53 protein-coding genes and 1 pseudogene (2 of these 54 cut by a window edge) are annotated in these 56,509 nt (G+C 62.5%); 24 read left to right on the top strand and 30 right to left on the bottom strand.

Annotation, left to right across the window (positions count from 1 at the left end):
- A protein-coding gene (locus AAFP32_RS06325; RefSeq protein ID WP_350271087.1) for a DNA recombination protein RmuC crosses the window boundary here: on the top strand, positions 1–195 show its 3' end. It extends 990 nt beyond the left edge of the window; the window shows 195 of its 1,185 coding nt (coding positions 991–1,185); the start codon falls outside the window, past its left edge; its stop codon occupies positions 193–195.
- A gap of 13 nt (positions 196–208) precedes the next feature.
- On the opposite strand, the gene AAFP32_RS06320 is transcribed toward AAFP32_RS06325, so the two are convergent.
- The gene (locus AAFP32_RS06320; protein ID WP_101619816.1) at positions 209–1,267 is read right to left on the bottom strand and encodes a 4-hydroxy-3-methylbut-2-enyl diphosphate reductase; all 1,059 of its coding nucleotides are present in this window, start codon (positions 1,265–1,267) and stop codon (positions 209–211) included.
- 167 nt (positions 1,268–1,434) lie between these two features.
- Here AAFP32_RS06320 and xseA point away from each other — a divergent pair, with 167 nt between their 5' ends.
- Both xseA and AAFP32_RS06310 read left to right on the top strand, forming a co-directional pair.
- On the top strand, positions 1,435–2,745 hold the full coding sequence (xseA, locus tag AAFP32_RS06315; RefSeq protein ID WP_101619817.1) for an exodeoxyribonuclease VII large subunit: 1,311 nt from the start codon (positions 1,435–1,437) through the stop codon (positions 2,743–2,745).
- Positions 2,746–2,793: 48 nt separating this feature from the next.
- Entirely contained in the window at positions 2,794–3,033 is a 240-nt protein-coding gene (locus AAFP32_RS06310; RefSeq protein WP_101619818.1) for an exodeoxyribonuclease VII small subunit, read from the top strand.
- A 3-nt stretch (positions 3,034–3,036) separates the two neighbouring features.
- On the opposite strand, the gene AAFP32_RS06305 is transcribed toward AAFP32_RS06310, so the two are convergent.
- Positions 3,037–3,741, bottom strand: coding sequence for a DUF4245 domain-containing protein (locus AAFP32_RS06305; protein WP_233430405.1), 705 nt, complete (start codon positions 3,739–3,741; stop codon positions 3,037–3,039).
- Between the two features lie 74 nt (positions 3,742–3,815).
- Between AAFP32_RS06305 and glpX the strand changes: the two genes are divergently transcribed.
- From glpX to AAFP32_RS06290, 3 genes are all read left to right on the top strand, one after another.
- Positions 3,816–4,940, top strand: coding sequence for a class II fructose-bisphosphatase (gene glpX / locus AAFP32_RS06300; RefSeq protein ID WP_350271086.1), 1,125 nt, complete (start codon positions 3,816–3,818; stop codon positions 4,938–4,940).
- 96 nt (positions 4,941–5,036) lie between these two features.
- Entirely contained in the window at positions 5,037–5,663 is a 627-nt protein-coding gene (locus tag AAFP32_RS06295; protein ID WP_101619821.1) for a carbonic anhydrase, read from the top strand.
- Between the two features lie 71 nt (positions 5,664–5,734).
- Entirely contained in the window at positions 5,735–7,138 is a 1,404-nt protein-coding gene (locus AAFP32_RS06290) for a class II fumarate hydratase (protein ID WP_350271085.1), read from the top strand.
- Between the two features lie 195 nt (positions 7,139–7,333).
- Here the strand turns inward: AAFP32_RS06290 and AAFP32_RS06285 are convergent, their stop codons facing one another.
- Both AAFP32_RS06285 and AAFP32_RS06280 read right to left on the bottom strand, forming a co-directional pair.
- The gene (locus AAFP32_RS06285; protein WP_350271084.1) at positions 7,334–8,641 is read right to left on the bottom strand and encodes a PhoH family protein; all 1,308 of its coding nucleotides are present in this window, start codon (positions 8,639–8,641) and stop codon (positions 7,334–7,336) included.
- Positions 8,642–8,818: 177 nt separating this feature from the next.
- Entirely contained in the window at positions 8,819–9,580 is a 762-nt protein-coding gene (locus AAFP32_RS06280) for an isoprenyl transferase (protein ID WP_350271459.1), read from the bottom strand.
- Between the two features lie 136 nt (positions 9,581–9,716).
- Here AAFP32_RS06280 and trhA point away from each other — a divergent pair, with 136 nt between their 5' ends.
- On the top strand, positions 9,717–10,502 hold the full coding sequence (gene trhA / locus AAFP32_RS06275; protein WP_101619825.1) for a PAQR family membrane homeostasis protein TrhA: 786 nt from the start codon (positions 9,717–9,719) through the stop codon (positions 10,500–10,502).
- Between the two features lie 26 nt (positions 10,503–10,528).
- Here the strand turns inward: trhA and AAFP32_RS06270 are convergent, their stop codons facing one another.
- Together AAFP32_RS06270 and mca are read right to left on the bottom strand one after the other, a co-directional pair.
- Positions 10,529–10,894, bottom strand: a complete 366-nt coding sequence (locus tag AAFP32_RS06270) for a hypothetical protein (RefSeq protein WP_101619826.1) — start codon at positions 10,892–10,894, stop codon at positions 10,529–10,531.
- The gene (gene mca, locus AAFP32_RS06265; protein WP_350271083.1) at positions 10,891–11,883 is read right to left on the bottom strand and encodes a mycothiol conjugate amidase Mca; all 993 of its coding nucleotides are present in this window, start codon (positions 11,881–11,883) and stop codon (positions 10,891–10,893) included. Before mca ends, AAFP32_RS06270 begins: the two co-directional genes overlap by 4 nt.
- A gap of 124 nt (positions 11,884–12,007) precedes the next feature.
- Between mca and AAFP32_RS06260 the strand changes: the two genes are divergently transcribed.
- Both AAFP32_RS06260 and greA read left to right on the top strand, forming a co-directional pair.
- Positions 12,008–12,433 (top strand): DUF4307 domain-containing protein, encoded by a 426-nt coding sequence (locus AAFP32_RS06260; protein ID WP_350271082.1) that lies wholly within the window; start codon positions 12,008–12,010, stop codon positions 12,431–12,433.
- A gap of 192 nt (positions 12,434–12,625) precedes the next feature.
- Entirely contained in the window at positions 12,626–13,120 is a 495-nt protein-coding gene (gene greA / locus AAFP32_RS06255) for a transcription elongation factor GreA (RefSeq protein ID WP_101619829.1), read from the top strand.
- Between the two features lie 121 nt (positions 13,121–13,241).
- Here greA and AAFP32_RS06250 read toward each other — a convergent pair whose 3' ends face one another.
- Positions 13,242–14,600: an AI-2E family transporter gene (locus AAFP32_RS06250; protein WP_350271081.1), complete on the bottom strand. Its 1,359-nt coding sequence runs from the start codon at positions 14,598–14,600 to the stop codon at positions 13,242–13,244.
- Positions 14,601–14,665: 65 nt separating this feature from the next.
- Between AAFP32_RS06250 and AAFP32_RS06245 the strand changes: the two genes are divergently transcribed.
- From AAFP32_RS06245 to AAFP32_RS06235, 3 genes are all read left to right on the top strand, one after another.
- Positions 14,666–15,616, top strand: coding sequence for an SGNH/GDSL hydrolase family protein (locus tag AAFP32_RS06245; RefSeq protein ID WP_350271080.1), 951 nt, complete (start codon positions 14,666–14,668; stop codon positions 15,614–15,616).
- A complete protein-coding gene (locus AAFP32_RS06240) occupies positions 15,613–16,281 on the top strand; it encodes a Maf family protein (protein WP_350271079.1) in 669 nt (222 codons plus the stop codon). The genes AAFP32_RS06245 and AAFP32_RS06240 overlap by 4 nt, the downstream gene beginning before the upstream one ends.
- Positions 16,282–16,404: 123 nt before the next feature.
- Entirely contained in the window at positions 16,405–18,213 is a 1,809-nt protein-coding gene (locus tag AAFP32_RS06235) for an acetyl/propionyl/methylcrotonyl-CoA carboxylase subunit alpha (RefSeq protein WP_350271078.1), read from the top strand.
- A gap of 27 nt (positions 18,214–18,240) precedes the next feature.
- On the opposite strand, the gene AAFP32_RS06230 is transcribed toward AAFP32_RS06235, so the two are convergent.
- The 5 genes and pseudogenes from AAFP32_RS06230 to AAFP32_RS06210 all read right to left on the bottom strand — a co-directional run bounded on the left by AAFP32_RS06230 (position 18,241) and on the right by AAFP32_RS06210 (position 21,239).
- Positions 18,241–18,474 carry a hypothetical protein gene (locus AAFP32_RS06230; RefSeq protein WP_350271522.1) on the bottom strand — a complete coding sequence of 78 codons (234 nt, stop codon included), beginning with the start codon at positions 18,472–18,474 and terminating at the stop codon, positions 18,241–18,243.
- 8 nt (positions 18,475–18,482) lie between these two features.
- Positions 18,483–18,674: pseudogene (locus AAFP32_RS06225) on the bottom strand (RNA polymerase sigma factor); the annotation flags it as partial.
- Entirely contained in the window at positions 18,674–19,015 is a 342-nt protein-coding gene (locus AAFP32_RS06220; protein WP_350271077.1) for a YciI family protein, read from the bottom strand. The pseudogene AAFP32_RS06225 and the gene AAFP32_RS06220, both read right to left, overlap by 1 nt.
- A 120-nt stretch (positions 19,016–19,135) precedes the next feature.
- Positions 19,136–20,554, bottom strand: coding sequence for an NAD(P)H-quinone dehydrogenase (locus tag AAFP32_RS06215; RefSeq protein ID WP_350271076.1), 1,419 nt, complete (start codon positions 20,552–20,554; stop codon positions 19,136–19,138).
- Between the two features lie 130 nt (positions 20,555–20,684).
- The gene (locus AAFP32_RS06210; RefSeq protein WP_350271075.1) at positions 20,685–21,239 is read right to left on the bottom strand and encodes a gamma carbonic anhydrase family protein; all 555 of its coding nucleotides are present in this window, start codon (positions 21,237–21,239) and stop codon (positions 20,685–20,687) included.
- A gap of 360 nt (positions 21,240–21,599) precedes the next feature.
- Here AAFP32_RS06210 and AAFP32_RS06205 point away from each other — a divergent pair, with 360 nt between their 5' ends.
- A complete protein-coding gene (locus AAFP32_RS06205; protein ID WP_009884680.1) occupies positions 21,600–21,848 on the top strand; it encodes a WhiB family transcriptional regulator in 249 nt (82 codons plus the stop codon).
- Between the two features lie 205 nt (positions 21,849–22,053).
- On the opposite strand, the gene AAFP32_RS06200 is transcribed toward AAFP32_RS06205, so the two are convergent.
- Together AAFP32_RS06200 and AAFP32_RS06195 are read right to left on the bottom strand one after the other, a co-directional pair.
- Entirely contained in the window at positions 22,054–23,568 is a 1,515-nt protein-coding gene (locus AAFP32_RS06200) for a PAS domain-containing sensor histidine kinase (protein ID WP_350271458.1), read from the bottom strand.
- A gap of 140 nt (positions 23,569–23,708) precedes the next feature.
- The gene (locus tag AAFP32_RS06195; RefSeq protein WP_350271074.1) at positions 23,709–28,598 is read right to left on the bottom strand and encodes an NAD-glutamate dehydrogenase; all 4,890 of its coding nucleotides are present in this window, start codon (positions 28,596–28,598) and stop codon (positions 23,709–23,711) included.
- A 139-nt stretch (positions 28,599–28,737) separates the two neighbouring features.
- On the opposite strand from AAFP32_RS06195, the gene AAFP32_RS06190 reads away from it, so the two are divergent.
- On the top strand, positions 28,738–29,211 hold the full coding sequence (locus AAFP32_RS06190) for a DUF2505 domain-containing protein (protein ID WP_350271073.1): 474 nt from the start codon (positions 28,738–28,740) through the stop codon (positions 29,209–29,211).
- A 53-nt stretch (positions 29,212–29,264) separates the two neighbouring features.
- On the opposite strand, the gene AAFP32_RS06185 is transcribed toward AAFP32_RS06190, so the two are convergent.
- Genes AAFP32_RS06185 through AAFP32_RS06175 form a run of 3 tightly spaced genes read right to left on the bottom strand, consistent with a single transcriptional unit; the run spans position 29,265 to position 31,666 of the window.
- Positions 29,265–29,789 (bottom strand): DUF6912 family protein, encoded by a 525-nt coding sequence (locus AAFP32_RS06185; protein ID WP_350271072.1) that lies wholly within the window; start codon positions 29,787–29,789, stop codon positions 29,265–29,267.
- A 9-nt stretch (positions 29,790–29,798) separates the two neighbouring features.
- Positions 29,799–31,019, bottom strand: coding sequence for a DNA-binding response regulator (locus AAFP32_RS06180; RefSeq protein ID WP_350271071.1), 1,221 nt, complete (start codon positions 31,017–31,019; stop codon positions 29,799–29,801).
- Positions 31,016–31,666 (bottom strand): hypothetical protein, encoded by a 651-nt coding sequence (locus AAFP32_RS06175; RefSeq protein ID WP_350271070.1) that lies wholly within the window; start codon positions 31,664–31,666, stop codon positions 31,016–31,018. Before AAFP32_RS06175 ends, AAFP32_RS06180 begins: the two co-directional genes overlap by 4 nt.
- Positions 31,667–31,806: 140 nt before the next feature.
- On the opposite strand from AAFP32_RS06175, the gene AAFP32_RS06170 reads away from it, so the two are divergent.
- A complete protein-coding gene (locus AAFP32_RS06170; RefSeq protein ID WP_101569802.1) occupies positions 31,807–32,028 on the top strand; it encodes a helix-turn-helix domain-containing protein in 222 nt (73 codons plus the stop codon).
- Between the two features lie 65 nt (positions 32,029–32,093).
- On the opposite strand, the gene AAFP32_RS06165 is transcribed toward AAFP32_RS06170, so the two are convergent.
- On the bottom strand, positions 32,094–32,609 hold the full coding sequence (locus AAFP32_RS06165; RefSeq protein ID WP_350271069.1) for a hypothetical protein: 516 nt from the start codon (positions 32,607–32,609) through the stop codon (positions 32,094–32,096).
- A 148-nt stretch (positions 32,610–32,757) separates the two neighbouring features.
- Here AAFP32_RS06165 and AAFP32_RS06160 point away from each other — a divergent pair, with 148 nt between their 5' ends.
- Both AAFP32_RS06160 and AAFP32_RS06155 read left to right on the top strand, forming a co-directional pair.
- Positions 32,758–33,525 carry a LysM domain-containing protein gene (locus AAFP32_RS06160; protein WP_350271068.1) on the top strand — a complete coding sequence of 256 codons (768 nt, stop codon included), beginning with the start codon at positions 32,758–32,760 and terminating at the stop codon, positions 33,523–33,525.
- Positions 33,522–33,989 carry an Rv3235 family protein gene (locus tag AAFP32_RS06155; RefSeq protein WP_350271067.1) on the top strand — a complete coding sequence of 156 codons (468 nt, stop codon included), beginning with the start codon at positions 33,522–33,524 and terminating at the stop codon, positions 33,987–33,989. The genes AAFP32_RS06160 and AAFP32_RS06155 overlap by 4 nt, the downstream gene beginning before the upstream one ends.
- Positions 33,990–34,011: 22 nt before the next feature.
- On the opposite strand, the gene secA is transcribed toward AAFP32_RS06155, so the two are convergent.
- From secA to mtrA, 7 genes are all read right to left on the bottom strand, one after another.
- Positions 34,012–36,714, bottom strand: a complete 2,703-nt coding sequence (secA, locus tag AAFP32_RS06150; protein WP_350271066.1) for a preprotein translocase subunit SecA — start codon at positions 36,712–36,714, stop codon at positions 34,012–34,014.
- Between the two features lie 54 nt (positions 36,715–36,768).
- On the bottom strand, positions 36,769–38,010 hold the full coding sequence (locus AAFP32_RS06145) for a winged helix-turn-helix domain-containing protein (protein WP_350271065.1): 1,242 nt from the start codon (positions 38,008–38,010) through the stop codon (positions 36,769–36,771).
- Positions 38,011–38,273: 263 nt separating this feature from the next.
- Positions 38,274–38,933 (bottom strand): ribosome hibernation-promoting factor, HPF/YfiA family, encoded by a 660-nt coding sequence (hpf, locus tag AAFP32_RS06140; protein ID WP_350271064.1) that lies wholly within the window; start codon positions 38,931–38,933, stop codon positions 38,274–38,276.
- Between the two features lie 66 nt (positions 38,934–38,999).
- Entirely contained in the window at positions 39,000–39,722 is a 723-nt protein-coding gene (locus AAFP32_RS06135; protein ID WP_350271063.1) for a ComF family protein, read from the bottom strand.
- A 60-nt stretch (positions 39,723–39,782) separates the two neighbouring features.
- Positions 39,783–41,504 (bottom strand): LpqB family beta-propeller domain-containing protein, encoded by a 1,722-nt coding sequence (locus tag AAFP32_RS06130; protein ID WP_350271062.1) that lies wholly within the window; start codon positions 41,502–41,504, stop codon positions 39,783–39,785.
- Positions 41,501–43,405, bottom strand: coding sequence for an MtrAB system histidine kinase MtrB (gene mtrB / locus AAFP32_RS06125; RefSeq protein WP_350271061.1), 1,905 nt, complete (start codon positions 43,403–43,405; stop codon positions 41,501–41,503). Before mtrB ends, AAFP32_RS06130 begins: the two co-directional genes overlap by 4 nt.
- Positions 43,402–44,082 (bottom strand): MtrAB system response regulator MtrA, encoded by a 681-nt coding sequence (gene mtrA / locus AAFP32_RS06120; protein WP_350271060.1) that lies wholly within the window; start codon positions 44,080–44,082, stop codon positions 43,402–43,404. The genes mtrB and mtrA overlap by 4 nt, the downstream gene beginning before the upstream one ends.
- A gap of 135 nt (positions 44,083–44,217) precedes the next feature.
- Here mtrA and AAFP32_RS06115 point away from each other — a divergent pair, with 135 nt between their 5' ends.
- The 5 genes from AAFP32_RS06115 to AAFP32_RS06095 are packed head-to-tail and all read left to right on the top strand — an operon-like array spanning position 44,218 to position 49,506.
- The gene (locus tag AAFP32_RS06115; protein ID WP_350271059.1) at positions 44,218–45,270 is read left to right on the top strand and encodes a hypothetical protein; all 1,053 of its coding nucleotides are present in this window, start codon (positions 44,218–44,220) and stop codon (positions 45,268–45,270) included.
- Positions 45,267–45,923 (top strand): DUF4129 domain-containing protein, encoded by a 657-nt coding sequence (locus AAFP32_RS06110; protein ID WP_350271058.1) that lies wholly within the window; start codon positions 45,267–45,269, stop codon positions 45,921–45,923. The genes AAFP32_RS06115 and AAFP32_RS06110 overlap by 4 nt, the downstream gene beginning before the upstream one ends.
- Positions 45,920–47,185, top strand: a complete 1,266-nt coding sequence (locus AAFP32_RS06105; RefSeq protein ID WP_350271057.1) for a DUF4350 domain-containing protein — start codon at positions 45,920–45,922, stop codon at positions 47,183–47,185. The genes AAFP32_RS06110 and AAFP32_RS06105 overlap by 4 nt, the downstream gene beginning before the upstream one ends.
- The gene (locus AAFP32_RS06100) at positions 47,182–48,219 is read left to right on the top strand and encodes a MoxR family ATPase (RefSeq protein ID WP_350271056.1); all 1,038 of its coding nucleotides are present in this window, start codon (positions 47,182–47,184) and stop codon (positions 48,217–48,219) included. The genes AAFP32_RS06105 and AAFP32_RS06100 overlap by 4 nt, the downstream gene beginning before the upstream one ends.
- Positions 48,220–49,506, top strand: coding sequence for a DUF58 domain-containing protein (locus AAFP32_RS06095; RefSeq protein WP_350271055.1), 1,287 nt, complete (start codon positions 48,220–48,222; stop codon positions 49,504–49,506).
- Between the two features lie 31 nt (positions 49,507–49,537).
- Here AAFP32_RS06095 and AAFP32_RS06090 read toward each other — a convergent pair whose 3' ends face one another.
- Complete coding sequence (locus AAFP32_RS06090; protein ID WP_101619857.1) at positions 49,538–50,536, bottom strand: stage II sporulation protein M; 999 nt, start codon at positions 50,534–50,536, stop codon at positions 49,538–49,540.
- 93 nt (positions 50,537–50,629) lie between these two features.
- On the opposite strand from AAFP32_RS06090, the gene AAFP32_RS06085 reads away from it, so the two are divergent.
- Positions 50,630–51,454: an RDD family protein gene (locus tag AAFP32_RS06085; RefSeq protein WP_350271054.1), complete on the top strand. Its 825-nt coding sequence runs from the start codon at positions 50,630–50,632 to the stop codon at positions 51,452–51,454.
- A 42-nt stretch (positions 51,455–51,496) separates the two neighbouring features.
- On the opposite strand, the gene ahcY is transcribed toward AAFP32_RS06085, so the two are convergent.
- From ahcY to AAFP32_RS06070, 3 genes are read right to left on the bottom strand one after another with little or no spacing between them, the layout of a single operon-like run.
- On the bottom strand, positions 51,497–52,957 hold the full coding sequence (gene ahcY / locus AAFP32_RS06080) for an adenosylhomocysteinase (RefSeq protein WP_350271053.1): 1,461 nt from the start codon (positions 52,955–52,957) through the stop codon (positions 51,497–51,499).
- A 44-nt stretch (positions 52,958–53,001) separates the two neighbouring features.
- Entirely contained in the window at positions 53,002–54,477 is a 1,476-nt protein-coding gene (gene manB / locus AAFP32_RS06075; RefSeq protein ID WP_350271052.1) for a phosphomannomutase/phosphoglucomutase, read from the bottom strand.
- The gene (locus AAFP32_RS06070) at positions 54,474–54,812 is read right to left on the bottom strand and encodes a DUF3499 family protein (protein ID WP_350271051.1); all 339 of its coding nucleotides are present in this window, start codon (positions 54,810–54,812) and stop codon (positions 54,474–54,476) included. Before AAFP32_RS06070 ends, manB begins: the two co-directional genes overlap by 4 nt.
- 130 nt (positions 54,813–54,942) lie before the next feature.
- On the opposite strand from AAFP32_RS06070, the gene AAFP32_RS06065 reads away from it, so the two are divergent.
- Positions 54,943–55,302: a metallopeptidase family protein gene (locus AAFP32_RS06065; protein WP_101619862.1), complete on the top strand. Its 360-nt coding sequence runs from the start codon at positions 54,943–54,945 to the stop codon at positions 55,300–55,302.
- Positions 55,303–55,325: 23 nt separating this feature from the next.
- On the opposite strand, the gene AAFP32_RS06060 is transcribed toward AAFP32_RS06065, so the two are convergent.
- Positions 55,326–56,509: the 3' portion of a DUF5719 family protein gene (locus tag AAFP32_RS06060; protein ID WP_350271050.1), read on the bottom strand. 274 nt of this gene lie beyond the right edge of the window; the window shows 1,184 of its 1,458 coding nt (coding positions 275–1,458); its start codon lies off the right edge, out of view — the gene reads right to left on this strand; it ends in the stop codon at positions 55,326–55,328.

Below are 56,509 nucleotides of genomic sequence, written 5' to 3'. Positions count from 1 at the left end.
CGGTTCCTCGTCACGGCCCGGAAGTTTCCATCCACGGGAATCGTCGCGACCGAGCTGGACACAGTAGCGGAGCTTGACTCACGTAGCCGTGGGGTCAGCGCTGAAGAACTCTCGCGGCCACGCTTCTCAGGACAAGATCTTTTCGCGACACCAGACCGGAATGATCTGCGCGGTCGCCACACCGGCACCGATTAGGGAACGGGCCTATCTAGATGAGGTCGTGCTTCCGGTCGGCACCGTCGCGCTTGTTCGAGGTCTTCTCGCCTGCGGCCTTGAGATCTTTGCGCAGTTCGCGAGGCAGGGAGAACATGATGTCTTCCTCTGCCGTGACGATTTCCTCGACCGAGCCGAAACCGTACTCGGCCAACAGCTTCAGAAGATCCTGAACCAGCCCTTCTGGCACGCTCGCTCCTGAGGTCACTCCGACAGACGCGACATCATGGAACCAGGTTTCGTCGACCTCACGAGCGAAATCGACGCGACGCGCGTCCTTAGCCCCATGTTCCAGAGCAACTTCGACAAGACGCACGGAATTCGACGAGTTGGCCGAGCCGACGACCAGAACCAGATCGGACTGCGGGGCGATCTTCTTCACCGCCACCTGCCGGTTCGACGTGGCATAGCAGATGTCATCGCTTGGAGGGTCCTGCAGGTGTGGGAACCGTCCGCGCAGGATATCGACCGTGGCCATCGTTTCGTCGACACTCAACGTCGTCTGTGAAAGCCAGACCAGGCTCTGTGCATCGTCGATCTCGACAGTCTTGGCTTCTTCCGGGTTCTGGATCAGCGTGATGTCGTCGGGAACCTCTCCCATGGTGCCTTCGACCTCTTCGTGACCTGCGTGACCGACAAGCAGAATGTGGTAGCCGTCGCGGGCGAAGCGGACGGCCTCGCGGTGGACCTTCGTGACCAAAGGGCACGTGGCGTCGATTGTGGACAGCTCACGTGCGGCAGCCTCGGCGTGGACCGCAGGCGAGACACCGTGGGCGGAGAACACGAGCCGGGCCCCCTCGGGAACTTCGTCAGTCTCGTTGACGAAGACAGCGCCGCGTTCGGACAGAGTGTCGACCACGTGCCGGTTGTGCACAATCTCCTTGCGCACATAGACAGGAGCACCGTAGTGCTCGAGTGCACGCTCGACGGCGATCACTGCGCGGTCGACACCGGCACAGTATCCGCGCGGGGCCGCCAGAAGGACCTTCTGGTCAGCGCCTTCGGGCGTCCGGATATCCTCCGGGGCAAGACGTTTGCGCGGAATGGTGGGCATGGGTACAGATACGGCAGTCACAAGCTCAGTTTAGGCCGAGGACCTGAACAACGGCTACAAAGGTGAAGCAATCCACATCATCCCCCTCACCGATGGCGTTCCCGCGCGGCGCTCATTCCTCATGTCACCACCGTTCGTTAGGGTGGTGGACTGGAAGGGGAGACAACATGGCGCAACGAATTTCCGGCACTCCCGGGACTCTCGGCGAAACGCTCGAGACTCAGGAGCTGGCCGCGACAGCAGGCGAGACGACGGCAGAGAACCCGTGGCCCCTGAGTCTGCTCTCAAGCAAGATGAAGTCCTATATCGATCGTATGTCGAGCGTATGGATCGAGGGACAGGTCGTCGAGCTCAACCACCGCGGCAAGGCCAGCTATCTGACTCTGCGCGACACCGATGTCGAGATGTCACTGCCGGTGCAGATCTGGAAGAACGTGCTTGAACGCACCGGTGCACCACTGTCGGAAGGCAGTCATGTCGTCGCCAACCTCAAGGCTGATTTCTGGACGAAGACCGGTCGTCTGACCATGCGTGCCAATGACATCCGGGCCGTCGGCCTCGGCGAACTTCTTGCCCGACTCGAGCGGCTGAAGAAACAGCTCGGCGCAGAAGGCCTGTTCGACCCGAACCGGAAGAAGCGTCTGCCGTTCCTGCCCAATCGGATCGGCCTCATCACCGGCAGGGATTCCGATGCGCAGAAGGACGTCGTTCGCAACGTCGCCCTGCGCTGGCCGGCCGCCGAATTCGAAATCCGCAACTGCGCCGTGCAGGGACCCGATGCGGTGCCAGGCGTGATGAAGAATCTGGCCGAACTCGATGCCGATCCACAGATCGACATCATCGTCATCGCTCGCGGGGGCGGGAGCATGGAGGACCTGTTGCCGTTCTCCAACGAGGCTCTGGTCCGAGCGGTGTCTGAGGCGAACACCCCCATCGTGTCGGCAATCGGTCACGAAGCCGACCGCCCGATCCTCGACGAAGTCGCTGACATGCGCGCATCAACTCCCACCGATGCAGCCAAACGCATCGTGCCCGATGTATCCGAGGAGGCGATGAACCTACTGCGCGCTCGGGCTGAACTCGATGCCGCCGTCAATCGGATCATCGACCGGGAGCAGGAGATGCTCACCGCAGTCCGCTCACGCCCGGTCCTTGCCGAGCCTCAGACCATGGTGGATGCGCACGAAGAGCAGCTGCGACTGGTCCGTCGACGCAGTCTCCAAGCGACCACGACGCGCATCATGCAGGGGCAGACCGAGATCAGCCATCTGCGTTCACAGGCACGTTCACTTTCACCCTTGCGGACCCTCGAACGCGGCTACGCCGTCGTCCAAAACGACGATGGTCAGGCCATCAGAGACTCAGCCGAGGTAGTCACCGGCGCCGGCGTCCACGTCCGTGTCGCTCGCGGACGCTTTGACGCCGAGGTGACAGCGGTGCAGGAGAGCACCGATGACAGTCGAGCCTCCGAGCACTAACAGCATCTAGCCCAATCACACTCGATCAATCCCACGAAGGACACAATCATGACAGAACCGACAGTCCAGCAGACCCCGGCCGACATCAACTCCCTCAGCTACGAGCAGGCTCGCGAAGAGCTGGTCGGAATCGTCAAACGACTCGAAGCCGGAAATCTCCCTTTGGAGGATTCGCTGAGTCTGTGGGAACGCGGCGAGGCCTTGGCCGACCGTTGCCAGGGGTGGCTCGATGGGGCACGGGAACGCCTTGACAAGGCGCGCGAAGAATCTTCAGACGACGAGGACTGAGCCTCAGCTCAGCTGTTCGGCGACCTGCTTCGCGAAGGAGTCGATGGTCTCGGGAGTCGCGATTGCGGTGATGACGACGAAGGTGTCGCCCTTGCCTGTAACCCAGTATTCCTTGGCGTCTTCGGTCCGATAGATCTGGAAGTCCGAGCCGCCGACGGTCACCGTCTCAGCGGCAACTGCATCGTCGACTTGGTTCTCAGCCCAGTTCTCGGTGGCCTTCGCCTGCTCGATGCTCACCCATTGCCGTTCGGTGCCGATGAAGGACATATACCAGGAGGTGTAGTCGGATTCGCCCACTCGGTCCAGGCTCGCCTCGTTCGAAGTCCATCCACTCGGGATTTCAGGCACGATGAGTTCGAAGTCGGCACTGTCCTCGGATTGCTCCGCAATCGTCTGGTAGTCGACCACACGCTGGGAGTCGACCTCCGGTTGCGGCGCGATCAGCAGAACCACTGCGACGACGGCCAGACAGGCCAAGATCGCGATGATCATGTTGACCCAGTTCGAGTTATTCCGCAGGAAGCGCATCTCTTCTCTGGACCCCGGGAGCATCACTTCGGACTCGTCAGCCATTGGCACTCCCTTGGAACTGGCATCCGTGCGTGTCACGGGCGCCTGCGCTCCCTCAGCGTAGGTTTCGGATTGGGCGTTCACATCGCCATTGTCCTCGCGGATGCCGCCAAGGGCCAATCCTGGGCGGGCATTCATGGTGGAGGCCACAGGGACGGAACGAAATCGTCCCGATGTCGGCGCCGAACGTGTGGGGTGGCACAATTGGACTTATGAGTGACTCCAATGAATCTGCTGACGTGAAATCTCATCATGACCGAGGCCGAGTGGATGCCGAGGCCCCTCCGGTAGCTGTGACCGATGCCTGGTCCCAGAAGGCACAGGTCGGAGCAGACGCCCCCGACCGCAACCTCGCCCTCGAACTCGTCAGAGTCACCGAGGCCGCCGCCATTGCAGCCGCCCCCTGGGTGGGCCGCGGCGACAAGATCGCTGCCGACGGTGCCGCTGTTGCTGCAATGCGCAACGTCATCTCGACTGTGCGCATGGCCGGACGAGTCGTCATCGGCGAAGGTGAGAAGGACGAAGCGCCGATGCTCTTCAACGGTGAGCAGGTCGGCGATGGCGAAGGCGCCCACTGCGATGTGGCTGTGGACCCGATCGACGGCACCCGTCTGACCGCACTGGGGATGCCCAACGCGATTTCGGTCATGGCGGTCACCGAAGATGGTGCCATGTACGACCCGTCAGCCGTCTTCTACATGGAGAAGCTCGTCACGGGCCCTGCTGCCGCTGACGCCGTCGACCTGCGCCTGCCGGTGGCAGAGAACATCCGCCGTGTAGCGAAGGGCAAAGGCACAAACGATCCGGCTTCTGTGACCGTGATGATCCTCGATCGTCCGCGCCACCAGAAGATGATCGATGAGATCCGTGCTGCAGGAGCACGCATCCAGCTCATCACCGACGGCGATGTCGCCGGTGCCATCGCCGCCTGCCGTCCCGGAACCGGTGTCGACATGCTGATGGGCATCGGCGGCACCCCCGAGGGCATCATCACCGCCTGCGCGATCAAAGCACTGGGCGGAGTCATCCAGGGCCGTCTGTGGCCGCAGGACGATTCCGAGCGTGAGGCTGCAGCCGCAGCCGGACTCGATGTCGACAAGGTGCTCAACACCGATGATCTCGTCACCGGTGACAACAGCTACTTCGTGGCCACTGGCATCACCAACGGTGATCTGCTCGACGGTGTTAAGTTCGACGGCGGACACGTCACCACGCACTCGCTGGTGATGCGCTCCAAGTCCGGAACCGTGCGTTCGGTCTTCGCCGAGCATCAGGCGGCGAAGACCCATTCGTATGTCGAAGCTGCCGAAGAGGCGGCTCGCCGCGGACTCATCTGAGCCTCGGCCTCTGGTCTCCACCCCTCATCACCGTCGACACCGGACGCAACCGATTCGACCCCCTGACCTCACAAAGCGGAAGTAGGTTCTTGACCGATGCCGAACGAAGCATGGACACGTCTGCTCGAAGGAAATCATCGCTTCGTCGACGACGTTCCGCAGCATCCCAATCAGGACACCGCCCGACGTGAGGCACTGTCGAACAACCAGATGCCCTTCGTCACGCTTTTTGGCTGCTCCGACTCACGCGTGGCAGCGGAGATGATCTTCGACGTCGGCCTCGGCGACATGTTCGTCGTGCGCAACGCCGGTCAGGTCGTCGATCCGGTGACACTCGGTTCCCTCGAGTACGGGGTCGAGATCCTCGGCACTCCGCTGCTGGTCGTGCTCGGCCACGACAGCTGCGGTGCTGTGACGGCTGCGTATGACTCCTACGACTCCGGAGAGACTCCCCCAGGGTTCATCTCCGATGTCGTGGCGCGGATCCTGCCCACTGTGGCCAGGGCCCGCAAGAACAATCGCACAACTGTCAACGAGACGGTCGCTCAGAACACCATGGACACGGTTGAGAAGATCATGCAGCTCTCAGCGATCATCGCCCGTGCAGTCAATGAAGGTCGTCTCATCATCGTCGGCCTGACCTACCAGCTGCATGACGGCCGCATCACGGTCGTCGCCCAGCATGGGGGCGACGAGGACGCGGCCTCGACCGACGCCTCCTGAGCACGGCTGCACCCGCGGCCTCAGCAGACACAATGACGAACAGCCCAGACATCATGTCGGAAAGGACAACTATGAGCGAAGAGTTTCGCATCGAGCACGACACCATGGGAGAAGTGAAGGTTCCCAAAGATGCCCTGTACAGCGCACAGACACAGCGCGCCGTGCAGAACTTCCCGATCTCGGGCAAAACCCTGGAATCGGCGCATATCGCCGCTCTGGCCCAGGTGAAGAAGGCAGCGGCGAAGGCCAACCTCGAACTCGGAGTCCTCGACGCTGACCGGGCAGAAGCCATCCAGAAGGCCGCCGAGGCGGTCATCGCCGGCGAATATGACGCCCACTTCCCCATCGATGTGTTCCAGACCGGTTCGGGAACATCGTCGAACATGAACACCAACGAGGTGCTTGCCTCCCTGGCGACGAAGGCCCTGGAATCCCAGGGCATCGACGTTCACCCCAACGACCACGTCAACGCTTCGCAGTCCTCGAACGACGTGTTCCCCACCTCCGTGCACGTCGCCGTGACCAAGGCGCTGGTCAACTCGCTGATCCCGGCGATGGAGACCCTGGCCTCCTCACTGGAGAAGAAGGCGAAAGAATTCGCTTCGATCGTCAAGTCGGGCCGCACCCACCTCATGGATGCCACACCGGTGACGCTGGGACAGGAATTCGGCGGCTATGCCGCCCAGGTCCGCTACGGCATCGAACGCATCGAGGCCTCGCTGCCCCGCGTCGCCGAGGTCCCCCAGGGCGGCACCGCCGTGGGCACCGGCATCAACACACCCGACGGATTCTCCGCACGCGTCGTTGAGATCCTCGCCGAGGAGACCGGCCTTCCCATCACGGAAGCACGCAACCATTTCGAGGCTCAGGCCAATCGCGACGGACTCATCGAAGCCTCGGGCCAGCTGCGCACGATCGCCTACGGCTACATGAAGATCTGCAACGATCTGCGGTGGATGGGATCGGGGCCGAACACCGGCCTCGGCGAAATCGCGATCCCCGACCTGCAGCCCGGTTCCTCGATCATGCCCGGCAAGGTCAACCCGGTCATCTGCGAAGCCACGATCCAGGTCGCTGCCCAGGTCATCGGCAACGACACCACCGTGGCGCTGTCCTCGACCAATGGTGCCTTCGAGCTCAACGTCGGCATCCCGGTGATGGCGTCGAACCTACTCGAATCCATTCGTCTGCTCACGAACTCCTCGACCGTCATGGCCGAGAAGATGATCGACGGACTCCAGGCCAATGAGGAGCGTGCCCGTTTCCTCGCCGAGGCCAGCCCCTCCATCGTGACTCCACTGAACAAGGTCATCGGCTACGAATCGGCGGCGAAGATCGCCAAGCACGCTGTGGCCAACAAAATGACCGTGAAGGAAGCCACCATGGACCTCGGCTTCGTCTCCGACGGTTCCATCACCGAGGCCGACCTCGACAAGGCACTCGATGTCACCACGATGATCGGCAACTACAAGTAAGTCACACAGCAGAGGGGCCCGGTGGCAGGACTTCACATCCTGGCACCGGGCCCCTCACATTCACCTCATCGAGCGCACACTGGATCGCCGAGAGCAGACTCCCTGGACTCGCCCCTCGACATTGCCGTCGCGCCTCGACGCTGCCATCACCTGTACCTGTCGGCGCTGCGGAGCGCCGAGGGGCGGCGCTGAGTGCTATGAGCGGAAGGGATCGAATTCCTCGAGCACATCGGTGACCAGTGCTGCGATCTCGGAGCGTTCCGATCTGGTCAACGTCACGTGGGCGAACAGATCATGGCCCTTGAGCTTCTCGATCACCGCCGCGACGCCGTCATGTCGACCCACTCGAAGATTGTCGCGCTGCGCCACATCGTGGGTGAGCACCACCTTCGAATTCATCCCGATGCGTGAAAGCACGGTCAGCAGCACATTGCGTTCCAGCGACTGAGCCTCGTCGACGATGACGAACGCATCGTGCAACGACCGGCCCCGAATGTGCGTGAGCGGCAGAACCTCGAGCAAGTCGCGGTTCATCACCTCTTCGATGACGTTCTTGCTGACCAATGCCCCAAGGGTGTCGAAGACCGCTTCGGCCCACGGATTCATCTTCTCCCCCTCGGTGCCGGGCAGGAAGCCGAGGCTCTGGCCGCCGACGGCATAGATCGGACGGAAGACCATGATCTTCGAATGCTTGTTCTCCTCGAGCACCTTCTGCAGTCCCGCCATGAGGGCGAGTGCGGACTTCCCCGTTCCGGCTCGGCCTCCCAAGGACACGATTCCCAGCGCATCGTCGAGGAGCATGTCGATGGCCACCCGCTGCTCAGCAGACCGGCCGTGGACACCGAAGATGTCACGATCACCGCGCACCAGCGACACGCGCTTTCCCGAGCGGACACGACCAAGTGCGGAACCACGAGGTGAGGTGATGACGACGCCGGTGTTGACGACCTCATCGGCAACCGCCTCGGTGGTGGCCCACCCCTTGTCGTAGAACTGCGACATCTCGTCCTCGTCCAGTGACAGTTCGCTCATCCCCGTGAACCCGGAGTCGGTGGCGAGTTCCGCCAGATACTCCTCAGCCCGCAGGCCGAGGGCAGAAGCCTTCACCCGCATCGGCACATCCTTGGTCACAACCACCACGTCCTGGCCTTCAGCAGCCAGATTTCGGGCGACTGCGAGGATGCGAGTGTCGTTCTCCGCGCCATCGAAGCCGATCGGCATCGTCGAGACATCGACGTGGTTGAGTTCAACCCGCAGTGTGCCACCGGCATCGCCGACGGGAATAGGCTCATCAAGCCGGTCGAATTCGGAACGGAAGTCATCGAGGATGTGCAGTGCTTTGCGGGCGGTGAAACCCAGTTCTGGATGATTGCGTTTGGCTTCCAACTCGGACACGACGACCAGCGGAATGACGAGATGGTGTTCTGCGAATCTCAACAGAGCACCCGGGTCGGAGAGCAGCACCGAGGTGTCGAGAACGTAAGTGTGAACGTGTGCGGTCATGAGGACCCCTGTGGCGTGAGTACCGCCGAGATCCGAGTCCTGACATCCCCCGATCTCGGGTTGGTGTCGACCAACTACTGCCAACCTAACCCCGATTCGAGGCCAAGTGGGCAACGGCTCGCGTGTTCGGGAGAGTCGCGGTTGTGAACTTCGCATGAACCGCGGACGGCCCGGGACCTATTTTCCGAAGCGGCGCTGGCGCAGGCCGTAGTCGCGGACCGCGCGCAGGAAGTCGGTGCGTCGGAAGTCGGGCCAGTACGCTTCGCAGAAATAGAACTCCGAGTAGGCGCTCTGCCACATGAGGAACCCGGACAGTCGCTGCTCACCCGACGAACGGATGATGAGGTCGGGGTCCGGCTGGCCCTTGGTGTACAGATGTTCGCTGATCTGCTGTGGGGAGAGTTCGGAGATGATCGTCTCCAAGTCGGTGCCCTCATCCGTGCGCAGGCGCAACAGCGACTTCACCGCGTTGACGATCTCCTGCCGTCCGCCGTAGCCGACTGCGACGTTGACGCGCATCTGGCAGTCCCCCGCAGAGGTGGCCGCCTCCAAACGTGCGCGCAGGCCCGGTGGCAGGATCTCCAGGTCCCCGACCAACTGCACCCGTACGCCTTTGAGAGATGCGATCTTCTCGACCAGGTCGGAGATGATCTCGATGAGGACCTCGACCTCTTCGGCGGATCTGGCGAGGTTCTCCTTGGACAGGACGTAGAGCGTGACGATATCGACGTCGATCTCATCACACCACCCGAGGAACTCGACGATCTTCTCGGCTCCGGCCCGGTGCCCGTCGGCGGTGGTGGCACCGAATTCCTTCGCCCAGCGGCGGTTGCCGTCGGTGATGACACCGACATGCCTGGGCACTGGGACAGATTTGTCCAGCTCGCGCAGGAGCCGCCGCTCATAGAGACGGTAGAGCAGGCTCACCGGTCGCGCCACACTGTCCTCTTTCACACTCGGATTCCGGTCGGTTCGACCACCTTACACAGTACTATCCCGAACGGCTTCACGTCGGCTGGCGCACCCCGAGGGTGCCGTTGAACGATCCCTCAGGTGAGGTCGATATCCTGAAACCATGAACGCACCAGTCACTGAACCGCCCTCACCCAGCTCCGAAGATCAGAGGTCAGTCGACTCCACATCCCCAGCGCAGTCGCGCTCCGGCTACCCTGTGCACATCGCCCGCAGGCGCTCCGCTCTGCGGCGTGAGTTGGACAAACTGGCAGGTCAGGTCAAACCCAAACTGCGTGGCTGGTTCCACGCAGCAGCCTTTCCCCTCGCGACGTTCGGCGGCTTGGCTCTGGTCATCATCTCTCCCACAATCGAGTCTCGGATCGCGGCTGCGATCTTCGCCATCACCGGGATGCTGCTCTTCGGGACCTCTGCCGTCTATCACCGGGGGCGGTGGCGGACTCGAGCCCGACTGATCCTGCGCCGGCTCGACCATGCGAACATCTTCCTCATCACCGCGGGCACCTATACGCCGTTGGCGGTGCTGACTCTGCGGACAGATCAGACGATCCTGCTCCTGTCCGTCCTCTGGGGTGCAGCAATCCTGGGAGCAGCCTTCAGGACCATCTTCACAACCGCGCCGCGGTGGCTCTTCGTTCCCATCTATGTGGGCTTCGGCGTCGCCGGAGTCGGCTACATTCCCCAGATCTGGGCGAGCAACCCTGCGGTGGGCATCCTCGTCGTGGCAGGCGGTGTCTGCTATGTCGTGGGTGCCGTGATCTACGGAATCAAAAAGCCCAATCCCTCACCGAAGTGGCTTGGCTTCCACGAGATCTTCCACATTCTGACGATCGCCGGCTACGGCTGCCATCTCGCGGCGCTTCTCGTTGCCGCGGTGGCTGCCTACTAGACGCCTGTTACTCAGCTTCTGACAGATCAGTCCTGAGATCGTGCAGGGTCGCCCTGCTCGGGGTCGGTCACGTTCTGACCCGGGGCGTCCTGCTCCGTTTGGGAATTCTCAGTCTCTGCCGCCGTTGACGCCTCCTCATCTGCGACTGGTGCAGATTCGCCGGAGAGCTTTGACTGGTTGGGCACGGCATACTTACGCATCGGGATCGGATACGCATCATCGGCATGTGCGCGTGCGCGCACGCGACGAACTCGTTTGAGGGCATCACGAATGAGGAAGATGATGGCGATGACGATGACCAGTGTGACCACGAAGCCGATCGTGCCGGGAGTCACCAGATCAGGGTCGGGGGCTCCGCTGGGGGTCGCGTCCTGTGCTGCAGCCAGAATCATGCACTCTCACCTGTCACTTCGTCGTACTCGTCTTCGTTCGGTGAAGCAGGCAGCATGCCCTCTGCTGGCACCTTCCGACCATCATCCAAGGTCACCGAGGCGAAGAGGTCGGTCTCTTGAAAATCAACGCCGGGTGTCAACGCGGTCCGATCAGTGTTGTCGATGGCGAGCTCGAACTCCTCTGTCGGCCAGTACGTCCGCGCGGCTTTGCGCGAGGCGGAGAAGAACCCGCCGTCGGGATCGATCTGTGTGGCGTGGGACAGAAGAGCACGATCACGGGAAGGAAAGAACTCTGCACAGTCAATCGTCGTGCTCAACCAGTTGACCCTCTGGGCATCGCGTTTCTTAAAGTCCTCGATGTGGCCGGCGAAGGGAGACTCGAGACCTGCCTCGGTCATCTTCTCGTGGATGGTCACCCACTTCTTCGCGGACAGATCCTGGTTGAAGTAGACTTTCTCAACCTGCCAGGGCTCGCCGAGTTCCGGGTTCTTCTCCGGGTCTGCAGCGGCCGCCACCGCCGCCATCGTCACCGCGTGGTTTTTGATGTGATCGGGGTGAGGGTACCCGCCCAGCTCATCGTAGGTCGTCACGACCTGTGGGCGGAAGCTGCGGATGATGTGCACCAGGGGCAGCATGGCCACCTCGTCGGGGACTCGGTAGAAGCAACCGGGGGGCGTCTGGTTGTCGAAGTCACCATCGGGCAGTCCCGAGTCGACGTGTCCGACCCACACATGCTCGGCGCCCAGAGCGGCTGCGGCCGTGGCCATCTCTTCGCGACGCAGACCTGCGATGTCACGGCTGGCCTTCGGGCTCTGCAGCAATGCAGGGTTGAGGATGTCTCCGGCTTCACCACCGGTCATGCTGGCGATGAGGACTCGAGCTCCGAGTGCGGCGTACTTCGCGCTCGTAGCTGCGCCTTTCGAGGATTCGTCGTCAGGATGAGCATGAACCGTCAGCAGACGCAGTCCATGGTACGGAAGCGAAGTCATGTTTGGTGTGTCCCTTTCGATTCAGCCCGGTGACGTTCCGTTTCCTGCGCAATGGCTGAAATGATCGCAGGAGACGGATCGACTACTCTAGGTTAGTGCGCAATGTTCGTAGATGAGGAATTCAATGACTGAGGTAACAGTGGAAAAACCACTGCATGATGATCGATACGGTCGTGTCCGCGAGCCCAAACGGCGTCTCGGAAAAACGGCCAAGATCATCGCCATCGTCATCGTCTCTGCCCTGATCATCGCGATTGCGTTTGTGGCATTTCGACCACAGACCAATCCCACGACTCCCAAGACACTCGGCTATTCAGTTGTCGACTCTTCCTTAACACAGGTCACAGTGGCAATATTTCCTGATCAGGATCGGGATGTGCACTGCATCGTGCAGGCGACGAACGACTACGAAGCCATCGTCGGCTTCACCGAGATCACCCTCCCAGCCGATCCCACCGCCGATCCCCACTCGCCCAGGCAGATGGACATCGATCTGGCCACGACGCAGCTGGCTTCGTCCGGCCACGCCGACGCCTGCTGGTTCGAATAGCGCTGTCTGCACGCCTCACCTCTGGCACAACTGCACTGTCTGCTGGAGGGGTAAGCACACGTGACGGAGATCATCGTTTTCGCGTGCAGATGCGTTAGACTGTAGTTTCATTCACCATCCGGGCGTACCCAACGCCCGGTTTTTCGTTGCCTGACGCGCCTGTCAGCGCACCGAACCGAAGAAGGAGAAGTCATGACCGAGGATGTCACCCAGGAAGAAACATGGTTGACTCAGGAAGCCTTCGACCGTCTGTCGCAGGAACTTGAACACCTCTCCGGACCGGGACGTGCAGAGATTGCTGAGAAGATCGAAGCCGCCCGCGACGAGGGTGACTTGAAGGAGAACGGCGGATACCACGCGGCGCGCGAGGAGCAGGGCAAGCAAGAGGCACGCATTCGCCAGCTCGAGCTGCTCCTGCAGTCTGCGAAGGTCGGATCCAGCGACAGCGATGGCAAAACCGTGTCCCCCGGTTCCGTCGTCACCGCGAAGGTGGCCGGAAACGACATGCGGTTCCTGCTGGGCAGTCGTGAGATCGCCGGCGATTCCGATATCGACGTGTTTTCGGAGAAGTCCCCACTGGGCGCCGCGGTGCTCGGTGTCGCCGTCGGAGGAAAGTCCAGCTACGAAGCCCCCAATGGCAAGGAGATCAAGGTCGAGGTCAAGAACATCGAACCTTTCTCCGGCTGATCGAACAGCCCCACTCGGGGTGCAGCCATGAAGCAGTGGGCGGGTGATCATCACCCGCCCACTGCTTCATTCACTGTGCTGCTGCGTTATTCACACCGCCACCTTGCTCACACGGACCGACTCATTCGGTTTGGCCTCCGCCCTTCGTCAAGTCATCGTCGGATGTCTCGACCGCAGCCTCGTGGATGGTGGTGTCGAGCTTGCCCTTCGCCCTCTCCAGCACGGCTGAGGCCTGATCCCCTTCACCATCGGACGGACCATTCGGGTTCTTGGCTCGGACGATGTAGGTCACTACCGTGTTGAGCACGGCGACCATAGGGACCGCGAACAGCGCGCCGACGATGCCGAACAGGAAGCCACCGCCGGTCACTGCGAGGATGACTGCCAGCGGGTGGACTGAAACGGCCTTGCCCATGAGGAAGGGCTGCAGGATCTGACTTTCGATCTGCTGCACGGCGATGACCACAGCCAGCATGATGATGGCACTGACCGGACCGCTGGAGACCAGGGCGACGATAATAGCCACGACGCCCGAGGCGATCGCACCGACGACGGGGACGAACGAGGCCAGGAATACGAGCACTGTCAGCGGAATGACCAGCGGGATCCCGAGGAACGCGGCACCGATGCCGATGCCGATGGCGTCGACGCCGGCCACGAGGACCTGAACACGCACGTACTGGACGAGGGTGGTCCAGCCACGCTCTGAAGCTCCGGTGGCGGTGGGCTGGGCCGGCAGCGGCAGCAGACGCATCGCCCAGCGGAAGATCTTCTCTCCGTCATAGAGGAAGAAGAAGGTGGCGAACAGGCACACTGCGGCACCGGTGAGGAATGTGCCGACCGAGGACGTCGCCTGCCACGCGCCGCCGAGGAGCTGGGAGCTGTTGTTCTGGAAGAAGTTCGTGGCCGTATCGATCGAGTCGTCGATATAACCGGAGACCGTCGAAGCATCCAGACCGAAGGGCTTGGTGGCCAACCAGTCGCTGATTCCGGAGAACCCTGTGATCACCTGATCGACGAGGTCTGGCATACCCGAGTAGATCTGCTGGCCGACCAAGGTCAAGAGTCCCGAGACGACGACGATGAACCCGAGGAAGGCGGTGAGCGCAGCGGCGACCCGGGGCAGCCCCTTCTTCACCATCCAGTTGGTGAACGGTGCCAGGAGCGCTGTGAGCAGGAGGGCGATGAGCACCGGCAGAACGACGCTCGAGATCTTCGCCAACAGCCAGAATGCGACGCCGATAGCGACGAGTACGACTATCGAGCGCCAGGACCACGCGGCTGCGAGTTTGAGGCCCGGGGCCACATAGGGGACAGCTTCGGCTTCGATGCGGCTGTGTGCGATCTCCTCGGCGCTGACATCCTGCACACGTGGAGCCTGCTTGGAAGGTGTGGAACGGCCGTCGTTGCGGCCCTTGCGAAACGCCTCCCAGGCCCCCCGGAATCGATTCGGGGATTGCTTCTTCTCATTGTCAGACATAACTCAACAATAGTTGTTGGGAGGCTCAGAGAAGTGCAATGATGACGGATAAAGGAGGGAGTTTCGTGGGAAAACGCATGTTGTACACCTTGGCCACCATGACGGGAACGGCCGTCGGTGTCGGCGCATCGGCCGTTGGCCTCCTCCGCCACCAGGCAGGCGCGCTCCGCAAGGCATTCGACGATGACGCACAGCGCACATATTCCACCTTCGCCGAGGCGGTCGCTCCCCCACGCGGCTACGATGACGATGATTCCGCCGCGCTGGCGATCATCGGCGACTCCTGGCTCTGCGGAATCGATGTCGACGACCCAGCGCTGGCTCCTCCGAAACTCATCGCCCGGGGGCTTGGCCGCATCCTCGGCACCACCGTTCGCGTCCAATCAACTGCACGACCCTCAACCCTGTCCGAGGATCTGCCGCGCCAAGTCGATGAGATTCTGCGCTCCGCCTGGCTCTCGCGGCAACTCTCCGATTCCTGGACTGAACAGCGTCGATTCGCGATCATCTCCATCGGTACCGGCGACATCATCCACCCGATTCACGGCACCATCGGCATCCCCGTGCTCAACCAGGCGATCAATCGACTCCAGAGGGAGGGCAGGTACACGGTATTCGTCCTGGTCTGCCCGAACCTCGGCGGCCTTCCGGGCCTGCGGGATCCACTCAAGACCTCCTTGCGACGGACTTCGCGTGTGCTCGCCGGTTCACAGTGGCTGGCCGCTCTGGCTGCTCGCGCCACCCCGTTGCGGGCCACCGGTTCGCTAAGTGGGACCACGCGAAAATCATTGCTCAATGAATCCGGGCGCTTCCCCAGCACCCTGGGCTATGCCCAGTTGTCCTCGACCGTTCTCGCAGCGATCGCCGATCGAATCGAGGCCCCCATCGAAGTCGATCGCAGCCTCGACATACCGGAAAAGGGCGAAGCCGCCCGCAGGCCCGCCCCTGTACCGCAGTCGGAGACGGAACCTGAGACAGACCCCTGCCCTGCCCTCGCAACTGAGGTAGCCCCGTGATCCCTGTCGTCCTGGCCTCACAGTCCCCGGCCCGCCGACAGGTCCTCACCGCATCGGGAATCGACCCGATCATCATCGTCTCCGAAGTCGACGAGCCCGCCATCGAAGCAACCTTCGAGGGCACCGTTGCAGATCTCACCACGGCACTGTCCGAGGCGAAGTCGCGTGCCGTCGTCGACCGTGTGCTCGCCTCCCCTCCGGCACAGCTGGCCACCGCGGATACGGTGGTGATCATTGCCGGGGATTCGCTGCTCGAGCATGATGGCCAAGCGATCGGCAAACCTGGAACAGCCGAACATACACGCGAGGTGTGGGCGGTCATTGCAGGGGAATGGACCGCTCTGCACTCGGGGCACACGCTCGCCGTGCTCAAACGCGCGGACACGTCGGCAGCGAACTTCGAACTCGTCGACATCCGCTCGAAGCGATCGACGACCTCGGTGCTCATCGGCGAACCCACTCCTGAAGAGCTCGAAGCATACATCGCGACCGAGGAGCCCTTCCACGTGGCCGGTGCACTGACCATCGACGGGTACGGCGGAGCATTTGTCGAACGACTTGTAGGCGACCATCTAACCGTCCTCGGTCTCAGCCTCCCTGTGGTCCGTGATTTGGTTCGCGACGCGGGCCTGTTCTGGCCCGATCTGTGGTTACCACGGGCGTAGAATCGCTGAGAGCACACGGACACGCCCGAAGTCATGTAAGTTTTCGGCCGAAGTTTTTAGCTCTCACCTACAAAAGCTTGGCGTCGATCTCTAAATTGTTCTGTGATCATACAAAGGAGCGCCATGACCACAGTTCTCCCCGAACAGTCGACTGCACCGTTGCACACCCGCGTCCCCACAGCTGCTGTGCGCCGCGTCCTCATCGCCAATCGCGGTGAGATCGCACTGCGCATCATCCGGGCGGCCCACGACCTCGGCGTCAAAGCCATCGCCGTCTATACCCGCGCCGACTCGGACGCTGACTTTGTGCAACTGGCCGACGACGCATGGCTCCTAGAAGGAGCCGGTCCTGGGGAGACCTATCTCGACATCGGCAAGATCCTTGCCCTGGCCAAACGCTCAGGCGCCGATGCAATCCACCCCGGCTACGGCTATCTGGCGGAGAACGCACTGTTCGCTCAGGCCGTGATTGACGCCGGCCTGACCTGGATCGGTCCTCCCCCGTCCGCGATCGAGCTCCTTGGTGACAAGTCCGGTGCTCGCGAAGTCGCCGAGGCCGTCTCTGCTCCGGTCGCCCCCGGTTCCGACGGCGCCGTCGCAGATCTGACAGAGGCCGCCGAGGTGGCCCAGCGGATCGGTTATCCAGTCGTCATCAAGGCAGTGAATGGCGGCGGCGGGCGTGGATTTCGCGCCTGTGCCGCAGCTGAACACCTCGAGACCGCCTACTCTGCAGCCACCCGTGAGGCACTCAGCGCCTTCGGTCGCGGAGAATGCCTCGTCGAGAAGCAGATAGTGCGCCCGCGCCACATCGAGACCCAGTGCCTCGCCGATGCCCACGGCAACGTGCACGTCCTCTCCACCCGCGACTGCACGCTGCAGCGCCGGAATCAGAAGATCGTCGAGGAAGCCCCAGCACCGTTCCTCACCTCCGCTCAAGAAGGACTCATCACCGAAGCCTCCATCCGCGTTCTCGCCCATGTCGGCTATGTAGGTGCGGCCACATGCGAATTCCTTTTGGGCACGGACGGCACGATCATCTTCATGGAGGCCAACGCGCGGATCCAGGTCGAGCACACCGTGACAGAAGAGGTCACGGGAGTCGACCTCGTCGCCTGGCAGCTGCGCATCGCCTCGGGAGAGCACCTGCCGGAGGCGTTCCCGCCGGTCCGCGGTCACTCGATCCAGTTTCGAATCAATGCCGAAGACCCCACGACGTATTTCCCCGCCACAGGTATGGTGAAGAACCACCGGGCTCCGGCCGGGCCAGGCGTGCGCCTGGACTCAGGCATCGGCGAAGGCAGCATCGTGGGCACCGACTTCGATCCGATGCTGGCCAAACTCATCATCACTGGAGCCGACAGGAAGCAGGCGTTGGCGCGCGCTCGACGCGCCTTGGACGAGTACCGCATCGAGGGTGTATCGACTCTGCTTCCCCTCCACCGCGTCCTCGTCGCCCAGAAGGCCTTCGCCCAAGACTTCGAGGTTTGGACCAATTGGCTCGAAACCACTTTCGTCAATCCACTCACCGACCCGCAACCAGGAGATCAGATGAGCACAGCAACCGACAGTTTCAGTGTTGTGGTCGAGGTCGATGGCCGTCGGATGACCGTCTCGGTCCCCAAGGACGTCATCGCCGACCTCGGGCATGTCCCCAGCCCGAGTGTGCCGCGCCGCAAACGCGGCCTCAGCCGCAAGGGAGCTCAGCTGGCCGACGATTCGAACTCGCTCAACGCACCCATGCAGGGCACGATCGTGTCCGTGACCGTCGCTGCCGGTGACACGGTCGAAGCCGGCGACACACTGGCCGTGATCGAGGCGATGAAGATGGAGCAGCCGCTCAAGGCCGGTCATTCCGGAACCGTCGCCGAGGTGCTCGTCGACTCCGGCGTCTCGGTGAAGTCCGGCGAGCCGATCATCCGTTTCGCCGCCTGAGTCGGCCCTTCGCCGCCTGAGTCGGCTTCAGGAGAGCAGATCCCTGATCTGTGTCTCGATGTAATCGGATTCGGCATCATTCCCCGGGCAGTCCAGTGCCCTCCTGAAGGCCGCCCGTGCATGTTCGAGCTTGCCCAACTCCCTGAAGGTGAGAGCCCGTGCGATGTGGAACGGGCGATATCCGTCCAGCCCTGGTTCCGCGGCCAAATCCTCGAGCGGATGATGTCGAGCGCTCGATTCTTCGCAGCCGTCATCAGCCATGCCTGTGGATTCTGCGGGATACCCCGCTTGGTCCACGTTTCCAAGGCGCGCACCATTGCCTCTTGGAGGACGTCGGCGGCTAGGTCGAGATCATGAAATTTTGCTGCCAGAGCTGCAAGCAGTCGCCCACGGTCCTCGACATCGATTCTGTGGAGGATCCGGGCGACCGTCGACTGCTCGGCATTGCCTGCAGAGAACATCAGTAGTCGGCGAGAGGCCGTATCTCGATGTGTCCCAGAGTGGAGGCCGGGCTCTTCTCTGCCCACGCGATCGCCTCGTCAATACCGGCGACGTTGATGATGTAGCTACCGCCGACGAAGTCGCCGCCTTCTGCGAACGGTCCTGACGTAATTACAGTTTCAGCGGACCCAGTACTGACTCGCACACCAGTGTCGGGACCTTCAAGGGAGAAGCCTCCGACAACGATGCCCGCCGCGTTGATCTCCTCGTCGAAGGCCATGAACTCGCTGGGATCAGGTCCCTCATCCGCACCGCATTCGGCATCGGCGACGTTTCCCATGAGCAGAAGTGCATACTTCATTTCTCTCTCCCTACATCAAATGCGCGCCGGCATCTGCCGGGCACGTCAAGCGAAGGCGTCTGACACCCTACTGACGGGTGAAGGATCCCGATATCGACAGCTCGGAGAGAGAGAAGTCTTCTATAGGTGGCGGTGCAGCCGCCGTGATGCCTCGGTCAGGGATCCGCTCACCGACGGGTACACGACGAACGAGGCGGAGAGCTGATCGACTGTCAGACGGTTCTCCACGGCCATGGTGATCGGCAGGATGAGCTCACTGGCACGAGGACCGACGATGACTCCGCCCAGAATCGAACCCGAACCTCGGCGGGCGAAGAGCTTGACGAAGCCGTCCTTGATGCCCAGCATCTTAGCGCGAGGATTCGTGTCCAGAGGCAGCATCACCGTATCGATGTCCGTCGAGTTCTCCCGATAGTCGGACTGGGTGAAGCCGACGGTTGCGATCTCAGGGGCCGTGAACACGTTTGATGCCACGTGACGAAGCTTCAGCGGCTGCACGGCATCGCCGAGCGCATGGAACATCGCAATCCGCCCCTGCATCGCGGCCACGGACGCCAGGGGAAACACGCCGGTGCAGTCACCTGCCGCGTAGACGCCGGAGCGGGAGGTGCGCGAGACACCGTCGACCTTGATATGACCGGACTCCTTGACCTTGACCTTCGCGGCAGTCAGACCCAGGTTTTCGGTGTTCGGGATGGAACCGACCGCCATCAGACAGTGTGAGCCTTCGACCCGGCGTCCATCGGACAGGGTCACCTCCACACCGGTCTCGGTGCGCTTGACCGAATCGGCACGCGACCGGGAGAGGACGTTCATCCCCTTATTGCGGAAGACGAACTCCAACACGTCGGCGGCGTCCTCGTCCTGACCTGGCAGAACCTTCTCACGGGAGGAGACCAGAGTGACCTTCGTTCCCAGCGCACGGTAGGCGGATGCGAACTCAGCACCGGTGACACCGGAACCGACGACGATGAGGTGTTCGGGCAGCTCATCGAGGCCGTAGAGCTGTGTCCATGTCAGGATTCGTTCCCCGTCCGGCTTCGCCGAGTCGAGTTCACGAGGATGAGAGCCCACCGACAGGAGGATCGTCGACGCCTCGAGGGTGTACTCCGTACCGCCGTCCTCGACGACATCGACGTGGTCACGGTCAGCCAGGGTCGCAGTCCCCTGGATCACCTTGACGCCGGAGCGGATGAGACCTTCGTAGATGTCGTTGGCCTGAGCGTCGGCCAGGGACAGAATGCGCTTGTTGACGGCCTTGAGGTCCGCGGTGACCGTATCGCCGTCATCGCCCTCGCCGCCGTTGATACGGATGCCCATGCTCTCCGAGCGGCCGATCTCTTCCATCATCTCGGCCGTGGCAATGAGTGATTTCGACGGTACGACGTCGGTGATGACGGCGGCCCCACCACAACGGTTGCGCTCGATGAGCATCACATCCGCGCCCAATTGGGCGGCGACCAGTGCGGCCTCGTATCCGCCCGGGCCACCACCGATGATGACGACTCGATCTGCAGTGGATTCAAATTCAGTGTTCACAGTGCAATTCTCTCAAATAGTGGACGACAGGGCGAATGGGCGCTGCGGTTCTGAAAACGACTGCGAAACAGGATCGAAAAGGCCATTCGATGCATCTGCGGCTTCCAGACGCCTCAGAGCCGGAGACACCTCAGAGCCCATCGACGATTTCGGCAGTTTCCCGATGGAGCGCCGACAGACGCAGGTACGACTGCGCGTTCTGGCGTACCTTCGCCACACCTTCGTCCGTCATCTCCCGACGCACCTTGGCCGGGACTCCTGCCACCAGCGACCGGGGCGCGATCTCGGTGCCCTCGAGGACGATCGCACCTGCGGCGACAAGTGACTCGGAGCCCACGTGGGCATCGTTGAGGACGGTGGCGTGCATGCCGATGAGGACGTCGTCGTCAACCACTGCCCCATGAACTAGAGCCTGATGGCCGATGGAGACTCGCGAACCGATGACGACGGGTTTGCCCTCATCAGTGTGCATGACCGTGTTGTCCTGCACGTTCGAGTCTTCGCCGATTGTGATCGGGGCGGCTTCTGCGCGAAGCACGCAGCCGTAGAAGATGCTGGCACCCTTCTTCACCCTCACATCCCCGACCAGGGTGGCACCGGCGGCGATGAACGCACCGGGATCGACCTGAGGGGTGTGCCCACCAACCGAGATGATGCGGGCATGGGACAGATTGTCCGTTGTCATGAGTCCTCCACTGGTTCAGGTTGCGATTCGGTTCTCGTATTCGACTGAGTCGGCGGCGATGTGGGCTTGCCGCGGAGATGACAAGTCGCTTCATCGCCAGTCTAACCGTGAACCTGCCGCACCTCTCAGGAAGAATCCATCACGATGTCGTCGTTGCCTGGTGCCACGAGAAGGAAGCGAAGCGGCCGAATTTGCATCAAGGGGCCCATAGCAGGACAATGAGGAAAATATTTGTCAGAAATTTCACACTGCATTACCCTTGTGTGCCCAAAACGGTTATGTGAACCTTGGGTAAGAGAGTTGCGCGCCTGGAATCTAGGTGTCGTACACCGCGTTCACTTAATTCGTCGAAAGGTCACCATGGATTGGCGACACCGTGCAGCATGCCTCAATGAGGATCCGGAACTGTTCTTCCCGATCGGAAACACCGGTCCCGCCCTGCTACAGATCGAAGAGGCTAAGACTGTATGCCGCCGCTGTGAAGTAGTCGAGACCTGCCTGCAGTGGGCCCTCGAATCCGGTCAGGATGCTGGCGTCTGGGGTGGCCTCAGCGAGGATGAGCGCCGTGCGCTCAAACGTCGCGCCGCACGTGCCCGCCGCGCTGGCTGAGGCCTTCAGCGACTAGAGACAGTCGGTCGCAATTTGAGTCCCTTGCTCGGAATACGAGATCTTCGCATTTCGAGCAAGGGACTCAATCGTGTCCGCGCATGTCCGTGCTCCTTGGAACACAGCACACTCTTCATTCCGCAGCGCACCATTCGTGCCGCAGTGCGCCAACCATACCGCCGCATGCTCCAACGGCGACGGTGCAGAATCAGTCGTAGGAGTCGGTGCGCAGCGGCACGTCGAGGATCGCCACGGTTCCGCCGCCTTCACGCTCCTGCCATTGGATCGAGCCCGCCAGGTCGGCAGATACCAGTGTCTTGACGATCTGCGTTCCCAGCCCGTTGCCAGGATTGTGGTCCTCCCCCAGTCCTACGCCGTCGTCGGCGATAGTGACGTGCAGATGATCGCCCTCGTGCTCCGGCGTCACCCAGACATGACCGGTGAGCGTTTCGCCCGGGGCCAGCTTCTCCTGCTCCGAAACCGGGAACCCGTGTTCGATGGCATTGGTGATGAGCTCGGTGATCGCCAGCGCCAAAGAGGTAGCGTCAGCTGAGGAGATGGTGCCGAAGCTGCCGCAGCGTTTGAGGCTGACCTGAACCAGTGGGCTCGTCAGCTCGGGAGTCAGGCGCAGTCCCTTGTCCACGACCTCGTCGAAGTCCACCTCCGACTCGACCCCCTGGCTGAGCACGTCATGAACGACGGCGATGATCGAGACTCGGCGCATCGCCTCCGTCAGAGCACCCTTCGCCTCCGGACTGTCGATCCGACGCGTCTGCAGTCGGAGCAGTGCCGAAACGGTCTGCAGATTGTTCTTGACCCGATGGTGCATCTCTTTGATCATCGCATCGCGTGAAAGCAGTTCGCGCTTGCGTCGTCTGATCTCTGATACATCCCGGGCAAGGACGATCGCTCCGGTCCGAGTGCCGTCATCGGTCAGCGGCAGCGCCCGCAGGGACACACTCGTGCGACCGACCTCGAGCTCGGTCCGCCAGGGGGCACGACCGGTGAGCACGAGCGGCAGAGTCTCATCGACCTGCCGCAGCTCTGCGCTCAGACTCGAGACCACCTCGGCGAGGTAATCCCCTTCGATCTCACCGTTGTGCCCCAGACGGTGCATGAGTGAGACTGCGTTCGGGGACGCGTACTGGACGTGGGAGTCACGATCAAGGATGAAGATTCCGTCGCCGACACGTGGTTCGCCGTGCCGAGCGCCGCTGGGAGCCTCTCGGTCAGGGAAAGCACCCTGCGCGATCATGGTCAGCAACGACATTGCCGACTGACGGTAGAACTTCTCGAGGCGCGACGAGCCCCGACGCCGGACCTCTTCTGAGTACCGGACCATGATGGCGATCGTCATTCCCTCACGGACGAGAGGCACCGCCTCGGCGGAGACTTCAGTGTCGTCGGTGCCGGCGTTGACACCCATGGGTTTCGCCTGGGCCACCTTCGTCACCAGCTCGCGTGAACTTGCTGCCCTGTCCAGGAGTTCACGCTCGAGTCCGGTGGCTCGGGCCCCGATGAGATCGCGATTGAACATGGTCGCACCGGTGGTCGGACGCGAGTGCGCCACCACTGTGTAGGAGCCGCTGGCCGAGGGTACCCACAGGACGAGATCGGCGAAGGACAGATCGGCGATGAGCTGCCAGTCCCCCACCAATAGGTGGATGTGTTCGACATCAGTTTCGTCGGTGATGCCTTCGGCGGCCAGGAGTTCGTTGAGCACTGTGTTCTTCTTCCGGATGGGCAACGGCACAGGCCGATGATGGCGGCACAGACGCCGACAGACCCGCAGGCTCCAAGCCCGCGAAGTCCGTCGACGTCAGCAATGATCTGACGCTATCACTGATCTGCAGCGGTCACGGCTCAGACGGCCTGCTCCGATTCCCATGCCGAGGAACGGACGACACCGCGCATCATGCGCAGCAGCACCGACAGCGGTGCCTGGGTGACGGTTTCGAGTCCCAGGATCGTCTCGGTCGTATCCAGCACCCGTGCGGCCACGGTGTCGTTGCGTTCGAGCCATTCGGCTAGGCGCTGGCCAGCACGCTCATCCGGAGTCCCGGAGATCGGCGAGCCCGTCGCGGCGAGGACCGTTCCGACCACCGAGAGGATGGCCGAGTAGAAGTCATCGCGCAATGAGCCGCGGGCCAGTGCCGACCACCGATCACTGCGGTCGAGGTTGCCGATGAGTGTCAGCAGCTGCGAACCGGAGAACTTGTCGTTGACGGCGTAGTACACCTCGGCGACATCCTCCGCGGATTCGTTCGTCCGACCCGCCAACTGAGCGACGTCGAGGAGGACGAACTCGTCGAGCAGGGCTGCCGCGCGCCACGCGAGTTCGGTCGGCACGCCTTCATCGATGTATCCCTGCGCCGTGGTCCTCATGCTCTCGGCGTCGAAACCGTCGACGAGGTCTGGTACTCGGCCCCGCAGAGCCTCGACGACGTTGCCGTACTTCTCAATGCCGGAATCGACGTCGAGGGTGTCTGGTGCCTGCTGCACCAACCAGCGCGAGGACCGTTCGAGCAGACGCACATAGGCGTGCTGGAGCTGGACCTGAACCTCGGTTGACACCTTGTTGTCGAGTGCGCACACCGCTTCGAAGAAGTCATCGAGTCCGAAGATCTCGGAGACGACGACGAAGACACGAGCGATCTGCGGCACTGAAGCGGGAGTCTCTTCCAGCATCCGGTAGACGTAGGTGAGTCCACCGCGGTCGATCATCCGGTTGACGAGCTTGGCTGTCGCAATCTCCCGGTGCAGGGGGTGCTCCGGGATGAGCTCCCCGTACTTCTCGACAAGGGAATCGGGGAAGTAGGAGGTCAGTTCCCGCTTCATCCACTCCTCATCGGGAACCAGGCTGTCCAGGATCTCATCGGCGGCATGCATCTTGGCGTAGGCGAGGAGAACCGCCAGCTCCGGGGAGACATAGGAGCTGAACTCGCGTTTGGTCAGGTCCTGCGCATCGGGAAGGAACTCAACCTGACGATCGAGATCGGCGTTCTTCTCCAGATAGCTGAGCATCCGGCCATAGGTGCCTGACATCGATTCGGTCTGTGCCCGTGCCTCACCGAGGACCACATTCTGGGCGTAGTTGTTGGCCAACACCCGATCGGCGACATCGTCGGTGAAGGACAGCAGGACGCGTTCGCGATCCTCAGCGGCGAAGGCGCCCTTGTGGAGCAGAGTGCGCAGGAGCAGCTTGATGTTGACTTCGTGGTCGGAGCTGTCCACGCCTGCCGAGTTGTCGACGGCGTCGGTGTTGATGGCAACGCCATTCAGTGCCGCTTCGACACGTCCAAGTTGAGTCACACCGAGGTTGCCGCCTTCTCCGACGACCCGGCTGCGCACATCGCGGCCGTCGATGCGGATGGGGTCATTGGCCTTGTCCCCAACATCGCCATGGCTCTCGTCCGAGGACTTGATGTAGGTGCCGATGCCGCCGTTGTAGACGAGATCGACGGGTGCCTTGAGAATCTGCGACATCAGCTCGGCGGGGCTGCGCTTGCCGGGCTCGAGGCCCAGAACTGCTGCGGCCTCGGGGCTGAGGTCAACGGACTTCGCCGATCGGGGGAAGACTCCGCCGCCGGTGGAGATGAGCTCCCGGTCGTAGTCCTGCCAGCTTGAGCGCGGCAGATCGAAGAGACGCTGGCGTTCGACGAAGCTGCGTGCCGCGTCGGGATTGGGATCAAGGAAGATGTCCCGATGGTCGAAGGCCGCAACGAGACGGATGTGCTCGCTGCGCAGCATGCCGTTGCCGAAGACGTCACCGCTCATGTCCCCGATCCCCACAACAGTGAAGTCATCGGCCGCGGTGTTGACACCGAGTTCGCGGAAGTGCCGTTCGACGGACTTCCATGCACCGCGGGAGGTGATGGCCATCTTCTTGTGGTCATAGCCGACCGATCCGCCGGAGGCGAATGCGTCGCCGAGCCAGAAGCCGCGCCGTTCGGCGATGGCGTTGGCCACATCCGAGAAGCGTGCGGTGCCCTTATCGGCAGCGACGACGAGATAGTAGTCATCGCCGTCGTGTCGGACCACGCGCTCCGGGCGGACGACCTCTTGGGCGCCGTCGGCGCCGTAGACCAGATTGTCAGCGACCTCGAGGAGGCTTTCGATGAAGACCTCGTAGGCGGCTTGGCCAGCGGCCATCCACGCATCGCGGTTGCTCATCGGGGGCAGCTGCTTGGGGAAGAAACCGCCCTTGGCGCCGGTCGGGACGATGAGCGCGTTCTTCACCATCTGAGCCTTGACCAGCCCGAGGACCTCGGTGCGGAAGTCGTCTCGACGATCGGACCACCGCAGGCCGCCACGGGCCACCGTGCCGAAGCGCAGGTGCACGCCTTCGACCTGAGGCGAGTACACCCACATCTCCAATGCCGGTTTGGGCTTGGGCACGAAGCTGAGTTCGTTGGCAAGGATCTTGAGCACGAGTGCCGTCGGCAGTTCGCCGGTCTCGTCGAGGAAGTAGTTCGTCCTCACAGTGGCGCGCAGCAGCTCGAGAGAAGAGCGCAGGACCCGGTCCGCGTCGAGGCTGGCGACATCGCTGAGTGCCGACTCAATCGACTCGTTGAGTTCGGTCATCCTGTCTTCGCGTCCGGAGTCGTCAGCGGAGGGATCGAACTTCGCGAAGAAGTAGTCCACCAGGAGCCGTGAGATGTCCGGATTGTCGCTGTAGACCTCGCCGACGTAGGCGTCGGAGTAGGTGAAACCGGCCTGACGCAGGTATTTGCCCAGTGCGCGGATGATCGTCACGTGCTTCCAGTGCATACCGCAGACGACGAGGCGGTCGAAGACTCCGGCTTCCTTCTTGCCCTCCCAACCGGCGATGAAAGCATCGGAGATCCGTTCACAGTCAGCATCGTCGAGGTCTTCGGGGAAGGTGAGCCCGAAGTCGTAGATGTAGCGGTGCGATCCGTCGAGGAGGTCCAGCTCATGGGGACGTTCGTCGAGAACGGTCGCTCCGAAGGCAGTGAGGAACGGCAACACCTCCGACAACCCGACACGTTCATCGCGGTAGAGGGCCAGACGCACCGGGGCATCCGTGGAGTCCTCGGGGCGGTAGAGGCGCACGGCAGGTCCGTCACCGTCTTCGAGGGCCTCGAACCGTGCGACGTCGGCGATTGCATCGGCGGGAGAATGGTGTTCTTCGTAGCTGGGTGGGAAGGCCTTCGACCACCGGTTGGCGCGAGCGACCGAACTGTCGTTGTCGCCTCGCTCTGTGGGGGCAAGGAATGCGTGGACGTCTTCGGACCAGGAGCGTACGGCGCCGACGATTCGCTTCTCCACAGTCTGTGGGTCGATCTGCGGCAGTTCGACGTCACGAGCGACGCGGGCCACAAAGTGAATGCGGGCCAATGCGGATTCGGTCAGCAGCACATCGAAGTCGACGCTCTCAGCGTGGTAGAACTTACGCAGCACCTCCTGGACCCGCATGCGCGCCGACGTGTCGTAGAGATCGCGGGGCAGGTAGAGGATGACTGAGACGAACCGCTGGTAGGGGTCACGGCGGACGAAGACCCGTGATTGGCGACGCTCCTGCATGTCCACGATCTGCATGACGACCTCGAAGATCGTCGCGGTCTCGTCGTGCAGAAGGTCATCGCGCGGGTAGGTCTCGAGGACGCCGAGGAGCTCATTCGCCGAATGGGAGCCGGCGGGGAATCCGCTGGCGGAGAGGATCTTGCGCACCTTGCGGTTGATCACCGGGATGTTGAGAACGCTGTCGTTGTAGAACTCAGGCTTGAAGACACCGACGAAGCGGCGCTCACCGACGATCTCACCCGCCGAGTCGAAGGTCTTGACCCCGATGTAGTCCATGAAGGACCTGCGGATCACGTGTGAACGTGAGTTCGCCTTCGTCAGCACCAGCACATGCGGTTCAAGGGCCTTGTCGGCAACGGCCCGGCTCAGAGGAGATTTCACCAGCGGCCGCAGTGCGGAGATGCCCAGGGACGTGTGCTCAATCGGCTCGAGGCTGCTCTGGCTCTCATCGTGAGAGTAGTCGTATTCGCGGTATCCGAGGAAGGTGAAGTGGCCGTCAAGCCAGTTGAGCAGCTCCGCGGCTGCCTCGGCTTCGGAAGCCAGTTCTGAACGTGGAGGCTGCGCCTGCAGTTCCTTCGCAATGTCCTTGGCCCGGATCGCCATGGCGCTGGCATCGGTGGCAGCGGCCGAAACGTAGTCGAGAACGCTGCGCAGCTGGTCCTCGAGCCCGGCAAGGTCCTCTTCCGGAAGTCGATCGATCTCGAGGCGAATCCAGGACTGCTGCTGCGGAAGGACGGATCCGCTCGCCTCGGCGGATTCGGATATGAGCGGGATGCCAGCGGTATCGGCGGAGACCGCTGGGGCCTCGGCCCGGGACAGTACGGACAGGTCGGAGCCCAGTCCTTCGACGGCGATGATGGGGTGGTGGACCATACGGATCGCACGACCACTGGCCGCCAGATCGCTGACGATCGAGGAGACAAGGTGGGGCATGTCGGTCAGGACCATGGCGATGACAGTGTGGTTGTCTCGGAACTCGGGCGAGTCGACGTCAGGGTTGTAGATCGAGATCGCCGGTGATCTGCCGTCGTACTCAAGCCCTAGTGCGTAATGCGAGGCGGCCGCCGCGGCCAACGCCTCTGTCCCTGCTTCGGAAGTGCCGGGTTCGAGGCGCGGATAGTACGCCTCGATGAAGTTCTCCGGCGCACCTTGTCCCCTCTGCTTCCTCCACTCTTCTGCAATGTCCGAATATGAGACCTGAGACACCATGTCACCTCTATGATCAGCGCGCAAAATTTACTGCGGTTCGACATCAAACCGCCTTCACCCACACTATGCTCAAATGCCGAGAAAGGCACGCCGACAGCCCTGCCGCGCCACGACGCTGATCTCCTGGCAAACTGGAGCTATGCGAACCTTGACACTCAACCACGAATACTCGGACTCTCTGTCGGAATTCCTCCTCCGGCTTGCCGACGTCTCGACCTGGCAGCCACTGGGATCCAAGGCCCACGCCGAGCGAATTGATCCCGACACCGAGGTGACGGTCAAGACGACGCTGCCGAAGAGCGAAATGCCCTCTGCCCTGGCCTCGCACCTTCCAGCGAATGCCGAACTCGTCGAGGTCTACATGATTCCCGGCGATGTCATCGGAGACAGCGCGGAGATCCGGATGACCGCTCATGCGGCCGGAGTGCCTGTTGAGATCGATGCGCTCATCACGCTCGTGCAGAAGAGTTCGGGAACCTCGCTGTCGGTGCGTGCCGAGATCAGCTCCTCAATTCCCCTCTTCGGGTCAATGATCGAACAGGCAGTCGTGCCCATCCTGGAGAAGCGCCTGCACGACCGCCTGTCCAAGTTCGAACACACCTCAGACGGTTAGGACACCCCTGAGGCTCCAGGCTGACCTGCCGCCCAGGCTGGGCTGGTCTGGACTCAGCCGCGTTCGCGCAGCAGCTCGGGCAGCTCGGTCGCGTCGTACCAGAGAAGATCGGAGTCGCCGAGGTGGTCCTCGGCTGCTTCGTGTCCCCTGCCTGCTGCGATATCGGCAGCTTCCTCCCAGATCTCGACCTCGTCGAGGTGGATGCTGGCGACTGATGCCATATCGACGTCGGGGAGAATGAGCAGGTCGAATCCTTCGGCCAGCTCCTCACCAGCGCTCGAGTCTGGTGCGTCGTAGGCGATGACTGCTCGCGGTGAGATGGTGTCAGCACCGCTCGCAGACTCCGTGCCTGTCATGGACTCTGAGTCAGGTGCAGGTTCTTGGGTGGTCGCCGCAGCTGCCTCGAACGACTGGGTGGCAGCCAGTGCGGCCGCGATGCACAGTGCATCGAATTCCCGTGCCTCGAGTTCGTCTCCGCCCAATTCTCGACCTTGGGCATCGGGGGCGACCGCGTGTACGGGGCCGAGCCCTCCGCGAAGTGCGATCAGTGTGGTCGGGATATAGCAGCGAATGGACATGCTCCAATCCTAAAGGGACTTCGCTCTTCGCCCCGCACCGGACTTCCGGGAACGCTTCCTGGCCGGCAGCAGCTCCCTCACCGCGGCCGCGATCTCCTGGCTGAGCACAGATTTCGGATTCTCCTCGTGGAGGGTGTGCCCGGACAGCATGGCGGCGTCGACCGTCGCCCGGTCGTCACTGAAGATAAAGTCGGGGTCTCGGCGAACGAATCTGGCGAGGACTTCGCGGATCCGCACCTCGGCGGGGTGGCCGACAGCTCCCGAGCGCACCTTCGTGATGCCGATTCGCATCTTAGACCCCATCGACTCCACCCTTTCGGTGCCCAGCAGTTTGACGAGCCTCTGCAGCCCGATCGGGTCACCCGCGGCCAGGACCAGCACTGTGTCTGCGGCGTCGAGCGCGGCCCGGGTCGCGCAGTGCCGGTCGTAGAACGGATCGGCGAAGTCATCGTCGGGATCCACCCGGTCGGAGACGTCGACGACGACGAGGTCGAACATCTTGGACAGACGGGCAAGCACCGCAGTGAGGACCGAGGCGCGAACCTCCGGCCACCTGTCTGGCCTGGTCAGTCCGGTGACAGCATGGAAGCCATCGCGTATCGCAGCATGCGGAACGGCGGAGACGTCCAGGGGCGGAGTCTTCTCCACCTCGAGTCGACACAAGCTTGCCAGATGCGCGAATTCCTCAGTCAACCCCAATGTCGTGGCCACCATCGCGGCAACGGTATCTGCGTCGACAACGACGCTGCGATGCCCTTGTCTGGACCCATGGTCGCCGAGGTTGACCGCCGTGAGAGTCCGCCCGGGAGAGGAACCTGTGCCCCAGACTGTGACGATGTGCCCCTGCCCGCCAAGCGACCCGGGCGGAGCGATGGGTCGGGGCGGAACGACGGTGGAATCACGGGTGTCATCGAGCGCCTTAGCCACAGTCTCCGCGTCTGCGGTGGAGGGGACACTGCTCGCAACGCCGAGGGCCTCCAACGCCACCGCATCATTGCCGAATCCCAGCACAGCGGTTCCTGCTGCGAGGATCGCAGCGATGACCTGCGCGTCCAAACCTGGGAAGTACTGACCGACGATGACGACGTCGGCGCTGCCGGTCCGACACAATGCCAGAAGTTCGACGTCGTCCGCGGGCCGGGCGACGATGGTGACATCGTCGACCTCACTGAGGAGTTCGAACAGAATCAGGTCGAACTCGAAGTCCACGGCCAAGAGCACCTGTGTCATGACTGACTGCCCTCGGCCCTGACCTCGGCCGGGGCGCCGACGACCGAAAGAACGCTGTTGCCGTCGAGGGCACCGAGGACGTCGGCGAGCTCCGAGCTGGCCACGAAGACTTCGATCCTGGCGCCATCCCCGACACCGAAGCTGCCCACCTCACGGCTGATGTTCGAGACCGGAGCCGAGGTCACAATCTGCTGCGGGGCAGCACCATCATCGTCGAGGCCCTTGGACTCAGGTTGAGCCCACACGTCGACGAGACTGCCGGTGTCGACGACTGTGGGGACAGAGCCGGCGACGTCGATCGCCACGATCCTGCCCTCGAGCTCGGCGATGGGGGCCAGCGCTGAGGCCGGCAGAAGCTCACCGGCGGCGATCACGGCCCGTACACTCGAATGGTCCGGGAAGCCGGCATCGGCAGACAGGTACTTGTCACCGATATCTGCCAGATTCACCTCGGCGACCCTCAGATCCTCAGCGCTGACCACCTGACCTGGGACAAGAGGAACCGCACTGGCCCACACTCGGGTCGTCGCGTTCGCAGCGCTGATGAGCAGATAGGTCGCGACGATGGCCACGACGACGAGAACCGCTCCAACCAGCAGCCTGGCATCGGTCCACTTCGGCCGACGAATTCGTTTCGAGAGCTCCATTGCATCTCCACCTTTGGAAAATTTCCCATGACAGGAACTGTTTCTGAGTGATAGTATTGAACACCAAACGAGGTCAAAGCAATGGTTTTGGCAAAATTAGTTACCAAGCAATCAGTCACCTGGAATGAGAAGGGGCCCTCATGGTCGTCGAAAATCGCTTCCTACCGCTCACCGATGTGGCCGATCTGCTCAATGTCTCGATCGCTCAGGCTCGCGCTCTGGTTCGCACTGGAGATCTGCGTGCCATCAAGGTGGGCGGACGCGGACAGTGGCGCGTGGAGAAGACCGAGATCGAGGCGTACATCCAGCGGATGTACGAACGCACCGAGCACGAGATCAAGACCGGTTCATTCGAGGATTGAGGCCGGGACACTCCCCTGGCTCCCCAGAACAACGAACGGCTCATCAACCTGACGGGGCATTGCATCTAGGCGAATGGATTGACTCGGGCCTGCACAAGCGCAATTGAACGGTGCGGGATGATCCGTCCCGAGATCTCGATATAGTCAGAGGCGACCATGTCGCTGCGCCCCCGAATAGCCCCGCCCTCACCTGCCAGCTCCAGGGAGATCTCCTCATGGTCGGAGGCCAGGCGCCTCAGCGCCGAGGCCATCCCCAACCGCTCCAAGGGGCCGGTTTCATATCTGTGCCTTCTGGATCGGGTGCGAATCTCTCGTATCCAGCCGATCGTCACAATGGTCGCTTCGATACCGGCGATCACGAAGATCCCATCACCCAGAAAGACAGCTGTCCCAGATATTTCACGCGCGGCGACCACCACCTGCACGGGCTGGCCGATTGCACCTCGCATGCGCTCGAGCAGCGTCCGCTGTGCGGCATGAACGGCAACTTCGTCGCTGAGCTCTCCCCTTCTGGCATGGGCCTCCCGGGATGCGTGCATGGCTTCCACATCTGAGAGAAGAGCCTCGATCCGATCATCCATGATGTGAAGCCTGCCGCAGGTACGAGCGACAGGCAAGTGTTTCTGCACCGATCGGAGGAACTACAGTGACGTAGTTATATTTGTCTATTGACATCAAATGATATCTAACTGCATTATTGAGGGATGTTTCCAATGAAGGACGACTCTCATGTATCTGTTGACAGCTTGCACCGTCTCGTGGTTCTGTCTGATCGGTGCGTTCATCGCAACCTGGGTTCACCTCCCGACTCCGCGCAGCACCACTGATCTCGTTGTCATCATCGTCGTCGGCACGGCGGCCGTGCTGTCTGCTCGACTCGGAGCCGTCTCGCTACTGACGTTGCTGATCAGGCTGCTCCCCAATGGGCGCATGAGAACAATCGTCACGCAGTCCGTGCTGCGCATCGCGCCCTCCATACTGCGCTCAAGCGTTATCGCCGCGGCCTCAGCAAGCCTGGCTGTGCACGCTGCGCAGGCCTCGCCCCTTCCCGCGGATACCCTCGTATCTGAAGCTCCCGGTACGCCCACTGTAACGGCGAGTGCCACGCTCGATCCCGGCTGGCCGACTGCGTTCCCGGACGATACCGCGCCGAATCCCGGCTGGCCAACCGTCCCACCGACTGCTGAACCTGAGCCTCCCGCTGCTGAACCCGACTGGCCAGATGCGCAGCCCGCCCCTTCCCCACCCCAGAGTCAACCACCCAGCGACGCTGATTCTCCCGCCGACGACACAGACGCAGACGAATCCGTCGGGAAGGGATCGGAGACTCATATCGTCGGCGCCGGCGAAAGCCTGTGGTCGATCGCAGTCAACCAGCCCTCATCCGGTGGCACTACCCAAGACATCGTCGACGACATCTACTCAGCCAACCGGGAAGTCATCGGTGCAAATCCGAACCTCATCATGCCCGGCCAACGATTGGAGATTCAACCATGACCGCCCCATTGGTGCTTTCACGTCCTCGGATGGCATCGACCCCACTGAGCAGTGGAGGGCAGAACCCTGTTGGAACTGCCCCTGCTGCGAAGCAGAGCACGGCAGCAGACGACAGGGATGACAGCCGCATTGCCGCCACCGCGACATCGTTGGCGGTGGCGTGCCTGGAGATCTTCGCCGGCATACGGCGCAGCGATTCGATCTCCCGCTGGGTGGATCGGGCCCTGCTGGAGAAGATCGATCAGCGCGCCCAGCTGCGCGCAGAGGTGGCACCGACCAGACCTTTCGGAGACCCCGGCGCGGCACGCACACTGCAGGCAGGCAACGCGAGAGTGTGCAGAGTCACCGGCGCGGTCGCTGAAGTCACCGTCGTGGTCCGCACGCAGAACCGATTCCGGGCGGTGGCAATTCGCTTGGAACTGCTCACCACCCGGTGGACGATGACTGCACTGCAGACGATGTGAGGTCGCAGTCAGAGACTGCGAATCAGCTCTTCGCCTTCTTCTTCGCGCGACGCTCGGCACGGTTGGCCGGCTGATCGTCTCCGGTTCCGGCCTCTTCATCCTCAGATTCGGTCATGGAGGACGAACCGGCCTCAGACGGAGCAGACAGCTGCATCTTGGGCGTAGTGTGACGCAGTTCGGCCGCGTCGACCTCGACCTCGGAATCATCGTCGGAGTCGTCTTCAACCCGGTTCACAGTCACCTGCAGGGTATTGGTGAGGCGAACAACGTCCTCCTTGATCCCATCCTGCATAGTCTTGAACATGTCGAAGCCTTCACGCTGATATTCCACCAGCGGATCTTTCTGCGCCATGGCCCGCAGACCGATGCCATTCTTCAGATAGTCCATCTCGTAGAGGTGTTCGCGCCAACGCTTGTCGATGACAGAGAGCACAACCCTTCGTTCGAGTTCACGCGTGGCTTCTTCGCCCAGCGTCTCTTCACGCTGTTGGTAGAACACCTCGATGTCCGACTGAATCTCCTGGTTGAGGCGGTTCTTCGTCAGATTGCCGATTCCGCCGACTTCCTCGGCCAGGTCCTCTTCGGTGATGGACGGCTCATAGATCTTGCTCAGTGCTTCGAAGAGTTCGTCGACCTTCCAATCCTCGACCGGTCCCGTGGTTGCCTCTGCCACATAGGCGTCGATGATTTCCTCACGGAACTTCGAGACCTGTTCTTCCAGATCTGCCCCATGAAGGACGCTCCGTCGCTCGTCGTAGATCACGGTGCGCTGACGGTTCAGCACGTCATCGTATTTGAGGACGTTCTTTCGCTGTTCGGCATTGCGCTGTTCGATCTGCGACTGCGCAGAGAGAATTGCCCTGGACACCATCTTGGATTCCAGCGGAACGTCGTCGGGGACATTTGCGGTGGCCATGATCCGTTCGGCGGCACCGGAACCGAAGAGTCGCATCAGGTCATCGGTCAGGGACAGGTAGAAACGGCTCTCACCCGGGTCACCCTGGCGCCCTGAACGGCCACGCAGCTGGTTGTCGATGCGCCTGGATTCGTGACGTTCGGTGCCGAGGACATACAGGCCGCCAGCCTCGACGACTTCCTTAGCCTCAGTCTTGACTCGCTTCTCCGCTGCCTTGAGGACGTCTTGCCATTCGGCCTCGTACTGCTCTTCGTCCTCCTGCGGGTCCAGGCCCCGCTCCTCCATCTCGGCCACTGCGAGGAACTCGGCGTTGCCACCGAGCATGATGTCGGTACCGCGACCGGCCATGTTCGTTGCCACAGTCACGGCATTCTTCCGGCCGGCCAAGGCAACGATGGAAGCTTCACCTGCGTGGTTCTTCGCGTTGAGCACCTCGTGACGGATGCCGCGCTTCTTCAGGTGCTTCGAGAGGTATTCGCTCTTCTCGACGCTGGTGGTGCCGACGAGGACCGGCTGTCCGGTTTCGTGGCGCTCAGCGATGTCATCGACGACTGCATCGAACTTCGCAACCTCGTTCTTGTACACGAGATCCGACTGATCGACGCGCTGCATCGGCTTGTTCGTCGGAATCGGAACCACACCGAGTTTGTAGGTCGACATGAACTCTGCGGCCTCGGTCTCTGCAGTGCCGGTCATGCCGGAGAGCTTCTCGTAGAGACGGAAGAAGTTCTGCAGGGTGATCGTCGCCAGGGTCTGGTTCTCCGCCTGGACCTTGACGTTCTCCTTAGCCTCGATGGCCTGGTGCAGCCCCTCGTTGTAACGGCGGCCCTTGAGCACACGACCAGTATGTTCGTCGACGATGAGGACTTCACCGTCGAGGATCACATAATCTTTGTCCTTCTTGAACAGTTCCTTCGCCCGGATCGCATTGTTGAGGAAGCTGATCAGCGGGGTGTTCTCTGCATCGTAGAGATTGCCGATGCCCAGGTAGTCCTCGACCCGTTCGATACCTGGTTCAAGCACACCCACGGTGCGCTTCTTCTCATCGACTTCGTAGTCGCGGTCGGTCTTGAGTCGTTTGACGACCTTGGCGAACTCTCCATACCAGCGGTCACCATCGCCTTCGGCCGGACCGGAGATGATGAGCGGGGTGCGAGCCTCGTCAATGAGGATCGAGTCGACCTCGTCGACAATCGCGAATGCGTGTCCGCGCTGGACCAGTTCATCGGCCGACCAGGCCATGTTGTCGCGCAGGTAGTCGAAGCCGAATTCGTTGTTCGTCCCGTAGGTGATGTCCGCGGCATACTGCTTGCGACGGCTGGCCGAGGACATGTTCGCCTGGATGCAGCCGGTCTCCATTCCGAGGAACCGGAATACGCGGCCCATGAGCTCGGACTGGTAGGTGGCCAGGTAATCATTGACCGTGATGATGTGCACGGAGCCGCCGGTGAGGGCGTTGAGGTACGCCGGAGCCGTTGCAACCAGAGTCTTACCCTCACCGGTCTTCATCTCAGCGATATCGCCCAGGTGCAGTGCCGCCCCGCCCATGAGCTGGACGTCGAAATGGCGCATGCCCAGGGTTCGACCCGAGGCCTCACGAACGGCGGCGAAGGCCTCCGGAAGCAGAGAATCGAGGGTCTCCCCCTCCTGATAGCGCTTCTTGAAGCGATCGGTTTCCTCCCGCAGCTCAGCATCTGACATTTCGCTGAACTCCTCGGACAGCGCATTGATCGCATCCGTGTACTGGCGGAGCTTCTTCAACGTGCGTCCCTCACCGGTGCGCAGAAGCTTCTCGAGGAAATTAGCCACTTTTCTCCTAATCGGCATGAATGCCTGACAACAACTCGAACGACTCTATATTCCCTAGCTTAATGGCAGGTGAGCACCACTCATATCCACAGCACCCAATTCGAGCCAGTTCGCCATTTCACGCAACTCCAGCTCCAGTTCCTCTTCATGTTCTTCCCCGGGTTCCCAGGTCACCTGCAATGCCCGAAGTGTGTTGGCTGACTGATCCCGGTGCAGGTCAACTCGGCCGACGAGACGTTCGCCGAGGAGGAACGGCAACACGTAGTAGCCATGAACGCGGTCTTTGGCCGGAGTGTAGATCTCGATCCGGTAGTGGAAGCCGAAGAGCCATTCGATCCGCGGCCGGTAGAAGACCAGTGGGTCGAATGGAGCCAGGAGGGCCCTGGCCGAGACAGAACGAGGAGTTCTCGCCGCATGCCATTTCAGTGCCCGAGTCCCCTCCACGTCGACCTCGACGAGCTCGCCGGAGGCCAGCAGCGACGTGATTGCCTCATCTGTGGGGGCACGCTGCTGCCGGAAGTAGTCCGCCAGGCAATCCGGCCGTGCGATGCCCAATGCTTGGGCCGCAGTCCGGGTCAGCTCGAGTACATTGTTCGCCGTGCCTGACACACCGCGGTGTCGTTCGGCATCGGGATCAAGACCGAGCTCGGGGGCGGACGCGGGGCCGTAGGTGAGCTCAAGCGCCGGCAGCGACTGGCTGACATCATGTGGCAGGGCGTAGACGCGTTCGAAATGATCATTGCGGCCAGCGGTGCTGATGATTCCACCGGCGAACAGCGCCTCCAGCGCCATCTTGACCTGGCTGGGGTTCCATCCCCAATGACCGCGGTTGCGTTCGGGAATCTCATGATCAACGAGGTTCGCGACCCCTCGTGCAGTCTTCGGCCCTGACCTCAAAACGTCGAGGACCGAACGCTGCAGAGCCCGGAAGGCCGGGCCGCTGTCGGGATGCCGCTGACCGTAGTCGTTGCGCCACCACTCGGTTCTGGTGCGTTCGAAATGACGCCACGTCTCTGGTGGGACGAAAGCCGCAGCGTGGGCCCAATATTCGACGCCCATCCGAGGTGCTGAGTAGAAGAGTCGGTCGAGGGTCTCACGCGGATACGGCCCGAGCCGCGAATAGTAGGGCAGGTAATGCGAGCGCACCACGCGGGAGACCGAGTCGATCTGGGTCAGTCCCATTCTCGCGAACGTCGATTTCAGGTGCCGGGCCGTCACCTGGGCCGGACGCGCCCGGTCGAGCCCCGTCGCCGCGATCGCCGTTCTGCGCGCTGCTGACAGTGTCATCTTCTGCATGGGCCCACACTAGAGCACCGCACTGACGCATAACAGGCGCGGTCATCAGCGACCACTGTCCACGGTCGCCCCGATATCCGCGGCGCCATGTGTGACCGTTTGAGCGCCCCGCCACCGCCGCCGAGGCCCAACGACGACGGATGGCCACCACAGCCTCAGACGTGCATGATCTCAGACGCAGATCGCCGAGGTGGGGGTCCCCACCTCGGCGATCGTGTGTGCATCTTCTCGCGTGTGTTCAGATCATCAATGCTCAGATCAGGTCAGTCGGCGACGCCCTGAAGTTCGTGTTCGAGTGTGATCACACCATAGCTCCAGCCCTTACGACGGTAGACGACGGAGGGTTTGCTCGATTCCTCGTCGATGAAGAGGTAGAAGTCGTGACCGACGAGTTCCATACGGTTGAGCGCCTCCTCGATGCCGATGGGAGCTCCGTTGAACGTCTTCTCACGCAGAACCACGGGTGAATCGCCTTCGGCCTTGATGCGGCCGTTCGTCTGGTCGTTGTTCCCGGACTCGTTCGCGTCGATCGCTTGCCCCTCATCGGGGACCAGAGAATCAGCGACGGGCATCTTCGCCAGGGCCTCGGCCGTGGATGCCTTCCGGTGGTGGCCCGCTCGAGGAACCTTATTGCGGTCCCTGGCGCGCCGCAATCGCTCGACGAGCTTCGCCCAGGCCAGATCCAATGCAGCATATTTATCGCTTGCCATGGCCTCCGCGCGAATTGCCGGCCCCTTCGCCACTACAGTGAGTTCGACTCGTTCGCTGGTTTCGGGCTGACGAGAGTTCTTCTCGTGGGCAACGTGCACTTCGACTCGTTGGGCTCGCGGTGCTAGCTGCTCGACCTTGGCGATCTTGTCCTCAATGTGGGTCCGGAAACTGTCGGAGATGGTCAGTTGACGTCCGTTGACAACAATGTCCATGATGCGTCCTTAGCGACTCGTTCTTCGGAATCATCCGATCCCATTCCCTTGGATGGGTAACCCCCGTTATACAGTAAAGGGAGAGACAAATCGAGTGCCCCCGCGGCCGAGACCGAGAACGGCTCCTGCAGCGGGTCTGATCTGCACCGATGCTAATACCCTTGCGCTTTCTGCCAGAGTTGCTCCGGTGGTTGAGAAATCATCGACGAGAAGGTCCACACCGGATTCCGACGCGGTTTCGCCTCCTTCTTCAGGAGACGTCGAGGACAGAATCGTCGGATTGAGGTACTGCGACTTCGCCACGTTGCGCTCCCTGGCATGAGCTCCCAGCCCGACCTGATCGTGGTGGCGTCTGGTGAGGAGAACGTCGACCACTTCGAGAGACAGTTCAGGTACGAGTTCCGCCGTACGTCGGGCCAGTGCAGCAGTGTGAGAGCCGCCTCGACGTCGCTGTGCCCGTGGGGAGCTCGGCGCGGGAAACAGTCTGACCCGACCACCCGAATGATGAGCCAACTCCAAGGCCGCAGTGATGGAACGTGCAAGTGCCAGGGCCAAAGGGTCGAGAATGTCACGGCGACCGTTGTCTTTGAAGTTGACCACCATGTGAGAGATCTGAGAGCTGTATTCTGAGACGCCGACGACGGGAATCTGACCATATCGCGGTTCCATGGCCCGCGGGATGCCACCGAGCAGACTCAGACACGCCGTGCACAGAGAGACGTCCTCCCGCCCACAGCCAGCACATCGGCGGGGCAGGAAGAGTTCGCCGAATTCGGTCAGCAGTCCCATGAGAGAAATCTACTATGCCACGCCCGAAGGCAGCTCCGTTGGCGCCGACAGTCCGGAGTTTCAGCCCGGGTAGGAGGGGTCCTTGGCCGAGATGTCGATGAGCTTCTGCCAAGCATTGGAATTGTAGGAGTAGATTTCTCCGGACGAGCTCGTCACGAGGATCGAGCGACCGTCTTCTCCTGAAGCGATCCGGCTGCCCTCGGGGACCTCACCCAGCTGCGCAGGAGGCCCGGTCACACCGATGCGGAACGGCTGGACTCGTTCACCTTCCTTCGCAGCCAGCGCCACCAACGAGGTCGATCCGGCCCAGGAGATGTCCTTGACCTCGTCGAAGTTCGACCCGACTTCGATCGGTGCCTCAGACACGGCGCTGGAAGGATTTCCCGACTTATCACGCGGGATGCCGACGACGTCGATGCGTGACGGTTCTCCCTTGTGCCTGCTCAGCAACGCGATACGAGTACCGTCGCGGGAGACTTCCAGGTCGATGAGGTCTCGACGGGACAGGAAGTCCGCGGCGATCGTGTATTTCTTGCTGTCTTCGCCGATGGCTGTGAGCTCACCCTCATTGGCGCGCTCACCGGTCCAGACCGTATTGAACCGGTCGATGCTTGGGCGCACGAGCCTTGTGCCCTTGAGGATCGGAGTCGCGTCACCAGCGTCGGCCTTGAGGCGCATCAGCTCCTTCCTGGAGTTCTGCAGGTAGACGTAGAGCGAATCGTCGACCGAGACTGCAGGGTCGCTGGCCTTGGCCTTGGACAGGTTCGGACTGTTCTCGACTTTGGCCACGGTCGTGCCCGAGATGCGTGAGAGCCGATCTTTGGCCAACACCACCGGGGGACCGTGAACCTGGACCGAGGAATCAGTCTTCGACTGCAGGTCCTCTGAGACCACCTGTCCCCCGATGGTCAATTCGATGCTCGAAATTGAGGGAATGACCTTCAGCGTCGATGCGATCTGCTGTCGGATCAGCCCCTTTTCCTGGTCCGTCGGTGCTTCTCCCTGGTTGCCCAGGGCAATGTGCGCGACGCCGTTTTCGATGGTCACCACGTTTGTATCGCTGAGTTTCGCACCGTCGGGGATCGAGGTCACGACCGCACCTGAGAGGTACGGGGCAGGGCCGCTGAGGAGTTCGTTGATGAGAGCTGTCGGCGTCGACGAGGAACGGAGGAACCAACGGGAGTCCGGAACCAGGTAGGAGTAGTCGGAGGTGAAGAACTGAAGAGAGTAGTTGAGGAAGATCGTCTGGAACTCCGACTGCGAGATGAGCAGACCATCGGGCGCCGAGGCGATACGCCATTCCCCGTTCTCCTGCCGCAGCGAGAACTCCATGTTCGACTGGGTTCCCGGTTTGGTGGAGTTGAAGATGCCCGAGGAGTTGACAAGTCCGACGACGGGCGCCGACATGGTCAGCGTCTTCTGGTCGGAGGTGATTTCTTGGTTGAGCGAATCCAGATCGGTGTCGTTGGGCAGAAGCGACACCGATTCCTGCGGGTTCCACTCCTGTGCTTCGGCCTCTGTGAGAAAGGACTTTGCGACGGAGAAGTTGTTTCCTGTGCCGGCACCGGCGGAGAGGAAGCCGCGAACGATCTCACCGATGCTGTCCCCGGGTTCGGGCCCGTCGGGGATCCGAGCACTGCTGGCGCCCGGGTCACCGGATCCTGCTTCGATGTGCCCCACGGGCGAATTGCTCGGGATTGAGGCACAGGCCCCCAGCGCCAGGCTGGCGAAGAGGGCGAGGATGAGCATGTGCAGCCCCTTCTTACGTCGGCGAGTCGTCATGACTGCGATCCTCCTTCGGGTGCCGCATCAGGGGGCCAAACGGTGTCCATGTCAATGTGAATGTCAGTGTCTTCGTTCGTATCGGTGTCTTCGTTCGTATCGGTGTCTTCGTCTGCACTTTCAGCGCCGTCGTCGATGATGGCACTATGACCGCGGACAACCTCCGGTCCATCAACATACCCTTCGTGGGTGGGAGGAGCCTGCCCGGTTTCGACCACGATGGGAATGGACCCCGTCTGGATCCGCACGGAACCGTCCGAAGACAGCGGGCCCGCCACGAGGGCAGCACCCTGGATCTGTGCATCCCGAGGCGGCAGAGGCAGAGGCGAGGAGGTGATCTCCTGATCGGGACGGCGTGGGATGGTCAGGCGGAAGCATGAGCCTTCTCCAGGTTTGCCCCAGACCTGCAGCCAACCGTTGTGCAGGTGGGCGTCCTCGAGTGAGATCGCCAGTCCCAGGCCAGACCCGCCCAGGGTGCGTTTGCGAGCGGGGTCCGCACGCCAGAAGCGGTCGAAGACGTGCTCGACCTGTTCGTCGTTCATTCCCACCCCGTGGTCGCGTACGCTCACGGCCACTGCCTCGGCATTGGAGGCAACATAGATGTCGATCGGGTTGGTCTCTCCGTGTTCGATCGCGTTGACGACGAGGTTGCGCACGATCCGCGTGATCCGCACGCGGTCGACCTCGGCCATCACCGGTGATGACGGGGCGTGGACGACGATGTTCGTCGACATCTGATCGGCCACCATCGACACCGTCTCGATGATCGAGGTGACGATTGCCCCGACGTCGACGGGTTTGGCCACCAGCGCAGCGGCACCGGCGTCGTAACGGGAGATCTCAAGCAGATCCGAGAGGAGACTGTCGAACCTCTCCGCCTGCGAATTGAGCAACTCGGCGCTGCGGGCCGTGACAGGATCCAGGTCACCACGCGAGTCGTAGATGAGATCCGCGGCGGCCCGGATCGTCGTCAGAGGTGTGCGCAGCTCATGAGAGACGTCGGAGACGAACTGGCGTTGCAGCACGGACAGTCGCTCCATCTGCTGGATCTGATGTTGGAGGGTGTCGGCCATGTCATTGAAGGACTCCCCCAGCACCGCGATTTCGTCATTGCCATGGACCGGCATGCGCTCGTCCAGGTCACCATCGGCGATCAGACGTGCCACCTCGGCACCGGTGCGCACCGGGGTCACCACGAGTCGGGTGACGATCCACGCCACAGCACCCACGAGAACGACGAGGACGAGTGCTGCGACGAGCATCGACCTCTGGACGAAGTCCAGGGTGTCCTGCTGCTCCGACAGGTCACCCAGATAGTAGAGCTGGAACTGTCCGGCGCCGGGGATCTGGAGCTCTTGGGAGATCAGCAGTCCGGGCCCGGACCCATCGGGAAGCGCCACAGACTGGTAGAGCATATCGTCGGTCGGGGCCTTGCCGATGGCGTCTTTGAGCTCATCGGTGATGGGCAGCTTGACCGCAGAACCAGCAGAGTCTGTCGTCCCGGTACTGATCGTTGAGAACGAGGAGTTCGGATCGCTGGGCTCCAAGGTCAGCGAATACACGGACCCGGTGGAACGGTTGTAGATCGACGACAGCTGAGAACTCAGCTTCTCCTGTGTCACGGCCTGCCCGTCGACGGGGGCGAGGCTGCGCAGCTCGGAGACGATGGTCCCGGCCTGGGACGACAGGGACTGGAGCCTGGTGTCGAAGAGGCCACGCGAAATCTGCTGTGACATGTACGTCCCCACCCCGAAGATAGCCACCGAGGTGAGGACGATGGTGAGGACGACGATGCGCAGCTGCAGGGAATGGCTGAATGAGCGGAGGAGGAACCTCCAGAACGTCCGGATCGCCGAGGCTGCGGTGCGGATCGCTCCGCCCACAGCCGAAGCGCGACTCACGCCGCTCTGCCTGCTTTATATCCGACGCCGCGAACGGTGACGATGATGTCCGGCTTCTCCGGGTCGCGTTCGATCTTCGAGCGCAGACGCTGCACGTGGACGTTCACGAGGCGCGTGTCCGCCGCATGCCGGTAGCCCCACACTTCTTCGAGCAGGATCTCGCGGGAGAACACCTGCCATGGTTTGCGGGCCAGGGCCACCAGCAGATCGAACTCGAGCGGGGTCAGCGAGACCGGGGAACCGCCCTTGGTCACGGTGTGACCGGCAACGTCGACGACAACATCACCGACTGTGAGCAGCTCCGGTGCCTGCGGCTCGGAGATCCGCAGGCGGGCACGCACCCTGGCAATGAGTTCTTTGGGTTTGAACGGTTTTGGAACATAGTCGTCGGCACCGGATTCCAGACCGAGGACAACGTCCACGGTGTCCGACTTCGCCGTGAGCATGATGATCGGCACCGAGGAGATCTCGCGGATCTCTCGGCAGACCTCGAGCCCGTCCTTTCCAGGCAGCATGAGGTCCAGGAGGACGAGGTCCGGGTTCACCTTCTCGAATTCACCGAAGGCCTGATCGCCGGTGGCGCAGAAAAACGGCTCGAAGCCTTCACTTTTGAGCACAATTCCGATCATTTCGGCCAAAGCCGTGTCATCATCAACTACGAGGATACGAGCGTTCATCTTTCCATTGTCGCTTATGAGCGTCCCATCTTTCGACCTCGACACCCCCTCCCGTGAATGCAGACGTTGTGAACTCGGCTTCAGGGGCGGTTCGACTCGGCGGTGGGCTGAAAATCATGGCAGGATTGTCCGGTGATGGGACGATCGAATGCGTGGACCTCCGAGGTCGACTGGCAGACCGGTCAGTGGCAGCGACGAGATCAGGGCCCGACGCATCACGAATGGCACCCGCCTTCCCCGCGTGGAGTCCTGGCCAAGCGGCCACTGACCTTCTTCGAGGTGCTCGATTCCGGCTTCCGACTGCTGCGTTTCGTCCCCGGGCTCACCATCGGTGCGGCCCTCATCGTGTTCACGCTTTGGACTCTCGTCCTCACCGCGGTCGGTACCTTCGCCGTCCTTGAGTTCCTGCCCTTCCTCAACGACCTCGTCAGCAATGACGATGCGATGTCCGGGTTCTTCCTGCTCGCACAGATGGGGTCGTTTGCGATCAGCCTGCTCAGCCTCGGCGTCGCTCATTTCCTTGCCGGACTTGCCGCCAGCGGTGCCGAGAGCTCGTTCGGGGCACGTAAGACCACTCTGACGCACTCGTGGAGATCTCTGCGCGGGCGCCGCTGGTCACTGATTCTGGCTGCCCTGCTCCTGGGCGCCATCAATCTGGGCCTGCTCATTCTGCTCGGGCTGCCCTCTCTTCTGTTTGCACTGTTCGACAACACGGGCCTCGCGATCGTCACCGCTTTTCTCGCGCTGGGACTCTGGCTGTGCGCCTTGATCTGGCTCAATCTGCGGTTCGCCTTCACCGGCTCCGCAATCGCCGTCGAAAGGTTAGGAGTGCGAGCCGCCCTGAGACGCTCCTGGAAGCTGACCGGCAGCGGATTCTGGCGTACCTTCGGACAGTTGGGCCTCGGATATTTCCTGTCCACCCAGCTGGTGCAGCTCGTCATCACCCCCCTCGTCACAGTCGTCACCGTCGTCGCCGCAATCGCCATCGGCACCGCGGCTGCCGGTTCGTCATCGATGACGGTCATCCTCGTCATCGCCGGAGCGATTCTCCTGCTTCTGACGACGGTGTCATCGGCAGTTCTCTTCGCCTATTTCTCGTGCCTCGTCTGCGTCTGCTACTTTGACCAGCGCATGCGCTCCGAAGGGTTCGACCTGGTCCTCATCCGCCGTGAGGAGGGCACTGCATGAGCATGCTTGGCAGTTCGACGATCGATCGTGAAACCGGCCGGGAATGGGTCGAAGGCGAGCTGTCGAAGAAGGAGTACTCGGACACAGACCTCACCCCTCTGGAGCAGCTCGGACAATGGCTGAGCAACATCTGGGACTCGATCGTCTCCAGCGCACTTCAAGGCAACTCTCCCTGGCTGATTCTCATCGTCGTCGTGGCACTGGCTGCCATTGTCGGACTCATCATCTGGCGGGTCCGCCGAGTCGGGCTGAGGAAGACTTCTCTGCCTCTGTCGGCCTTCGACCCTGTCGTCGCCTCGCCAGAGCCCGGCCCCTGGAGGGACAGTGCGCTAGCCGCCGCCGAGCGCGGCGACATGATGACCGCGGTCATCGATTCCGCACGTGCCATCTTCGCAGTGCTCTCCCAGAAGCAGGTCATCACACTCGATTCGGCGTCGACGGCCAGCGAGCTCAGCCGCACTGCCGGAGGCGAACTGCCCGAGCATCGGCAGGAACTGGCCCGGGTTGCCAACGCCTTCAACGACCTCCTCTTCGGTGCGGACCCGGCCCAGACCTCGACTGCTTCACTGAATGCGACTTATAGCGAGTTCCTTGCACTTGATGAGAGCCTGAGTGCCCTGACTCCACGGCATCGATCGGCGGTGGCATCATGAGCGCCCTCATCGACGTCGCCACCAGAGGCACTCGCGCCAGCGCGGCGGTCCCAGTGACCGCTCGGCTGAGATCGGCTGGGGTGTGGATCGTCGCGGCCGTCGTCATCCTCATCACCGTGATCGCGACGATGCTGATGACCTCTGACCGTGGGTCCCAGCTGCCGCTGCATTACGATTCCACTGCTCGCGATGGCACGAAGGCCATGGTCGAAACACTGCGCGACCACGGGGTCGACGTCACCACCACCGAGGATTTCGACACGGCTCACCAGGCCTCCGGACAGCCGGAGACGACACTCCTGATTCCGACGAAGGCCGACCTGCTCTCGCAGGGCGACATCGACGGCTTTCGGTCTCAGCTCGCTGCCAACGACAACCGGCTGGCGCTCATCGATCCCGGCTACACGGTCCAGGGCTTCACCGACCGCATCACGGTCGATGACAGCGTCAGTCCCCTGGCGACACCGGAGAAGATCTCACAGCCTGATTGCGATGTGCCAGCCGCCCAGGCTGCCGGCTCGGTTGAGACCGGCGATACGGAGTATGCCGAGGCCCGGAAAGGCACCGAGGACCTGAGCACCTGCTATCCATTCACCGGCCCCGGCGTCACACAGATCGACGGCGGCGAAGTCACCCCCGCGTCGGCGCATGGCCAGCTCATCGTCGATGAGGGACACGGAGGCAAGGGAGGCTTCCCCGTCACCGTCCTGGGCAATCCCGACTGGGTGACCAACGCCGGCATCGATGACGAGGGCCATGCCGCACTGGTGCTCTCCCAGCTGTCGCAGACCGACCACCTTGTCGTCTACTACCCCACCGAGTCCGGTGAGTTCGAGTCGCCCCCGTCGACTCTGGACTATGTGCCCAGCTGGTTCATCGCCGGAGCCCTGTGGCTGGTTCCGTGCGTCTTCATCCTCCTGCTCATCCTCGGCCGCAGATTCGGTCCCCTGGCGATCGAACGACTGCCGGTCATCGTTCCGGCGGTGGAGACGGTGCACGGCCGGGCGGCGCTGGCCGCGCGCAGCCACGACCGGACCGGGGCCCTGCACACCCTGCGTACGGGCGCCATGCTGCGCATTGCGAAACGGTTGGCTCTGAGTCCCGAAGCCGGCCATCGCGACATCATCGCCGGCATCGCGAACGCGACAGGCCGCGACCCGGCCCAAGTCGAATGGGTCTTCTCCTCGGCCACGCCCCGCACCGACTCAGAGCTGCAGAAAATCGTCCATCTGCTCACCCTCATCGAAAGTGAGATCTCATGACACAGGTTCCAAACGAGAACTCCGCCCAGCAGCAGGTCCCCGCACAGCCGCCTGCACAGCCCCCAGCACAGCCGCCTCAGGAGCGCGACACTCTGCGGGAGGCGTTCGTCGACGTGCGCACACAGATCGCCAAGGCCGTCGTGGGCCAGGACGAGGCGGTCACCGGCATGCTCATCGCACTGCTGTGCCAGGGTCACGTGCTGCTCGAGGGTGTGCCCGGTGTCGCCAAGACCCTTCTGGTGCGCAGCTTCGCCACCTCGGTCAGCCTCGATAACACCCGTATCCAGTTCACCCCCGACCTCATGCCCAGTGATGTCACAGGCTCGCTGGTCTACGACGCGTCCGTGTCGAACTTCGAATTTCGTCCCGGTCCCGTGTTCACGAACATCCTCATCGCCGACGAGATCAACCGCACCCCGCCCAAGACTCAGTCGGCCCTGCTCGAAGCCATGGAGGAACACCAGGTCTCGGTGGGCGGTGGATCCCGTGCCCTGCCCGAACCGTTCATGGTCGCGGCCACACAGAATCCGCTTGAGTACGAGGGCACCTATCCCCTGCCCGAAGCACAGCTCGACCGGTTCCTGTTCAAACTCGTCCTCGGACTGCCCGAACGCGACCTGGAGTTCGAGATCCTCGACCGCCATGCCCGCGGCTTCGACGCCTCTCATCTCACCGAGGCGGGACTTACACCCGTCGTCGACGCCGCCATGATCGCTCAGGCCCGGGAGCGCATCGCCGAGATCTATATTGCTCCGCAGGTCATCACCTACATCGTCGATCTGGCCCGGGCAACCAGACAGGCGCCATCGCTGGCTCTGGGCGTCTCCCCTCGCGGTGCCACCCGCATGCTCGGTGCCGCGCGTGCCTTTGCCTGGCTATCGGGTCGCGGCTATGTGACACCCGACGACGTCAAGGCGCTGGCCCACATGACCCTGGGCCACCGTGTGATTCTGCGCCCTGAGGCGCAGATGGACGGACTCAACGTCGATCAGGTCCTCAACTCGATCATCGCGACCACCGAAGTCCCCCGCTGAATGACCACCCGACTGCTCCTGCTGGCCCTGCTCGGGCTCGTTCCCGTCATGCTCGTGCCGGGGTGGACGAGTGCACTGATCGTGGCCGGCGTCATCGTCGTCATCGCACTGTTCGACTTCTTCCTCGTTCCCCCGCCGAGGTTGGTCTCCCTGCAGCGCACACCAGGACCGATGGTCCGGCTGGGTGACCCCACCAACTGCACACTCACCCTGGTCAACGAGTCCCCCAAACGTCTGCGCATCGCGGTTCGTGATGCTTGGTCACCCAGTGCAGGAGCCAAGAACACCCGCTCACATTTCGACCTGCCCCCAGGCGAGAACACACGGGTGGTCACACAGCTTCTCCCCGTGCGCCGCGGCGCCCTGCACGCGGACAAGGTCACCATCCGCTCCCGCAGCGTCCTCGGGTTCATCGCCCGACAGAAGAGCTTCGATGTGCCGGCGATCGTGCGGGTCCTGCCCCCGTTCATCTCCCGACGCGAACTTCCGTCGAAGACCCAGAAGCTGCGTGAACTCGACGGCCGATCTGCCGTGATGATCCGCGGTATGGGCACGGAGTTCGATTCCCTGCGCGACTACGTCGATGGTGATGATGTGCGCTCAATCGACTGGCGTGCCAGTGCCCGCGCCCAGGATCTGGTCGTCAAGACCTGGCGACCCGAGCGTGACCGCAGGGTCGTCATCGTCGTCGATTCCTCGAGGCTGGCTGCGCGACGGTGCAGAGACGGCACGATCTTCGATGCTGCCCTGGAGTCTGCTCTGCTGTTGACTGCTCTGGCCTCTGGAGCAGGAGACCGGGTCGATGTCATCGTCGCCGATGCACGTATCCGCGCAATCGCCTCGAGCCATCGTTCGAAGGATCCAGTCCATGACCTGTCTGTGGCACTGACAACGGTCCACCCGGAACTCTACGATGCCGACTGGGAGCAGATCTCGTCGACCGTTCTGGCCACCTCACGCCAGCATGCCCTCGTCGTCCTCGTCACCGCTTTGGATGAGGGCAGCGTCTCTGATGAGATCCTGCCGGTTCTGCCGACACTGTTGGCCCGTCACCGGGTGGTGCTGGCTTCGGTGGAGGACCCTGGCCTGAGCGAACTGACGGCGAAGCGCGAGAGCCCAGATGAGATCTTCACGGCCGCCGCTGCAGAATCGGAGCTGCTGACGTCGAAGTCCCTGCAGACTCGTCTGCGTGGAGCCGGTGTCCAGTCCGTCGAAGCCGGCCCCGATGACCTGCCTGGTGCACTGGCCGATCTCTACATCAACCTCAAGGCCACGGGCAAGCTTTAGTGCCCTCACACAGCGGTGGAGGTTCTGCCGGTCACCGGTCTGTGGCGAGGATCGAGTAGCCGGCTTGGTGTTCGTCGAGATCGGCACTGAGCCCGGCTCTGGCGGCACGCTTTCCGAAGTACCACGCGTAGGCGATGACCGCGGCAGTGTAGAGAACGCCGATGGCGATCTTGAGTGTCGGCGGAATCGGGTTGGGGGTGACGAATCCTTCGATGAGTCCCGAGATGAACAACATGATGACCAGCCCACCGGCAACGGTCAGCAGCGACCTGGCCTCCGAGGCGAGTTTGTTCCGCCGCAGCTGCGGTCCCGGCACCACCCAGGCGAAGAACAGTCTCAGACCCGCTGCTGCTGCGAGGATGATGCAGCTGATCTCGGGGATTCCGTGCGGAAGGATGTACCAGAAGAAGTCCGAACCGCGGTCGAACTCGAACATCATCGCGCCGGAGAAGCCCACGTTGACCGCGTTGGAGAACAGCCCGGAGACGACGAAGACTCCGGTAATGCCCAAGAGCACGAACTGCACCGCGATCCACGCGTTGTTCGTCCACACGCCCACGGCGAAGAACCCGTTCGGATTCTCCTTGTAGTAGTCGACGAAATCATGTTCGGCAAACTGTTTGCGGAAGGAGTGGTCGCCGAAGGTCTCGAGGACCTCCGGGTGCATGCCCGCCCAGATCCCGGCCAGGCTCGCCACTGCCAGGAAGCACGCGGCGACGATGAGGAAGTCCCACCTCAGCCGGTAGATCGACAGCGGCAGGCTGATCACGAAGAAACGAGAGAAGCCAGACAGCCCGCCGGCGGGAACTGCCGAGAGATGGTTGCGTGAACGATGGACTATCGCCGACAGCCGCGCAGCCTCCAGAGAGTCAGGAGCCACCGTCATGATCCGTGACAAGTCCTTCGACGCATCTCGATAGAGGTCGAGGAATCTGTGGGTCTGGGCCGGGTTCAGCGAGTTCTTCTTCGCCAGCATGGACAGCTCTCGCCACTTGTCGCCGTGCAGTTCGGCCAGCAGATTCGGGTCCATGGTTCAACCCTATCTGAGAGCTCCACCGACCAGAATGTGTGTCCCAGGCGATCCGCTGTGAAGTGGGGGTGCCAATTATGACAGGATGGATTTGTGAGTACTTTGGTGACGGGTGAAGCCGTCGAGCTGAGCATCCAACCTGCGGCCCTGGCTGCACGCGCGTTGAGCTGCCTCATCGACTACATCGTCTACACGATCGTCAACATCGGGCTCATCATCGCCATGTTCTGGTTCCTGCTGCGGGTCCTCGACGTCAATGATTTACTGCTGACATCGGTTTTGACCATCATGAGCATCTCGGTGTTCGTGCTCCTGCCCATGGTCATCGAAGTCCTCACCCACGGCCGCTCGATCGGCAAGCTCATCCTCGGCCTGCGAGTCGTCCGCGACGACGGTGGTGCCGTGCGGGCCAGGCATTCGTTCATCCGCGCCATCCTCTGGCCCTTCGAGATCCTATCGACCGGCGGCGGACTGGCTGCCCTTTCAGGTCTGGTCTCGCCACAGTCCAAGCGCCTCGGCGACTACATGGCCGGGACCATGGCCGTCAGCGAACGCAGCGCCCCACCCCAACCGGTCCGCACGCATGTCTCACCGCACCTGCAGAATTGGCTGGCAGAGACCGACATCGCCACGCTTCCTGCCGGACTCCACCGACGGGTTGTGCAGTTCCTGTCGATGTCGGAGAATCTGGGCCGAGATTCGCGCTGGGAGCGGGCGAAGGAACTCGCCACCGAGCTCAACCCCTATGTCGCACCGGCACCGCCGGAGGGGACGATGCCCGAACAGTTCCTGTCAGCGGTCATCCACCGGCAACGGTCCGCAGAGTTCGCGAAGCAGCAGCGCCGCAGCGAGCAGTCTCAAACCTTCCGTGCAGGAGTCAACTCTCTCCCGCATGGACTGAGCCTGCAGAGCCGCTAGGGCTCCACAGGCTCAGGTTCGACTCAGTGCCTCATCAGTCCCTCAGTACCGGTAGTGCTCGGGCTTGTAGGGTCCGGCGACGTCGACTCCGATGTATTCGGCTTGTTCCTTCGACAGCTGGGACAAGTTCGCTCCGAGTGCAGGCAGGTGGAGGCGCGCGACCTTCTCGTCGAGTTCCTTCGCCAGACGGTGCACATCGTTGTCGTAGCGATCGGGGCTGACCCAGAGTTCGATCTGGGCGAGCACCTGATTGGCGAACGAGGCGCTCATCACGAACGAGGGGTGACCGGTCGCGTTGCCCAGATTGAGCAGGCGGCCTTCGGAGAGGACAAGGAAGTCCGTCTGATCGCGGTCCAGCCCCATGCCGGCAGGGACGGGCACGCGCCACTCGTGGACCTGGGGCTTGATCTCGACCTTTGAGACTCCGGGGATCTTGGCCAACCCGGCCAGATCGATCTCATCGTCGAAGTGCCCGACGTTGCCGATGATCGCCCCGGGCTTGAGGCTGCGGAGCACCTCGACTCCGACCACACGCGTGTTGCCGGTGGTCGTGATGATGATGTCAGCGGTTGGTGCCACAGTGTCGAGGTGTTCGACCTGGTAGCCGTCCATCGTCGCCTGCAGAGCACAGATCGGGTCGATCTCGGTGACAATGACCCTGGCACCCTGACCGCGCAGTGCCTCGGCGGCTCCCTTACCGACGTCACCGTAGCCGACGACGACGGCGATCTTGCCGCCGATGAGGACATCGGTGGCACGGTTGAGGCCATCGGGCAAGGAGTGGCGAATGCCGTAGCGGTTGTCGAACTTCGATTTCGTCACCGAATCATTGACGTTGATGGCGGGGAATGGAAGGTTCCCCTCCTCGGCCAGACGGTAGAGGCGATTGACTCCCGTTGTGGTCTCCTCGCTGACGCCCTTGATGCTGGCAGCCATGCGACCGAAGCGGCCAGGTGAGGCCTCAAGCGATTTCTGCACCTGTGCCAGAAGGACCTTGAATTCCTCCGGGGCGTCCTCACCCGCGGCGGGGACTCCCCCGTCGAGTTCGGCCTGGGCACCCTTGAGAACGTACATGGTGGCGTCGCCGCCGTCGTCGAGGATGAGGTTCGCGCCCTGCGCGAAGTCGAAGATCTTGTCTGCGGCCCACCAGTACTCTTCGAGGGTCTCACCCTTCCAGGCAAAGACCGGCACACCGGCCGGGGCGTCGACACTGCCGGTGCCGACGACGACTGCGGCAGCCGCCTCGTCCTGAGTGGAGAAGATGTTGCAGCTGGCCCAACGCACCTGTGCCCCGAGGGCGACGAGGGTCTCGATGAGCACCGCCGTCTGCACCGTCATGTGCAGGCTGCCGGCGATGCGGGCCCCGGTCAGCGGCTTGCTCTGACCGAATTCTTCACGCAGAGCGATGAGCCCTGGCATCTCGCGTTCGGCCAGTCGGATCTGGTGCCGGCCGGCCTCGGCCAGGCTCAGATCGGCAACCTTGAAATCGGTGGATTCGAGCACAATACCTCCATCGGGAACGGAAACTGTTGTCGTCTGAGTCGAGTCTATTGCCTTCGAGCCTCGACGAATTCACTGGCCTGTGCGGTCAGTTCGCGCAATCGTTGCGGATCGCTGGCTTCGACATTGAGCCGCACCAGGGGCTCCGTGTTCGACTTGCGCAGGTTGATCCACCAGTCTTCGCCCTGCAGCCCGATCCCGTCGAGGTCGTCGACCGTGTTCGCCGGGAAATCACCGGACTTCGCGGCGAAGGCGGTCAAGACTGAGTCGGGGTCTGCCACGGTGAAGTTGATCTCTCCCGATTGGACGTAGAGGTCGTAGTCAGAGACGAGCCGTGACGCCGGTGCCCCGGTCTTCGCCAGGGCGGCAACCAAGTGGCAGGCAGCGAGCATGCCGGAGTCCGCACCGTAGAACTCGTCGAAGTAGAAGTGAGCGGAGTGTTCGCAGGCAAAGACGGCATGCTCGGTGCGCATGAGTGTTTTGATGCCCGAATGCCCGACCTTCGAACGGACCGCCAACCCGCCGGCGGCTGCGATTGTGGCCGGAACACTGCGTGAGGTGATGAGATTGTGGATGACCACCGGTTCAGCGACACCGGCGGCCTTGGCGCGGGCGATCTCGCGTTCGGCGACGAGTGCGCCCACGGCCGAGGGCGACATGGTCGCTCCGGTTTCGTCGATGAAGAAGCAGCGATCGGCATCCCCATCGAAGGCCAGCCCCAAGTCCGCACCGTGATCGACCACCGCACGGGAGACGTCGAGGAGGTTCTCCGGTTTCAGCGGATTCGCCTCATGGTTGGGGAAGGTACCGTCGAGTTCGGTGAAAAGACCGATGACATTGAACGGCACCCGTGCGTACCCGGAATCGGTGCCGAATACCTCACCGAGGAGTTTGCCCGCCATGCCGTTGCCGCAGTCGACGACGACCTTCAGCCCTGTGACCTCGTCGACGTGAGTCAGTGTTCGGATGCGTTCGACGTAGCGTTCGCGCATCTCCGCGGCGGCGGCACCATCGATGTGGACCGCGGGTGCGGGGCTCGAAGCGGCGTGATCTGTGGGTGCCTGCGGAGCCAATTCCTTGATCCGGCCCAGCCCTGAGGCGAGACTGACTCCTGCGGCACGTGGGCCGCAGATCTTGATCCCGTTGTAGTCGGCCGGGTTGTGACTCGCAGTGATCATCGCGCCGGGAAGGTCGAAGATCCCCGAGGCGAAGTACAGCTGGTCGGTCGAGCACAGACCCAACACCACCGCTCGATGTCCGGCCGCTTCGATGCCTGCGGCGAAGGCCTGGGCGAAGCCGGGTGAACTGGGTCGCATATCGTGCCCGAGAACCATCTCGGTGGTCGAATGGAGTTCCGACATGGCAGTGGCGGTGGCCCAGCCGAGGGCGTAGAGGACGTCGGCATCGAGCTGGTCGGGGATGCGGCCACGGATGTCATAGGCACCGACCGCGGGGTCGAGCGCAGTCGCACGAGCAGCGACGAGTTCGGGACTGGGATCGGCGCCGCGACCTGGATCGGTCATGAATCGCCGATGATGCGCAGGTGACCGTGTTTGCGGCCAGGCATCGATCCGTCGCCGCGACTCTCGGTCGTCGACGTCGACGGCGATGCTGCCTCACCTGGTCTCGCGCCGTCCCCGGGTCGTCCCGCGGCTTCCCGGACAGCGTCGGCGATGGCCAACAGGTCGTCATGGGTTCGCTCGGGCGGCGCCTGCTCACCTTGAATGCGGATGAGCTGCCACCCCACCGGCGGGGTCAGTTTTGCGGCATGGTCGGCACACAGGTCATGGGCACCGGGCTCGGCACGACGCGACAGCGGACCGATGACGACACAGGCATCAGCGTGCACGTACGTCATGGTGGCTGCGGCACTGCGCGAGCAGCTGACTTTTGAACACAATCTCACGGCTGACACAGTCAACCACTTTACACGCGAGGACCGCCTGTCCCCGTTAACCAGGGCCGTATGGTCAGTACAATGTTGACTCATGAGTACCAGGCGTCATCGTGACCGGCACGGCCGCGGACTGCGGTCCCCGCTGTTCTTAGCCGACGTCCCAGCGCGTCTGCGCCGGGCGGAGAGCTTCGCTCGTGTCGCGGCCGAGGAGTTCGCCCGTTTCCGGGTGCAGGAACCGGCACTGCTCGCCGAGGTGGTGCTGGCCATCGATGCTGTTCCACCGGCAAGTTCTACTGAACCCGCCTTCGGCCGGGTCTTTCCGGCCACCGCGCACAGGCTCACGCACATCGTCCTCTATCGGCGAGTCATCGAGTACCACAGCAGCGGGCAGCGAGATTCCCTCATTGCCGAAGTGGTCGCCGACCAGGTCGAAATCCTCCGCAACTCATAGATGCGACTCCGCTCTCACGATCGTCAGCCGAGGCGGATGTCGCGGTAGGCCACACCGGCAGGCGCCGGAGCCGGCTGCACTGCGGAGATCCCGGAGTCCGTGGTGACCACATAGCTGGCGTGGACGCCGTCGGACTGGGATCCCGAGGCATTCTCGCCGCTGATGACGATGGCGCGAACTGCATCCGGGGAGACCTCAGCAGGGCTGAATTCGGTGGTGCCGGTGGGGTTGAGGTCGATCGACTGGGGCTGCGTGAGCGATCCATCGTCGCGCATGCCTCTCACCTGCACCTGCCCCTGCCCTGGTGAAAGGTACAATTTTCCGGTGCCCGTGCGAGGCAGGGCCATGATCTGAGAGTCGGCGAGGGTGTCGGTGGCGTTGATGCTTCCGAAGTCCGCACTGCCCTTCTCTCCGTCCTGACCGATGAATGCGCTGGCCTGAATGCTCTGGTCCGAATCGAGGACGACGCTCGTGGCTTCAAGATCGCCGAGCTCAGCCTCGGCGACTCCGTGTGCGACCACGGTCATCGATGATCGGGGTATGTCGATCTCCCCGTCAGGTCCGTAGGCCTTGAGAGAAACCTCCGCCAGGTCGTCGCCCGGGTTGGCCACGCGCAGGCGTGCGTCCTTCCCGTCGAGCCCGGTGACGACCTGCTGCGAAGCGGAATCTGCTCCACTGGTGGCCAGGTCGATGCCCTTGGGGGTCAGTCCGTCGAGCACGGTCTCTTGGAGGGAGCCGGCCACGACTCCCCCGTCGACCTTGACGTCGACGGCCAGTGCCTCGGCTCCCGCGGCGAGACCCGCCAGTCGGATGGCTCGCTGTTTCCCAGCTTTGATGCTCACCTCTGTCGGCTCCCCGCGCTGACCGGATGGTGTCATGAGAGTGACCTCGGCTTGGACGGGAACGTCGCCGGGATTGCTCAGCAGCAGCTGGGAGTTCGATCCTGCGCCACCGGAGCCAGCCAGAATCAGGAAGCTACTCGCCGCTGACCCGCAGGTCAGGGTCGCCAGTCCGGTGAGATCGCCCGATGTGCCTTCAACGGTTTCCACGCCGGTCGTCAGCGCCGGCGCCCCGGGACGGGCGAACCCGGTGATGAGTTTGGTCTTGTCGATCGGATCGTCACCGGAGACGAAGCCGTCGGAGCTGGGGTTGTCGAAGTTTGCTGACCCGCCCAGATCCGCAACCTGCAGACGGGCTGCGGAGACCG

Origin of the sequence: Brevibacterium sp. CBA3109, assembly GCF_040256645.1 — a bacterium.
In the GTDB taxonomy this organism is placed as follows: domain Bacteria; phylum Actinomycetota; class Actinomycetes; order Actinomycetales; family Brevibacteriaceae; genus Brevibacterium; species Brevibacterium koreense.
Note: the sequence above shows the minus strand (reverse complement) of the source record. Positions and strands in the feature narration are given on the sequence as shown.

What these genes read in the sequence shown, in the direction of transcription:
- AAFP32_RS06110 (WP_350271058.1), top strand. Translation starts at nt 45,267, where the DNA reads ATGAGCATGCTTGGCAGTTCGACGATCGATCGTGAAACCGGCCGGGAA.
- manB (WP_350271052.1), bottom strand. Translation starts at nt 54,477, where the DNA reads ATGACCGATCCAGGTCGCGGCGCCGATCCCAGTCCCGAACTCGTCGCT.
- AAFP32_RS06175 (WP_350271070.1), bottom strand. Translation starts at nt 31,666, where the DNA reads ATGGAGCTCTCGAAACGAATTCGTCGGCCGAAGTGGACCGATGCCAGG.
- AAFP32_RS06250 (WP_350271081.1), bottom strand. Translation starts at nt 14,600, where the DNA reads ATGTCTGACAATGAGAAGAAGCAATCCCCGAATCGATTCCGGGGGGCC.
- mca (WP_350271083.1), bottom strand. Translation starts at nt 11,883, where the DNA reads ATGACTTCGCTTCCGTACCATGGACTGCGTCTGCTGACGGTTCATGCT.
- AAFP32_RS06205 (WP_009884680.1), top strand. Translation starts at nt 21,600, where the DNA reads ATGGATTGGCGACACCGTGCAGCATGCCTCAATGAGGATCCGGAACTG.
- AAFP32_RS06230 (WP_350271522.1), bottom strand. Translation starts at nt 18,474, where the DNA reads ATGGCTGATGACGGCTGCGAAGAATCGAGCGCTCGACATCATCCGCTC.
- AAFP32_RS06095 (WP_350271055.1), top strand. Translation starts at nt 48,220, where the DNA reads ATGACCACCCGACTGCTCCTGCTGGCCCTGCTCGGGCTCGTTCCCGTC.
- AAFP32_RS06270 (WP_101619826.1), bottom strand. Translation starts at nt 10,894, where the DNA reads ATGATTCTGGCTGCAGCACAGGACGCGACCCCCAGCGGAGCCCCCGAC.
- AAFP32_RS06130 (WP_350271062.1), bottom strand. Translation starts at nt 41,504, where the DNA reads ATGACGACTCGCCGACGTAAGAAGGGGCTGCACATGCTCATCCTCGCC.
- trhA (WP_101619825.1), top strand. Translation starts at nt 9,717, where the DNA reads ATGAACGCACCAGTCACTGAACCGCCCTCACCCAGCTCCGAAGATCAG.
- xseA (WP_101619817.1), top strand. Translation starts at nt 1,435, where the DNA reads ATGGCGCAACGAATTTCCGGCACTCCCGGGACTCTCGGCGAAACGCTC.
- AAFP32_RS06320 (WP_101619816.1), bottom strand. Translation starts at nt 1,267, where the DNA reads ATGCCCACCATTCCGCGCAAACGTCTTGCCCCGGAGGATATCCGGACG.
- AAFP32_RS06155 (WP_350271067.1), top strand. Translation starts at nt 33,522, where the DNA reads ATGACCGCCCCATTGGTGCTTTCACGTCCTCGGATGGCATCGACCCCA.
- AAFP32_RS06135 (WP_350271063.1), bottom strand. Translation starts at nt 39,722, where the DNA reads ATGGGACTGCTGACCGAATTCGGCGAACTCTTCCTGCCCCGCCGATGT.
- hpf (WP_350271064.1), bottom strand. Translation starts at nt 38,933, where the DNA reads ATGGACATTGTTGTCAACGGACGTCAACTGACCATCTCCGACAGTTTC.
- AAFP32_RS06305 (WP_233430405.1), bottom strand. Translation starts at nt 3,741, where the DNA reads ATGAATGCCCGCCCAGGATTGGCCCTTGGCGGCATCCGCGAGGACAAT.
- mtrA (WP_350271060.1), bottom strand. Translation starts at nt 44,082, where the DNA reads ATGAACGCTCGTATCCTCGTAGTTGATGATGACACGGCTTTGGCCGAA.
- AAFP32_RS06100 (WP_350271056.1), top strand. Translation starts at nt 47,182, where the DNA reads ATGACACAGGTTCCAAACGAGAACTCCGCCCAGCAGCAGGTCCCCGCA.
- AAFP32_RS06290 (WP_350271085.1), top strand. Translation starts at nt 5,735, where the DNA reads ATGAGCGAAGAGTTTCGCATCGAGCACGACACCATGGGAGAAGTGAAG.
- AAFP32_RS06220 (WP_350271077.1), bottom strand. Translation starts at nt 19,015, where the DNA reads ATGAAGTATGCACTTCTGCTCATGGGAAACGTCGCCGATGCCGAATGC.
- AAFP32_RS06235 (WP_350271078.1), top strand. Translation starts at nt 16,405, where the DNA reads ATGACCACAGTTCTCCCCGAACAGTCGACTGCACCGTTGCACACCCGC.
- AAFP32_RS06260 (WP_350271082.1), top strand. Translation starts at nt 12,008, where the DNA reads ATGACTGAGGTAACAGTGGAAAAACCACTGCATGATGATCGATACGGT.
- greA (WP_101619829.1), top strand. Translation starts at nt 12,626, where the DNA reads ATGACCGAGGATGTCACCCAGGAAGAAACATGGTTGACTCAGGAAGCC.
- AAFP32_RS06065 (WP_101619862.1), top strand. Translation starts at nt 54,943, where the DNA reads ATGAGTACCAGGCGTCATCGTGACCGGCACGGCCGCGGACTGCGGTCC.
- AAFP32_RS06180 (WP_350271071.1), bottom strand. Translation starts at nt 31,019, where the DNA reads ATGACACAGGTGCTCTTGGCCGTGGACTTCGAGTTCGACCTGATTCTG.
- AAFP32_RS06160 (WP_350271068.1), top strand. Translation starts at nt 32,758, where the DNA reads ATGTATCTGTTGACAGCTTGCACCGTCTCGTGGTTCTGTCTGATCGGT.
- AAFP32_RS06185 (WP_350271072.1), bottom strand. Translation starts at nt 29,789, where the DNA reads ATGTCCATTCGCTGCTATATCCCGACCACACTGATCGCACTTCGCGGA.
- AAFP32_RS06195 (WP_350271074.1), bottom strand. Translation starts at nt 28,598, where the DNA reads ATGGTGTCTCAGGTCTCATATTCGGACATTGCAGAAGAGTGGAGGAAG.
- AAFP32_RS06210 (WP_350271075.1), bottom strand. Translation starts at nt 21,239, where the DNA reads ATGACAACGGACAATCTGTCCCATGCCCGCATCATCTCGGTTGGTGGG.
- glpX (WP_350271086.1), top strand. Translation starts at nt 3,816, where the DNA reads ATGAGTGACTCCAATGAATCTGCTGACGTGAAATCTCATCATGACCGA.
- AAFP32_RS06190 (WP_350271073.1), top strand. Translation starts at nt 28,738, where the DNA reads ATGCGAACCTTGACACTCAACCACGAATACTCGGACTCTCTGTCGGAA.
- AAFP32_RS06145 (WP_350271065.1), bottom strand. Translation starts at nt 38,010, where the DNA reads ATGCAGAAGATGACACTGTCAGCAGCGCGCAGAACGGCGATCGCGGCG.
- AAFP32_RS06105 (WP_350271057.1), top strand. Translation starts at nt 45,920, where the DNA reads ATGAGCGCCCTCATCGACGTCGCCACCAGAGGCACTCGCGCCAGCGCG.
- AAFP32_RS06090 (WP_101619857.1), bottom strand. Translation starts at nt 50,536, where the DNA reads ATGGACCCGAATCTGCTGGCCGAACTGCACGGCGACAAGTGGCGAGAG.
- AAFP32_RS06115 (WP_350271059.1), top strand. Translation starts at nt 44,218, where the DNA reads ATGGGACGATCGAATGCGTGGACCTCCGAGGTCGACTGGCAGACCGGT.
- AAFP32_RS06170 (WP_101569802.1), top strand. Translation starts at nt 31,807, where the DNA reads ATGGTCGTCGAAAATCGCTTCCTACCGCTCACCGATGTGGCCGATCTG.
- AAFP32_RS06285 (WP_350271084.1), bottom strand. Translation starts at nt 8,641, where the DNA reads ATGACCGCACACGTTCACACTTACGTTCTCGACACCTCGGTGCTGCTC.
- AAFP32_RS06295 (WP_101619821.1), top strand. Translation starts at nt 5,037, where the DNA reads ATGCCGAACGAAGCATGGACACGTCTGCTCGAAGGAAATCATCGCTTC.
- AAFP32_RS06070 (WP_350271051.1), bottom strand. Translation starts at nt 54,812, where the DNA reads ATGACGTACGTGCACGCTGATGCCTGTGTCGTCATCGGTCCGCTGTCG.
- AAFP32_RS06310 (WP_101619818.1), top strand. Translation starts at nt 2,794, where the DNA reads ATGACAGAACCGACAGTCCAGCAGACCCCGGCCGACATCAACTCCCTC.
- AAFP32_RS06165 (WP_350271069.1), bottom strand. Translation starts at nt 32,609, where the DNA reads ATGGATGATCGGATCGAGGCTCTTCTCTCAGATGTGGAAGCCATGCAC.